Annotated in this window: 38 protein-coding genes (2 of these 38 cut by a window edge); 25 read left to right on the top strand and 13 right to left on the bottom strand. The window is 65.9% G+C overall.

Annotated features, from left to right (window positions below; all coding sequences use genetic code 11):
* The 3 genes in view from GCN74_RS15220 to GCN74_RS15210 are tightly spaced (at most 53 nt apart) and all read left to right on the top strand, a layout consistent with a single transcriptional unit that may run on beyond the window.
* Positions 1 to 11,023, top strand: the 3' portion of a protein-coding gene (locus tag GCN74_RS15220; protein ID WP_193317101.1) for a DUF11 domain-containing protein. It extends 638 nt beyond the left edge of the window; only the last 11,023 of its 11,661 coding nucleotides appear in the window; its start codon lies beyond the left edge, outside the window; the stop codon is at positions 11,021 to 11,023.
* 52 nt (positions 11,024 to 11,075) lie between these two features.
* Complete coding sequence (locus tag GCN74_RS15215; RefSeq protein ID WP_152257458.1) at positions 11,076 to 14,381, top strand: hypothetical protein; 3,306 nt, start codon at positions 11,076 to 11,078, stop codon at positions 14,379 to 14,381.
* A gap of 53 nt (positions 14,382 to 14,434) precedes the next feature.
* The gene (locus GCN74_RS15210) at positions 14,435 to 15,487 is read left to right on the top strand and encodes an OmpA family protein (RefSeq protein ID WP_193317100.1); all 1,053 of its coding nucleotides are present in this window, start codon (positions 14,435 to 14,437) and stop codon (positions 15,485 to 15,487) included.
* A 502-nt stretch (positions 15,488 to 15,989) separates the two neighbouring features.
* On the opposite strand, the gene GCN74_RS15205 is transcribed toward GCN74_RS15210, so the two are convergent.
* Positions 15,990 to 18,695 carry a M1 family metallopeptidase gene (locus GCN74_RS15205; RefSeq protein ID WP_152257456.1) on the bottom strand — a complete coding sequence of 902 codons (2,706 nt, stop codon included), beginning with the start codon at positions 18,693 to 18,695 and terminating at the stop codon, positions 15,990 to 15,992.
* 253 nt (positions 18,696 to 18,948) lie between these two features.
* On the opposite strand from GCN74_RS15205, the gene GCN74_RS15200 reads away from it, so the two are divergent.
* On the top strand, positions 18,949 to 19,572 hold the full coding sequence (locus GCN74_RS15200) for a glutathione S-transferase family protein (RefSeq protein WP_152257470.1): 624 nt from the start codon (positions 18,949 to 18,951) through the stop codon (positions 19,570 to 19,572).
* Positions 19,573 to 19,633: 61 nt separating this feature from the next.
* On the opposite strand, the gene GCN74_RS15195 is transcribed toward GCN74_RS15200, so the two are convergent.
* Both GCN74_RS15195 and GCN74_RS15190 read right to left on the bottom strand, forming a co-directional pair.
* Positions 19,634 to 21,739, bottom strand: coding sequence for a prolyl oligopeptidase family serine peptidase (locus tag GCN74_RS15195; RefSeq protein ID WP_152257455.1), 2,106 nt, complete (start codon positions 21,737 to 21,739; stop codon positions 19,634 to 19,636).
* A 790-nt stretch (positions 21,740 to 22,529) separates the two neighbouring features.
* On the bottom strand, positions 22,530 to 24,161 hold the full coding sequence (locus GCN74_RS15190; RefSeq protein ID WP_226939058.1) for a phosphotransferase: 1,632 nt from the start codon (positions 24,159 to 24,161) through the stop codon (positions 22,530 to 22,532).
* Positions 24,162 to 24,562: 401 nt separating this feature from the next.
* Here GCN74_RS15190 and GCN74_RS15185 point away from each other — a divergent pair, with 401 nt between their 5' ends.
* The 7 genes from GCN74_RS15185 to GCN74_RS15155 all read left to right on the top strand — a co-directional run bounded on the left by GCN74_RS15185 (position 24,563) and on the right by GCN74_RS15155 (position 35,334).
* Positions 24,563 to 25,858, top strand: coding sequence for an MFS transporter (locus GCN74_RS15185; protein WP_152257453.1), 1,296 nt, complete (start codon positions 24,563 to 24,565; stop codon positions 25,856 to 25,858).
* Positions 25,859 to 25,880: 22 nt separating this feature from the next.
* The gene (gene nirB / locus GCN74_RS15180; RefSeq protein WP_319633463.1) at positions 25,881 to 28,421 is read left to right on the top strand and encodes a nitrite reductase large subunit NirB; all 2,541 of its coding nucleotides are present in this window, start codon (positions 25,881 to 25,883) and stop codon (positions 28,419 to 28,421) included.
* A gap of 12 nt (positions 28,422 to 28,433) precedes the next feature.
* Positions 28,434 to 28,787, top strand: a complete 354-nt coding sequence (nirD, locus tag GCN74_RS15175) for a nitrite reductase small subunit NirD (protein ID WP_152257469.1) — start codon at positions 28,434 to 28,436, stop codon at positions 28,785 to 28,787.
* Positions 28,784 to 30,010 (top strand): NAD(P)/FAD-dependent oxidoreductase, encoded by a 1,227-nt coding sequence (locus GCN74_RS15170; protein WP_152257451.1) that lies wholly within the window; start codon positions 28,784 to 28,786, stop codon positions 30,008 to 30,010. The genes nirD and GCN74_RS15170 overlap by 4 nt, the downstream gene beginning before the upstream one ends.
* Before the next feature lie 11 nt (positions 30,011 to 30,021).
* Positions 30,022 to 32,691, top strand: coding sequence for a nitrate reductase (locus GCN74_RS15165; RefSeq protein WP_152257450.1), 2,670 nt, complete (start codon positions 30,022 to 30,024; stop codon positions 32,689 to 32,691).
* A 62-nt stretch (positions 32,692 to 32,753) separates the two neighbouring features.
* The gene (cysC, locus tag GCN74_RS15160; RefSeq protein ID WP_152257449.1) at positions 32,754 to 33,284 is read left to right on the top strand and encodes an adenylyl-sulfate kinase; all 531 of its coding nucleotides are present in this window, start codon (positions 32,754 to 32,756) and stop codon (positions 33,282 to 33,284) included.
* A gap of 19 nt (positions 33,285 to 33,303) precedes the next feature.
* The gene (locus GCN74_RS15155; RefSeq protein WP_193317098.1) at positions 33,304 to 35,334 is read left to right on the top strand and encodes a diguanylate cyclase domain-containing protein; all 2,031 of its coding nucleotides are present in this window, start codon (positions 33,304 to 33,306) and stop codon (positions 35,332 to 35,334) included.
* A 4-nt stretch (positions 35,335 to 35,338) separates the two neighbouring features.
* Here the strand turns inward: GCN74_RS15155 and GCN74_RS15150 are convergent, their stop codons facing one another.
* The 4 genes from GCN74_RS15150 to GCN74_RS15135 form a co-directional block, all read right to left on the bottom strand.
* Positions 35,339 to 36,256, bottom strand: a complete 918-nt coding sequence (locus tag GCN74_RS15150; RefSeq protein WP_152257447.1) for a pyridoxal-phosphate dependent enzyme — start codon at positions 36,254 to 36,256, stop codon at positions 35,339 to 35,341.
* 79 nt (positions 36,257 to 36,335) lie between these two features.
* Positions 36,336 to 36,839, bottom strand: a complete 504-nt coding sequence (locus tag GCN74_RS15145; protein ID WP_152257446.1) for a MarR family winged helix-turn-helix transcriptional regulator — start codon at positions 36,837 to 36,839, stop codon at positions 36,336 to 36,338.
* A gap of 322 nt (positions 36,840 to 37,161) precedes the next feature.
* The gene (locus GCN74_RS15140) at positions 37,162 to 37,356 is read right to left on the bottom strand and encodes a hypothetical protein (protein WP_193317097.1); all 195 of its coding nucleotides are present in this window, start codon (positions 37,354 to 37,356) and stop codon (positions 37,162 to 37,164) included.
* 72 nt (positions 37,357 to 37,428) lie between these two features.
* On the bottom strand, positions 37,429 to 38,190 hold the full coding sequence (locus GCN74_RS15135; protein WP_193317096.1) for a DeoR/GlpR family DNA-binding transcription regulator: 762 nt from the start codon (positions 38,188 to 38,190) through the stop codon (positions 37,429 to 37,431).
* 193 nt (positions 38,191 to 38,383) lie between these two features.
* On the opposite strand from GCN74_RS15135, the gene glpD reads away from it, so the two are divergent.
* The 8 genes from glpD (at position 38,384) to glpK (ending at position 47,715) form a co-directional block, all read left to right on the top strand.
* Complete coding sequence (glpD, locus tag GCN74_RS15130) at positions 38,384 to 39,931, top strand: glycerol-3-phosphate dehydrogenase (protein ID WP_226939056.1); 1,548 nt, start codon at positions 38,384 to 38,386, stop codon at positions 39,929 to 39,931.
* 81 nt (positions 39,932 to 40,012) lie between these two features.
* Positions 40,013 to 41,122 carry an ABC transporter ATP-binding protein gene (locus GCN74_RS15125; protein ID WP_152257445.1) on the top strand — a complete coding sequence of 370 codons (1,110 nt, stop codon included), beginning with the start codon at positions 40,013 to 40,015 and terminating at the stop codon, positions 41,120 to 41,122.
* A 1-nt stretch (position 41,123) separates the two neighbouring features.
* Positions 41,124 to 42,215, top strand: a complete 1,092-nt coding sequence (locus GCN74_RS15120; RefSeq protein ID WP_152257444.1) for an ABC transporter ATP-binding protein — start codon at positions 41,124 to 41,126, stop codon at positions 42,213 to 42,215.
* Entirely contained in the window at positions 42,215 to 43,099 is an 885-nt protein-coding gene (locus GCN74_RS15115) for a carbohydrate ABC transporter permease (protein ID WP_152257443.1), read from the top strand. The genes GCN74_RS15120 and GCN74_RS15115 overlap by 1 nt, the downstream gene beginning before the upstream one ends.
* Positions 43,096 to 43,902 carry a carbohydrate ABC transporter permease gene (locus GCN74_RS15110; RefSeq protein WP_099667331.1) on the top strand — a complete coding sequence of 269 codons (807 nt, stop codon included), beginning with the start codon at positions 43,096 to 43,098 and terminating at the stop codon, positions 43,900 to 43,902. The genes GCN74_RS15115 and GCN74_RS15110 overlap by 4 nt, the downstream gene beginning before the upstream one ends.
* 1 nt (position 43,903) lies before the next feature.
* Complete coding sequence (locus GCN74_RS15105) at positions 43,904 to 44,206, top strand: DUF2160 domain-containing protein (protein ID WP_413541544.1); 303 nt, start codon at positions 43,904 to 43,906, stop codon at positions 44,204 to 44,206.
* 207 nt (positions 44,207 to 44,413) lie between these two features.
* On the top strand, positions 44,414 to 46,141 hold the full coding sequence (locus GCN74_RS15100; RefSeq protein WP_152257442.1) for an ABC transporter substrate-binding protein: 1,728 nt from the start codon (positions 44,414 to 44,416) through the stop codon (positions 46,139 to 46,141).
* A gap of 80 nt (positions 46,142 to 46,221) precedes the next feature.
* Entirely contained in the window at positions 46,222 to 47,715 is a 1,494-nt protein-coding gene (gene glpK / locus GCN74_RS15095; RefSeq protein ID WP_152257441.1) for a glycerol kinase GlpK, read from the top strand.
* A gap of 10 nt (positions 47,716 to 47,725) precedes the next feature.
* Here glpK and GCN74_RS15090 read toward each other — a convergent pair whose 3' ends face one another.
* Positions 47,726 to 48,286 carry a YdcF family protein gene (locus GCN74_RS15090; protein WP_226939055.1) on the bottom strand — a complete coding sequence of 187 codons (561 nt, stop codon included), beginning with the start codon at positions 48,284 to 48,286 and terminating at the stop codon, positions 47,726 to 47,728.
* Positions 48,287 to 48,339: 53 nt separating this feature from the next.
* Positions 48,340 to 48,972 (bottom strand): cysteine hydrolase family protein, encoded by a 633-nt coding sequence (locus tag GCN74_RS15085; RefSeq protein WP_152257440.1) that lies wholly within the window; start codon positions 48,970 to 48,972, stop codon positions 48,340 to 48,342.
* A gap of 136 nt (positions 48,973 to 49,108) precedes the next feature.
* Here GCN74_RS15085 and GCN74_RS15080 point away from each other — a divergent pair, with 136 nt between their 5' ends.
* The gene (locus tag GCN74_RS15080; protein ID WP_413541545.1) at positions 49,109 to 50,071 is read left to right on the top strand and encodes a GlxA family transcriptional regulator; all 963 of its coding nucleotides are present in this window, start codon (positions 49,109 to 49,111) and stop codon (positions 50,069 to 50,071) included.
* Here the strand turns inward: GCN74_RS15080 and GCN74_RS15075 are convergent.
* On the bottom strand, positions 50,054 to 50,935 hold the full coding sequence (locus tag GCN74_RS15075; protein WP_152257438.1) for a tetratricopeptide repeat protein: 882 nt from the start codon (positions 50,933 to 50,935) through the stop codon (positions 50,054 to 50,056). The two genes, GCN74_RS15080 and GCN74_RS15075, sit on opposite strands and share 18 nt — an antisense overlap.
* Before the next feature lie 154 nt (positions 50,936 to 51,089).
* Between GCN74_RS15075 and GCN74_RS15070 the strand changes: the two genes are divergently transcribed.
* Together GCN74_RS15070 and GCN74_RS15065 are read left to right on the top strand one after the other, a co-directional pair.
* Positions 51,090 to 51,854, top strand: coding sequence for an AraC family transcriptional regulator (locus GCN74_RS15070; protein WP_152257437.1), 765 nt, complete (start codon positions 51,090 to 51,092; stop codon positions 51,852 to 51,854).
* A gap of 58 nt (positions 51,855 to 51,912) precedes the next feature.
* A complete protein-coding gene (locus tag GCN74_RS15065; RefSeq protein WP_152257436.1) occupies positions 51,913 to 52,857 on the top strand; it encodes a DMT family transporter in 945 nt (314 codons plus the stop codon).
* A gap of 22 nt (positions 52,858 to 52,879) precedes the next feature.
* Here GCN74_RS15065 and GCN74_RS15060 read toward each other — a convergent pair whose 3' ends face one another.
* The 3 genes from GCN74_RS15060 to GCN74_RS15050 form a co-directional block, all read right to left on the bottom strand.
* Positions 52,880 to 53,446 carry a carboxymuconolactone decarboxylase family protein gene (locus tag GCN74_RS15060; protein WP_152257435.1) on the bottom strand — a complete coding sequence of 189 codons (567 nt, stop codon included), beginning with the start codon at positions 53,444 to 53,446 and terminating at the stop codon, positions 52,880 to 52,882.
* Between the two features lie 117 nt (positions 53,447 to 53,563).
* Positions 53,564 to 53,911 (bottom strand): hypothetical protein, encoded by a 348-nt coding sequence (locus tag GCN74_RS15055; protein ID WP_152257434.1) that lies wholly within the window; start codon positions 53,909 to 53,911, stop codon positions 53,564 to 53,566.
* Between the two features lie 148 nt (positions 53,912 to 54,059).
* Complete coding sequence (locus GCN74_RS15050; RefSeq protein ID WP_034754979.1) at positions 54,060 to 54,560, bottom strand: Lrp/AsnC ligand binding domain-containing protein; 501 nt, start codon at positions 54,558 to 54,560, stop codon at positions 54,060 to 54,062.
* Between the two features lie 104 nt (positions 54,561 to 54,664).
* Here GCN74_RS15050 and GCN74_RS15045 point away from each other — a divergent pair, with 104 nt between their 5' ends.
* From GCN74_RS15045 to GCN74_RS15035, 3 genes are all read left to right on the top strand, one after another.
* On the top strand, positions 54,665 to 55,954 hold the full coding sequence (locus tag GCN74_RS15045) for a D-amino acid dehydrogenase (RefSeq protein ID WP_152257433.1): 1,290 nt from the start codon (positions 54,665 to 54,667) through the stop codon (positions 55,952 to 55,954).
* 13 nt (positions 55,955 to 55,967) lie between these two features.
* Positions 55,968 to 57,077, top strand: coding sequence for an alanine racemase (gene alr, locus GCN74_RS15040; protein ID WP_226939054.1), 1,110 nt, complete (start codon positions 55,968 to 55,970; stop codon positions 57,075 to 57,077).
* 120 nt (positions 57,078 to 57,197) lie between these two features.
* Positions 57,198 to 57,671 carry the 5' portion of an NADPH-dependent FMN reductase gene (locus tag GCN74_RS15035; protein WP_152257431.1) on the top strand. Its footprint extends 84 nt past the window's final position, so only the first 474 of its 558 coding nucleotides appear in the window; its start codon is at positions 57,198 to 57,200; its stop codon lies beyond the right edge, outside the window.

Raw genomic sequence — 57,671 nt, 5'->3', positions numbered from 1 at the left:
GGCCGGCAATTTCAATAGCGCCACGCCCGGCGGCTGTTATCTGGCCCGCGTCCTGTGGAATAACGTGGGCGGCATCAATTATTTGCACATGCGCTGGACGCGTCCCGACAATGTGACGGAAATTATTCCCGCTGCGCAATTGCGCGATCCCAGCCTGGCCAGTTCCTATGCCGACTGTACCAATAGCAAGACGGACCTGGCCGTCAGCAAGGCGGGGCCGGCGCAGTTTTCCGTCGGCAAACCCCTGAGCTACACCATGAAAGTGTGGAACCGCGGTCCGGCCCTCAGCGCGGGCGCCACCTTCAGCGATGTGCTGCCGGCCAGCCTGAGCAATGTCAGCTGGACCTGCGCCGCCAGCGGCAGCGCTTCCTGCGGCACGCAAACCTCGGGTTCGGGCAGCAACAATGTGAGCATTACCATGGGCAACCTGCCCGTGAATGGTTCCGTCAGCGCCCCCACCGCGGGTTCCTACCTGACGGTGACGATCACGGCCACGCCGGGCGACGCCGCCAGCATCGTGAATACGGCCACTGTGACCGTTTCGCCCGACGAAACGGATAGCGATCTGAGCAACAACAGCAGCAGCACCACGGCCATGGTCAGGACGAATACCTTGACGGTGCTCAAGGTGCTGGCGCCGGCCAGCGACAGCGGCCTGTTCATCATGAATGCCAACGGCACGGAGGGCGTGCAGGGCGGCAACGGCGCCACGGCCAGCGCCGTGGTACGCGTGGGCAACCTCGTCACGTTGGCGGAAAACGCGGGCACGGCCACCGTGCTGGCCCAGTACCAGAGCAGCTACAGCTGCGTGCGCACGGATACGGCGGCCGTCATTTCCAGCGGCGCGGCCAACGCGGGCAACTTCACCATGCCCGAGGCGCCCGTCACCTGTACCATCAGCAACCGCCGCCTGCAGGCGGACATGCAAGCCGTCACGACGGTGCCGGCCGGTCCCTACAATGCCGGTTCGCCCGTGACGGTGACGGGCGTGTGCACGAACAACGGTCCCGACAGCGCGGCCGAGCCCACCTGCGTGATGAGCGGCTTGCCCGCCGGCGCCACGGCCGCCTGCAGCGCGCCCGTGTCGCCGTTCATTCCCGGTTCGCGCATCAATTGCAGTTCCACCTTCAACCTGCCCGCCAGCGGCAGCCTGACGATCACCACCACGGCCGGCGCGAGCACGCTGGACCCCATCCCCGCGAACAACGTCGACAGCGACAGCCTGGGCATCGTCAGCCCGCTCGTGCGCGTGCAGAAAAGCGTCGACAAGACCAGCGCCTTCATCGGCGACACCGTGCAGTGGACCTTGACGGCGAACAATACCGGCACGGGCGCTACCACGGCCATCCTGACCCTGGCCGATACCTTGCCGGCCAACCTGGCCAGCATCGTCGTCACGCCCACGGCGCCCGCCACCTGCGCGCCGCTGGCCGGCAATACGCTCAGCTGCAGCGTGCCGGCCGGCCTGGCGCCGGGCGCCAGCGCCGTGGTCAGCCTCACCGGCGTGCCGACGGCGGCTGGCAATTTCGTCAACAGCGTGGCGCCGTCCGGCGGCAATGGCGCCAGCTGCGCCACGGCGGGCGCCTGCCAGACCACCACCGTGGTCAGCAAGGCGCTGGTGGACGTCACCACCACCCTGAACGGCTTTCCCGGCTCGACGAATGCGGGCGATGCCATCAGCGGCACGGTCACCTACCGCAACATGGGGCCGGGCGCGGCGGAAAACGTCACATACACGCTGCAATTGCCGCCTGGCTTGACGGGCGTGTCCGTCGTCGGCGTGACGGGCGTGTACAACGCGGGCACGGGCTTCATCGTCCTGTCGGGCCTGCCGCCGGATCTGGCGGCGGGGCAGGGCGTCACCTTCAATCTCAGCTATACGCAGCCGCCCACGAACACCTCGTTTGTCACCAGCGTGGTCGCCACCACCTCCGTCGAAGTGGCCAACGACTTGCCGAATACGGCCACCGTGATGGTGCCGGGGCCGAACGTGCGCGTCACCAAGGTGGCCGACAAGCTGACGGCCAACGTGGGCGAGAACATCACGTGGACGGTCACGGCCAGCAATACGGGCAATATCGCCAACCAGGGCGTCGTGAGCCTGGCCGATCTGCTGCCGCCCAACCTGGCCGTCACCAGCGTGCTGCCCGGTCCCGGCGTGAACTGTCCGCCGCTGGCGGCCTGGGTGGCGTCGAGCACGCAGACCTGCACCATCGCCGCCGGCCAGCTGGCGGCCCTGAACGGCAGCCGCAGCGTCACCATCACGGCGCACGCGACGGCGGGCGGCAGCCTGGCCAACCGCATCATGCCGACCGGCCCCGATAATCCATCCTGCGCCACGGCGGAAAACTGCCGTACGGTCACGGCGATCACCAGCCCCAAGGTGGCGGTGATGAAATCCGTCGACCACGCCAGCATCAATATCGGCGCCAGCCTGAGCTGGAGCGTCACGGCGACCAATAGCGGCGATGGCGTGAGCACCGCGCCCATCACCCTGAGCGATACCTTGCCGGCCAACCTGCTGAGCCTGAACGTGGCGCTGGTCGGCAGCGCCACCTGCGCCGCGCCGGTGGGTAATATCCTCACCTGCACGGTGCCGGCCGGCCTGGCCGCGAACGGCGGCAGCGCCGGCTTCATCGTCACGGCCACGCCTGCCGCGGCGGGCACCTACGCCAACAGCGTCGTGCCGTCCGGCGCCGACAACCCGGCCTGCGCCACGCCCGCCGCCTGCGCCACCACCAGCACGGTGACCAGCCCCAGCGTGGCCGTGACGAAAGGCGTCGACAGGACCACCGTCAACCTCGGCGACACCATCACGTGGACCCTGAAAGCCATCAACAGCGGCAGCGGCCCCACGAATGGCCCGATCACCCTGACCGACACCTTGCCCGCCAACGTGGGCGCGCTGCAGATCCTGCCCGTGGCGCCCGCCAGTTGCGGCGTGCCCGCCGGCAATACACTGACGTGCACCGTGCCGCCAGGGCTGGCCAGCGGCATGCAGGCAACGGTGTCCATCAAGGCCGTGGCAAATGCGGCCGGCACGGTGGCCAACAGCCTCGTGCCAAGCGGCGTCGACAATCCCGCCTGTGCCACGCCGGCCAATTGCCAGACCATCACCACCGTCACCAGCCCGAACGTGGCCGTGAAAAAGACCGTCGACAAGGCCAGCATCAACGTGGGCGACACGCTCACGTGGACCTTGACGGTGAGCAATAGCGGCACGGGCGCCAGCACGGGCGTCGTCACCTTGGCCGACACCTTGCCGGCCGGCCTGGCGAACGTCGTCGTCAGCCCGCAGGCGCCCGCCACCTGCGCGCCCGTGGCGGGCCAGAACCTCGCATGCAGCGTGCCGGCCGGCCTGGCCCCCGGCGCCTCGGCGAAAATCGTCGTCAGCGCCACGCTCACCGTGGCTGGCGCCGCCGTCAACAGCGTGCTGCCATCTGGGCCCGACACTCCCGCCTGCGTGCTGCCCGGCGATTGCGGCACCAGCACCACGGTGGTCAAGCTGCTGGTCGACGTCACCACCACCCTGAACAATTTCCCGCCGAATACCCTGGCGGGCGACATGATTGCCGGCACCGTCACCTACGCCAACGTGGGACCGGGCCCCGCCGAAGGCGTCACGTACACCCTGCAACTGACGCCCGGCCTGAGCAACGTCGTCCTGACGGGCGCCGCCGGCAGCTACAATCCCGCCACGGGCGTCGTCACCCTCAGCGGCTTGCCCGCGGGCCTGGCGAATGGCCAGAGCACCAGTTTCAACGTCAGCTACACGCAGCCGGCCGACAACCTGTCGATGGTGACGTCGAGCATCGCCACCACCTCGGTGGAAGTGGCGAACCACTTGCCGAACACGGCCACGGCAACCGTGCCCGGCCCCATCATCCGCGTGACGAAACTGGCCGACAAGACGACGGCCAACGTGGGCGAGACGATTACCTGGACCATCACGGCCACGAATACGGGCAGCCTGGCCAACCTGGGCGTGGTGACCCTGACCGACATCCTGCCCGCCAACGTGGCGGTGCTGTCCGTCACGCCGGGCGCGGGCGTGAACTGTCCGCCGCTGGCCAGCTGGCTGGCCAACAGCGCGCAAGCGTGCACCGTCGCGCCAGGCCAGCTGGCCGCCGTGAATGGCAGCCGCAGCATCACCCTCACGGCCCGCGGCACGGCCGGCGGCAGCCTGGGCAACAAAGTGCTGCCGAGCGGACCCGATAACCCCGCCTGCGCCCAGGCCGCTTCGTGCCAGACCGCCACCACCATCCTCAGCCCGCAAGTGGCCGTGCGTAAAACCGTCGACAGGAGCAACATCAACGTGGGCGAGGCGCTGACGTGGACGATAGCCGTGGCCAATACGGGCACGGGCGCGACCATGGGCAGCGTCACCCTGACGGACACCTTGCCGGCCAACCTGACCCTGTGGCAAGTGTTGCCCGCGTCGCCCGCCACGTGCGCGGTGCCGAACGGCAACCAGCTCGTGTGTTCCATTCCCGCCGGCATGGCGGCAGGCGCCACGCTCAATATCGTCGTCAAGGGCGTGGCCAATGGGGCCGGCGCCTATGTCAATACGGTGGTGCCGAGCGGACCCGACAACCCGGTCTGCCCGCAGCCCGGCGATTGCAGCACCACCAGCACGGCCGTGAAACTGCTGGTCGACGTGACCACCACCCTGAACGGCTTTCCCGGCAGCACGCATGCGGGCGACACGATTGCGGGCACCGTCAATTTCAGCAATATCGGCCCCGGGCCGGCCGAAGGCGTGACGTACAGCCTGCAACTGGCGCCCGGCCTGGCCGGCGTCAACCTCGGCGGCGTGACGGGCAGCTACAACGGCGGTTCCGGCCTGGTGACCTTCAGCGGCGTGCCGGCCACCCTGGCGGCGGGGCAGGGCTTCAGCTTCCAGCTCAGCTACATCCAGCCGGCCAGCAATCTGTCGACCGTGGTCAGCCGCATCGCCACGACATCGGTGGAAGTGCCGAACGACCAGCCCAACGTGGCCACCGTCACCATGCCCGGCTCCATCATTCGCGTCAGCAAGACGGCCAACAAGGCCGTGGCAAATGTCGGCGAGGAAATTATCTGGACGATTACGGCCAGCAACACGGGCAGCCTGGCCAACCAGGGCGCCGTCATTTTGACGGATTTGCTGCCAGCCAACATCGTCGTGACGAATGTGGCGCCCGACAGCGGCGTCACCTGCCCGCCGCTGGCCAGCTGGGTGGCCAACAGCAGCCAGAGCTGCAGCGTGGCCATCGGCCAGCTGGCGGCCGGCAACGGCCAGCGCCAGATCGTGCTGACCGGCAAGGCGAGCGCGGGCGGCAACCTGGCCAACCATGTCATGCCGAGCGGCCCGGACAATCCGGCCTGCTTCCAGGCCAACAGCTGCCAGACGCAGACCACCATCACCAGTCCCAGCCTGGCGCTGAGCAAAAGCGTCGACAAGCTGGCGCTGAACATCGGCGACAGCCTGACGTGGACGGTCACCCTGGCCAACAGCGGCACGGGCGCCAGCACGGCCGTCGCCACCCTCACCGATACCTTGCCGGCCGGCCTGGCGAATATCGTCGTCACGCCTGCCGCACCCGTCACCTGCGCGCCGCTGGCCGGCAATGTGCTCACGTGCAGCGTGCCGGCCGGCCTGGCCGCCGGCGCCAATGCCACGCTGCAAGTGACGGCGCGGGCCGCCGCCGCTGGCAGTCTCGTCAATGGCGTCAGCGCCAGCGGCACGGATCACCCCGCCTGCCTGCAGGCGGGCGATTGCAGCACCACCAGCACCGTCAGCGCGCCCTTGCTGAACGCCAGCAAGACGGTCGACAAGACGGCCGCCAACGTGGGCGACACCCTGACGTGGACCTTGACTTTGCGCAATAGCGGCAGCGGTCCCAGCACGGCCATCGCCACCCTGGCCGATACCTTGCCTGCGGGCCTGGCGAACGTGCTGGTGACACCCACGGCGCCCGTCACTTGCGCCGCGCCGGCGGGCAATGTCGTCAACTGCAGCGTGCCGGCCGGCCTGGCCGCCGGCGCCAGCGCCAGCGTCAAGCTGAGCGCCACGGCGGCCCTGTCGGGCAGCCTCGTCAATGCGCTGCTGCCGGGCGGGCCGGACAACCCCGCATGCGCCGTGCCCGGCGATTGCCAGAGCACCACGGTGGTGTCGAAACTGCTGGTCGACGTGACCACCACGCTCAACGGCTTTCCCGCCAGCAGCAACGCGGGCGACGCCATCCGCGGCGTGGTGACGTTTGCCAACGTGGGGCCTGGCGTGGCGGAAACGATGAGCTACAGCCTGCAGCTGGAAGCGGGCCTGGGCGGGGTCTCCGTCAGCCCCGTCAGCGGCGCGCCCGGCATCAGCGGCGTCTACAACAGCGCCACGGGCATGTACGTGCTGAGCGGCTTGCCGGCCACCCTGATCGCGGGGCAGAGCGCCAGCTTCAATCTGTTCTACACCCAGCCGGCCAGCAACAGCTCGCGCATCACCAGCGTGGTGGGTACCAGTTCCACGGAAATCGTCAACGACTTGCCGAACACGGCGACGACGAACTTGCCGGGCCCCGTGATTCGCGCCAGCAAGACGGTCGACAAGGTGAACGCGGCCGTGGGCGATATCCTGACCTGGAGCATCACGGCCACGAATACGGGCAACTTGCCGAATCAAAATGCCGTCGTCATCGCCGACGTACTGCCCGCCAATCTCGTCGTGCTCAGCGTGACGCCCGATGGGGGCGTGAGCTGTCCGCCGGCCGCCAGCTGGACGGCAGGCAGCGTGCAGTCATGCACGATTGCGGCAGGTCAATTGGCCGCCGGCAATGGCAGCCGCAAGGTCGTCATCACGGGCCGGGGTTCGGCGGGCGGCAGCCTGTCGAACCGCGTCGTGCCCAGCGGCGGCGACAATCCCGCCTGCGAGACGGCCAGCGCCTGCCAGGCCACGACGAGCCTCGTCGCGCCGCAAGTGACGGTGCGCAAGAGCGTCGACAGGAGCAATGCCAGCGTGGGCGACTTATTGACCTGGACCATTACCGCCAGCAATGGCGGCACGGGCGCGACCAAGTCCGCCATCGTGCTGACCGACAACCTGCCGGCGGGCGTCAGCGGCGTGCAAGTGCTGTCCACGCAGCTGGCCACCTGCGCGCCCGTGGCGGGCAATATCGTCACGTGCAGCGTGACGGCCGGCCTGGCGCCGGGCGGACAGGCGCAAGTGGTGCTGCGCGCCACGGCCAGCGCGGCCGGCGTGCTGCAGAACACGGTGTTGCCTAGCGGCCCGGACAATCCTGTCTGCGCGCAGGCGGCGGACTGCAGCACCACCACCACGGCCATCAAGCTGCTGGTCGACGTGACCACCACCCTGAACGGTTTCCCCGGCACCACCAGTGCCGGCGACCAGATCAACGGCATCGTCAGCTACAGCAACGTGGGTCCCGGCACGGCCGAGAACGTGACGTACAGCCTGAAACTGGCGCAAGGCCTGATGGGCGTGACCCTCAGCGGCGCGGCCGGCAGCTATGACGCTGTCAGCGGCATGCTGACGGTGACGGGCTTGCCCGCCAGCCTGGCGGCCAACGAACTGCACAGCTTTGGCCTGTCGTATATCCAGCCGGCCAGCAATGTGTCGACCATCGTCAGCATCATCGGCACCAGCTCGACGGAAGTGCAGTATGACTTGCCGAACACGGCCACGGTGACCATGCCGGGTCCCGTGATCCGCGTCACCAAGACGGCCAGCGTCGTCAATGCCAACGTGGGCGACAGCATCACCTGGACCATTACCGCCATCAACAGCGGCGGCGTGGCCAACCTGGGCGTGGTGACCCTGGCGGACATCCTGCCGCCCAACCTGACGGTACTGGCGGTCAACGCCGATGCGGGCGTGACTTGCCCGCCGCTGGCGAACTGGGTGGCGAACAGCGTGCAAAGCTGCAGCATTGCTGCTGGTCAGCTGGCTATCGGCAATGGCACGCGCAGCGTGCGCGTGACGGCCACGGGCACGCTGGAAGGCGTGCTGTCGAACCGCGTGATGCCGAGCGGCCCCGACAACCCCGCCTGCGCGCAGGCGAACAGCTGCGAATCGGGCATCGTGCTGACTGGCCCCAAAGTCGCGGTGCGGAAAAGCGTCAACCGCGCCAGCGCCAATGTGGGCGACACCGTCGTGTGGACCATCACGGCCAGCAACACGGGCACCGGCCCCACGCGCGCCGTCATGACCCTGGTCGACACCTTGCCGGCCGGCCTGACGAATGTGGTGCTCACGCCCGTGCGCGCCACTTGCGCGCCCGTGGCCGGCAATGTGCTGACTTGCAGCGTGCCTGCCGGCCTGATCGGCAATGGCGGCGAAGCCAGCGTGGAAGTGTCGGCCACCGTCACCCAGGCGGGCACGGCCCTCAACCGCGTCGTGCCGTCCGGGCCCGATGCGCCGCTGTGCCTGGCGCCGGCCGATTGCCAGACCAGCACCAATGTCACCAGCCCCAGCGTGATGGTGAAGAAAGTGGCGGACAAGGCCAATGCCAGCATCGGCGACACCGTCAGCTGGACCATCACGGCCACCAACCGCGGCAGCGGCGCCACCACGGCGGCCATCACCTTGACGGACGACCTGGCCGCCAGCCTGGCCGAGATCGTCGTCACGCCGGCCGCGCCCACCACGTGCGCGCCGCTGGCGGCGAACAAGCTGGTGTGCACGGTGCCCCCCGGCCTGGCGCCGAATGCCGTGGCCGCCGTCATGGTGAGCGCGAAAGTGGCGGCCAGCGGCACCTTGAGCAACACCATCGTGCCCGCCGGTCCCGACTTGCCGCGTTGTGCGCAGGCATCTGATTGCACGGCCGTCACGGAGGTGGCAAATCCCGCCATCGGCGCGGCGCTGGGCGTGGGCAAGGTGACCCAGCTGTCGGCCAAGGTCTTCACCGTGCCGTACACGGTGGTGATCCGCAACGTGGGCAAGGGCGCGGCGCAGAACGTGCAGGCGCTCGACAGCCTGCGCGCCGCCTTCCCCGAGCCCGTCGCGTGCCGCATCGTCGCGCCGCCTGCCGCGCCCGCCATTGGCGGCAGCCGGCAGCTGGCCGTCAACCCGGGCTTTACGGGCGGTTGCGGCGGCAGCGACTTGCGCTTGCTGAGCGGCGATGCGGCCCTGGGCGAGGGCGAGTTGAGCGTCATTACGTTCACCGTGGAAATCACGGTGCAGGATACGACTTTGCCGCAATACAACAACAGCGTGTTTGCCAGCGCGCTGGCCGGCAATGTCGCCAACGGCGGCGGCGCCATCAGCGTGCCGCCCGCCCCGGCGGCAGGCGTGATCGCCGCCAATCCCACGTACACGCCCCCCGTGGGCAGCCTGGTGTTCGATGCGTCCAACAACGGCGGCAGCCATGCGGGCGCCGCGGCCACGGCAGCGGACGTGGCCGCGCTGGCGGACAAGGTCGACCCTAACCGCAATGGCAATGCCTCGGACACCATGGGCGGCGTCGCCTTCACGGGCGAAGACACGCCCACGCCCGTGGTGTTGCTGCGGCAAGTGGTCGATGTCATCAAGGCAGTGTCGGCGCAGCAACAAGTCGATGCCAGCAAGTTCGAGATCAGCTACACGGTGCAGGCGGCCAACCGCTATCCTGCCGGCTACCCGACCTCGACCATGGTGCAGGTGGCGGAAAACCTGCGCGCCGTCTTCCCCACGGCCACCAGCGTCGCCCTCAAGCCGGGCAGCCTGGCCGTCACGGCACGGCCCGCCAGCGCCACGGCCTGCGTCGCCAATCCCGACTTCAACGGCGCCACCGTGTTTGGCTTACTCAACGGCATGGGTGACTTGCAGCCGCAGGAAAGCTGCAACATCGTCTTCACGGTGCTGGTCGACTTCGGCAGCGTGGCGGCCATCCCCACCGTGGCGCAGCTGAACCAGGTGTATGCGAGCACCTTGCCGGGCTCGGCAACAGGCGGCCGCAATATCGGCCACAGCTACAGCGGCGCCGATGGCGGCAATACGCCGGTGGCGCCCGCCAGCGTGCTGGCCCTGGCCAGTTCGGCCGATACCTTGCTGCTGCCGGCCACGCCAGGCGCCACGCCGCCCAGCTTTACGCCCGTGCTGTTCAACACCAAGGACAAGCCGATGCTGTTGATCAGCAAGAGCGTCAACAAGACCCAGGCCGAGATCGGCGACAGCCTGCAATACACGATCGAGGTGAAGAACACGGGCGTGGCGACGGCATTCGGCGTCAGCGTGCTCGACAAACTGCCGGCCGGCTTCCGCTACATCGACGGCACCACCACGCGCAACAATGTGCTGCAGCCCGATCCCTCCGGCAAGCCGGGGCCGCAGCTGAGCTTCAAGCTGGAATCGCTGGCGCCGAACGCCAGCGCCAGCTTCCGCTACCGCCTGCGCGTGGGCGTCGGTTCGCTGCAGGGCGACGGCATCAACCGGGCCCAGGCAACGACCACCAACGGCCCGCCGTCGAACGAGGCGCGGGCGAAAGTGAAGGTGACGGGCGGCGTGTTCACGACGGATGCCTGCATCGCCGGCAAGGTGTTTGTGGACTGCAACAACAACCACGTGCAGGACGCCGAGGAACTGGGCATCCCGGGCGTGCGGCTGTACATGGAGGATGGCACGAACTTCACCACGGACGTGGAAGGCAAGTACAGCTATTGCGGCATCACGCCGAACAGCCATGTGATCAAGGTCGACGGCGCAACGTTGCCGCGCGCCAGCCGCATGATGGAAGCATCGAACCGCAACCTGGGCGATCCGCACAGCCTGTTCCTCGATACCAAGAACGGCGAGCTGCTGCGCGCCGACTTCATCGAGGGCTCGTGCTCGAATCCCGTGCTCGAGCAAGTCAAGGCGCGCCGCGCCCAGGGCGAGGTGCGCAGCGTGGAAAGGGAGGGCGGCAAGGGAGGGGGCCTGAGTTTCAGCAGCCAGCCGGCCGCCGCGCCGGCCCAGGCGACGGACAGCGCCAACCAGCCTGTCGTCGCGCCCCGCCTGCCCGCGCCAGCCGCTGTGCCGGCCACGGCGCCAGCCGCAGGAGGCAGCCATGTGCAATAAGCCTCTGCCACCTTGCTTGCCGCCTGCCAATGCCGCCAAAGAGAAACAAGCCATGAAGAGAACTCTCCCCGCGCCCCGGCGCATGGCCGCCGCGCTGGCCCTGCTGGCCTTGCCGGCGGCCAGCCTGGCGCAACTGCCCTTGCCGGACAGCGTGTCAGGCTCCGCCGTGGCGGCGCCATCCTTCCTCGCCGGCAAGGTGGGCGCCACCGATTACGCCATCAACCGGGGTGTGGCGCGCATCGCCGTCGAGACGGACGGGAACGGCGTGCCGGCCGATGGCCAAAGCCCCGTCAAGGTGACGGTGAACCTCTTTGATGAACAGGACAAGCCCCTGGCGGGCACGGCGTTATTGACCATCGAGGCCAGCGGCGGGCGCATCCTGCTGCCCGGGGCCCGCACGGACGAGCTGGGCCCCGAGCGGCGCGACGCCGACAAGGTCACGCCCGGCACGCAGCTGACGGTGGAGAACGGCGAAGCGGCCTTCAGCCTGCTGGCCCCCGCCACGCCGCAGGACGTGCTGCTGCGCGTGTCGGCCGGCAGCGCGGCGGCGCAGGGCACGATCAGTTTTCTGCCGGAATTGCGCGACATGCTGGCCGTGGGCTTGATCGACGGCATCATCAGCAAGCGCAGCCTGTCCAGCGATGCCATTGCGCCGTCGCGTTTCAATGACGGTTTCGAGCGCGACATCCAGCGCTGGAGCCGGGCGTTCAACAATGGCAAGGCCAACGTGGCGGGCAGGGCGGCGATGTTTTTGAAAGGCAGCATCCGTGGCGACGCCTTGCTGACGGCCGCCTACGATTCGGACAAGGACACGCGCGCGCGCCTCTTGCGCGATGTCAATCCGGAAGAGTTTTATCCCGTCTACGGCGACAGTTCCGTGCGCAATTTCGACGCCCGTTCCAGCGACCGTTTATATGTGCGCATCGACCGGCAAAAAAGCTATGTGCTGTACGGCGACTTTGCCACGGGCGACGGCTTCAGCCAGATGACGGGCGGCGGCGCCGTGGCGACCTTGCAGCAGAGGAAACTGGGCCAGTACAACCGCACGGCCACGGGCGGGCGCGGCCATTACGAACAGGATGGCATCGTCGCCAATGCGTTCGCCATCAACGACAGCCTGAAGCAGGTGGTCGAGGAATACCGGGCGAACGGCACGTCGGGACCGTTCGCCGTACGCAACAACAACGCCATCGAAAACTCGGAAAAGATCGAGATCGTCGTGCGCGACAAGAACCAGAACGGCAATATCGTGCAAGCCACGCAGCTGCGCCGCTTCGAGGATTACAGCTTCGAGCCGTTCAGCGGGCGCATCCTGTTCAAGCAGGCGATCCCCGCGCTGACGCCGAATGGCGATCCGCAATCGATACGCATCAGCTACGAGGTGGACCAGGGTGGCGAGAAATTCTGGACCCTGGGCGTGGATGGGCAGGTGCAGCTGGGCAAGATGGTCTCGCTCGGCGGTTCGGCCGTGGAAGACAGGAGTCCCTTGTCGCCGTACAAATTGCATAGCGCCAACGCGGGCTTGCGCCTCGGCGAGCACAGCCTGCTCGTGCTGGAAGTGGCGCGCACCACGTCCACCAGCTACAGCGCGGGCGGCAATATCTACACGACGCCGTCGGGCCAGGCGGGCGAGTTGCGCGATGAAGTCAGCGGCAATGCGGCGCGGATCGAGTTGCAGCACAAGGATGACAAGCTGGAAGCGAAAGCGTTCTGGAACCGTTCCGACAAGGATTTCAACAACACGGCGGCCGGCATCACGGGCGGGCGGGGCGAGGCGGGCGTGAAAGCGGGCTACAAGCTCAGTCCCGCCATCACCGTGTATGGCGAGGCCATCCGCAGCGACGAGCGCAGCACGGACGCGCGCCGCGATGCGCAGCGCCTGGGCGTGGCGTGGAATGCCAGCGAGCGCTGGCTGCTCGACGTGTCCATCCAGCACATGAAGGAGAGCGGCGGCATGCCGTCGACGGCCGGCATCGCGCCGAATACCTCGCCGCTGGGCACGGGCTTGAATCCCACGGGCGGCTTCTTCGGCAACGGCACGGCCAACACGGCCATCGATCCCGTCACGGGCGGCAGCATCACCACGTTTGCGCCCATCAATCCCGGTGCAGGGACGGGCGCGACGGTGCCGCTGGACGCCACCACCGTGCGCCTGGGCGCGCAGTACAAGGCCACGGACCGCTGGACCCTGAATGGCGACGTGGAAAAAAGCATAGCCGACGCGGACCAGCACCGCTACGGCCTGGGCGCGCAATACCAGCTGGCCGAACGCAGCCGGCTGTACGCGCGCTATGAAAACCAGACGGGGCTGGCGTCCGCGTACTCGCTCAATCCCGCCGACCGCAGCACCAGCTTTGTCGCTGGCGCCGATACGGGCTACATGCCGGGCGGCACCGTGTTTGGCGAGTACCGCATGCGCGACGCCATGGATTACAGCCTCAGCAATCAGCGCGACTTGCAGCTGGCGTCCGGCTTGCGCAACACGTGGAACCTGGGCGAAGGGCTGGCAGCCAACACGAATGTGGAATATCTGAAAGTCATGAACGGCCAGCAACAGCAAGCCGTGGCCGTGGCGGCAGGCTTCGACTATGCGGTCAATCCCCTGTGGCGGGGCGCCGTCAAGCTCGAGTACCGGCGCCTGTTCGACAGCGACATCGCGCCGGGCGACCAGCGCCAGGATCAGTGGCTCAATACGATTGCCTGGGCGCGCAAGCTGAGCCGCGACTGGACTTTGCTTGCACGCAACTACCTGCTGTACACGCGCAACAACGACGACGCCAGCGGCGCGCCCGTGGGCAATGTGCTGCAGGACCGGGCGCAACTGGGCTTTGCGTGGCGCCCCGTGGACGACAACCGTTTCAACGGCCTGGCCCGCTACGAGTACAAGACCGTGCGCGACCAGTCGCAGATCGATGGCGACAATTACCGCGCACATATCGTTTCCACGCACCTCGACTATCACCCCAGCCGTCCGTGGTGGTTCACGGGCAGGGTCGCCGCCAAGCACAACAACGACAAGAACTTGCCCGCCGGGCAAGAAAAATACACGGCCTGGCTGTTTTCCGGGCGCAGCGTGTACGACATCAGCAAGAACTGGGACATCGGCGTGCTGGCGGCCGTGATGGGCAGCCCGCAAGGGGGCAGCCGCCAGTGGGCCAATGGCGTCGAAGTCGGTTATCTGCTGGCGCAAAACCTGTGGCTGTCGGCGGGCCACAACTGGTCGGGCTTTTCCGACCGGGACCTGACGGGCGCCGACTACACGGCGCGCGGCCCGTATTTGCGCCTGCGCTTCAAGTTCGATGAAAACCTGTTCAAAGGCAAAGACGCCACCATCAACCGTACCCTGGCCCGGCCATGAAAGCTACCATGACTCCGAAAATCACACCAATGTTGACACCGACCATGACACCGATGATGAAATTGCTTCCGCTCGCCAGCCTGCTGGCCATGGGCCTGGCCCAGGCGGCCGCGCCGGTCCTGCCGGCGGCGCCGCTGGCCATGCCGCAATTGCGCATCAGCGACCAGGCCGTCTCTGCCGACCAGCAAGCCTACCGCCTGCTGCAGGAGCGCATCAAAAAGCTCAACGACGGCGGCGTGCGCGTGGGCGACTATTACCTGTCCAAGGCGCAATGCTGGCTCGACGTCTCGTTCCACGAATACACGCGCAACGACCGCTCGGCCTTTCCCCTGCAAGCCCTGCAGGAATCGGCGAAGATCGTTGCCGCGCTGGAAGACGGCAGCACGCCCAATCCCGGCGACGCCACGCCGCTGGTGAACGACGCCACGCGCTTGCGCGACGACCTGTGGGCCAGCTTCGGCAAGCTGCGCGCATCGCCCGGCTTTGCCTGCGCGGCGCAAAAGGTGGCGTGCGGCGAAGTGGAGCTGGTACATGCGGGCAATGAATACAAGCAGCAGGGCTGGCGCCACGCGAACCCGTACGTGCAGCTGGCCGAGGATGCGCAGGCGGCCGCCCAGTCCGCCGCAGGGGCGTGCCCGGCCGACCAGCCGAAGCGGGAGCCAGAACCGCCGTTACCTCCGCCGCCGCGCATCGGGCATGAGCGCATCACGCTCGACATGGACGCCCTGTTCCGTTTCGACAAGGCGGGCGCGGCCGACGTGCTGCCGCAGGGCGCCGAGAAAATCCGCGACCTGGCGACGCGCCTGAAGCAGGGCTATGTGCAGATCGATACGCTGTCCGTGACGGGGCATACGGACCGCCTGGGTTCGGACAGCTATAACCAGGCCCTGTCCGAACGGCGTGCCCTGACGGTGAAACAGTTGCTGCGTGAACAGGGTATCGCCAATGTCATCAGTGCATATGGCAAGGGCAAGGCCGAACCCGTCGCCGCCTGCGACCAGGTGGCGCCGCGCGCGGCCCTGATCGCCTGTCTGCAGCCGAACCGCCGCGTGGAGATCGAGTTGACGGGTATCAAAAGTTCCGCAAAGGAGGGCAGCACACCTTAGCGCTACGTCATAAGCCCGTCATATGCCGCTGTTATGATGCTTTTGTTGGCACACAGCATGCGTTGCGCAGATCACTACGCTCCGGGAGCGATAGGATGCAGGCATGACTCAACAGCTTAGCCGGTGAGCTCAACCATCGGCACCAGACAGGCCGGCGCGGCAAAAAACATTGCCGCGTTGGCAAGCAAAGCGGGGCAGGGTAGGGCAAGGGCGGGAAAAACCAGGAAACGGCCGGGGATTTAATGAAGTCCTAAGCCTGCCTGAAGGAAGGACTGGCATAGTGGATACATGGCGCACGGAAACCCCGAGCGCAAGGTTGCCGGACACCTCAATGACCGGCACGATTTCCACTTTTTCATGTCTTTCCGTTTTATCCCTGCGCTCTGAAACAGCGTTTCAACCGGCTGCCGCGACTTGCGAAGCCGGTTTTTTTTTGTCCGGATTTTCGTGCAGGGACGGAAAATGCCCGGCGCCGCCGTGCTGCGGCGCCGGGCGCGGGCGCTTAGCCCGTCTGCTTGGCCAGCCATGCATCGACGGCCGGCAGGCGCTCGGTGCGCACCTTGATGCGGTACTTGATACCGGCCACGGAACTGTCGGCGTCGCCGCGCGCGCCGGCCGGCAGGTTGGCCTGCGCATATGCTTCCAGCTTGGCGATCATCTCCGGCTGCGCGGAACCTGCGGCCAGGCGCGGGAAGTAGCGGCTGCGCGAACTGGCATCGATGCGCGCATTGACCTGCTCCAGATGGGCCAGCGCAAAGTCGAACGCCAGTTCCGGATGCGTGCGCGACACGCGCGAGATCATGGCCGGGCTGTTGGTCACGCCCGGTTCATCCGTCAGCGCCAGCGCCAGCGCCCGCTGCGCCAGGGCCGCGTCGTCGGTCGAGGCCAGCAGGTCGTACAGCTGGTTCTTCACCAGCGGCGTTTTTTCCTGCTGCGCCCTGGCGTGCAGCTGCTCCCAGGTGGCGGCGTCCGCATGCTGCGCCACCACGCCCAGGATGGTGCGGCGCAGCGGCGCGGGCATGGCCGATGGATCCTGTTCGCTGGCCGCGTAGCGGCGGCGCGCCTCCTGCAGCACGCCCGGCTCGCCCATGTCGCCGAGGATGGCAATCAGGCGCCCGCGCAGGGTCGCCACGCTCGATGCTTCACCCGCGCGCGCTTCCCAGCCCGTCTGCGCCATCATCGGCGCCAGGCGCGCCATGGCGAAGCGGCCGAAGGCCTGCTGGCGCGCTTTGCTTTCCGCGCTATCGCCCGCATATTGTTCATACAGGCCGTTCAGCGAGGCGGCCACGCGGCCCAGCACTTGCGGGTCGGCCGACAGGGGCGTGGCCTTCACCAGTTCCAGGAAAGCGGCCGGGTCCTGCAAGCCCGCCAGGCCCAGTGACTGGCTGTCTGCCAGCAGGCCCAGCTGATCGATGGGCGCCAGGCGCGCGAAGCTGCCCGCCAGCGCGCGCGTGCCGGCCGGCGCGTACAGGGTGCGGTAGTAGCCGCTCTGGCCCGCGTTCACCAGCAGGGCGCCGCAACCGGGCACGTTCAGGGTGGCCTTGCCATTCCTGACCAGCACGCGGGCCTGCTTGCCGTTGCCGACCGTCGACGCGATCACGGGCACTTTCCACGACAGCGGTTTCTTGTCCGGCTGGTCCTTGGAAAACTCCGTTTGCGTCAGGGTCACGCGCGTATTGCCTTTGCGGCACACGGCGTCGCTCACCGTGATCATGGGCACGCCCGGCTGCAGGGTGAAATCATGGGCGATGGCGCTGACGGGCTTGCCCGCGGCCGCATCGACTTCGCGCCACAGGTCGTCGGACACCGTATTGCCATACGCATGCTTGCGCATGTAGCTGCGCACGGCCGTGCGCCAGGTGTCGGCGCCCACGTATGCTTCGAGCATGCTGATCACGGCCTTGCCCTTCTGGTAGGTGATGCCGTCGAAGGCCTGGCTGGCCTGTTCCACGGTGGCGATGCGCTGCACCACCGGATGCGTGGTGCGCAGCGCATCCTGGCTCATGGCCGATTCGCGTCCGCCCACCTTGGACAGGGTCGTGTTCCATTCGGGGTGCAGGCGTTCCGTGGTGCGGCTTTCCATCCACGACGCAAAGCCTTCGTTGAGCCACAGGTCGTCCCACCAGCGCATGGTGACCAGGTCGCCGAACCACTGGTGCGCCATTTCATGCGACAGGGTGGTGTAGATGTTTTCCTTGTCCGACTGGGTCGAGATGGCCGGGTCAAGCAGCAGGCCGTATTCGAAGGTGAACACGGCGCCCCAGTTTTCCATGGCGCCGAAGAACTGGCTGCGGCCCGGCGCGGCGATGTTGTCGAGCTTGGGCAGCGGATAGCGCACGCCGAAGTAATCGTTGTATTCGCGCAGCAGGGCGGCCGATTCATCGAGCGCGAAGCGGCTTTGCGCCAGCGCGCCGCGCTTGGTGATGACGCCGATCTCCGTGCCGTCGGCCATCTTTGTCGCCCGTTCGAAGTCGCCCAGGCCGAAGAACAGCAGGTAGGTCGACATGCGCGGCGTGGTGGCGAAATACACGTGCTTCTTGCCGTTGCCCAGCTCTTCGCTGCGGACGATGGGCATGTTGCCGACGGCCATCTGGTTGCTCGGCACGACCACGTCCAGCGCGAACGTGGCCTTGTAGTCAGGTTCATCCCATGACGGCAGCATGCTGCGCGCATCCGAGTTTTCGAATTGCGTGTACAGCGCGCGCTGGCGTCCTTCGGGCGTGTCGTAGTCGAGCGAGAACAGGCCCGTGGCCTGCGTGCCGATCTTGCCGCTGTAGTCGATGCGCAGCAGGTACTCGCCCTTGGCCACGGGTTGCGCGAAATGCACAGTGGCCGTCTGCTTGTCCGCATCGAAATCGATCTTGCGCGCCACCTGCCGGCTGCCGCCCGCGCCTTCGACCGCGGCGGCGGCAAACGCCAGGTTCAGGGCATTGAAGGTGATGCTGGCGGCCGGCGTGTCGACGGCGATCTTGATGGCGGCCTCGCCCTTGAAGGTGGAGGCGGCGGCGTCCGGCGTGATCGACAGGATGTAGTGCAAGGGCGTGACGCCGCGCGGCAGCTGCGTGGTGGTGCTGGCGGCATGGCTGGCCGAAGCGTATTTGGCGGCGGGCGCGGCGTGGCCCGTATTGAAGGCGGCGACGGCAGTCAGTGCCAGGACGGCGGCAGCCAGTTGGCTGCGGCGGAAACGCGGAGTCGTTGTGCGATGCATGGTATGCCCTTGGTTCATGGATAAAACGCCCGCCAGCCGGGTAGGCGGCGAGCGTCATGGCGGTAGCGGGACATCGCTGGAGCTGTAGGCCAGCGTTCCCGTACAGCAATCTAAGTGGAAACGGGGGCAAAGTCAACGCGCCATGGACGCCGCACCGTGGCGGTGCGCTGGTATGATGGGCGCCTGACTGTCCTGCCGCAGGCCAGTCCCGCAGCTGATTGTCCACCCCATAAACGAGACGAGACCCATGCACATGAAACTGTATATCAGCCCCCGCACGCCCAACCCGCGCCGCGTCACTATGTTCATCGCCGAAAAGGGCATCACCGGCATCGAGGAAGTGGCGCTCGACCTGATGGCGGGCCAGCACCGCGACCCCGCCTTCCTGACGAAAAATCCGCTGGGCCGCGTGCCCGTGCTGGAACTGGCGGACGGGCGCGTGCTGACCGAGACGCGCGCCATCTGCACCTACCTGGAAGGCTTGCAGCCGCAGCCGAACCTGATGGGCGAGGGTTTCGAGGAGCGCGCCTTCATCGAGATGGCCGACCGCCGCGTGGAACTGCATTTGTTCAGCGGCGCCGCCAACTGGGTGCGCCACGGCCATCCGGCCCTGGTGGCGCTGGAAAACCCCCAGTTTCCCGATTTCGCCCTGGCGCAGGCGGGCAAGATGCGCGAGACGGCGCAATGGCTGGACCAGGTGCTGGCGCACCAGCCCTACGTCGCGGGCGAACGGTTTACGATTGCCGACATCACGGCCTTCTGCGCGCTGGAATTTGCCCGCGGCCTGATGAAGTACCGTCCGGGCGCGGAGGGACTGGCGCACCTGCAGGCTTACCGCGACCGCATCGCCGAGCGCCCCAGCGCGCAGGCGAAGTAAGCAATGCTGCGGGCGCGCAGGTCGGATTAGCGGCCACGCCGCGTAATCCGACACCTGCACTTTATTTCAGCTGCTCCAGCAGGAAGGTGTAGGTCAGCGCCCACATCAGCGCCTGCTGGTCGTTGTTGGCGGCGCCCGCATGGCCGCCTTCCGTGTTTTCCCAGTACAGCACGTCGTGGCCTTGCTCTTCCATCTTCGCCACCATCTTGCGCGCATGGCCGGGGTGGACCCGGTCGTCGCGCGTCGAGGTGGTAAACAGCACGCGCGGATATTTCTTGTCCTTGAAGACGTTCTGGTACGGCGAGTACTTGCTGATGTAATCCCATTGTTCCGGCACGTCCGGGTCGCCGTATTCCCCCATCCACGAAGCGCCCGCCAGCAGCTTGTTATAGCGGCGCATGTCGAGCAGCGGCACCTGGCTGACGACGGCGTTGAACAGGTCGGGGCGCTGCACCAGCACGGCGCCCGTCAGCAGGCCGCCGTTGCTGCCGCCCATGATGCCCAGGTGGCGCGGACTGGTGACCTTGCGCTTGATCAGGTCCTGCGCCACGGAGATGAAATCGTCATACGCGCGCTGGCGGTTTTCCTTCAGCGCCGCCTGGTGCCAGCGGGGGCCGAATTCGCCGCCGCCGCGGATATTCGCCAGCACGTACACGCCGCCCTTTTCCAGCCACGCCACGCCCGTGGTGCCGCTGTAGCTGGGTTTCAGCGACACTTCGAAGCCGCCATAGCCGTACAGCACGGTGGGATTGCTGCCGTCGAACTTCGTCTTCTTGCCCATGATGGCGAAATACGGCACCTTCGTGCCATCCTTCGACGTCGATTCGAACTGCTCCACCTTGTACGGCGCCGCGTCATAGTAGGCGGGCAGCGACTTGATCTTTGTCCGTTTGTCGCTCTGCGCCGTGGCCAGGTACAGGGTGGTCGGGTTGAGGAAGTCGGTCACCGTCAGGAAGTACTGGTCCGAGTCGACGGGGTCGAGCGCGCTGACGGCCAGGGTGCCCAGCTTGGGCGCATCGACGGCGCGGCGCTGCCACTTGCCGTTCACGTGGCGCAGTTCCGTCAGGCGGTTCTTGACCTTGTCCAGGGTCGTCACGAGGATGGCCGATTTCGTCGCCGTCACATTGTCCAGCGACGACGTGGCCGTGGGCGCGTACAGCACTTCCAGGTCCTGCTTGCCCTGCATGAAGGCCTTGAAATCCGTGGCCAGCAGCGAGCCTTGCAGGTAGGTCTTGCCGTTCACTTGCCAGTCCGAGCGCAAGGTGATGATCAATTGATCGCGCACGGTAAACACGGTGGCATCGTCCGGCTTCGGCACTTTCTTCAGGCTGGCGCCGTCGCGCAGGAAGGTTTCGCCGCTGTAGAAATCGATTTGCCGCTCGATGAACTGGTGTTCGTGGCCGGGCGTGAAATCCTTGTAGGCGCCCGCGCTCAGGTCGTCGGCCCTGGCTTCATACAGCGTCGTCGCCTGCGCCAGCGGCGTGCCGCGCTGCCACTCCTTGATGATGCGCGGGTAGCCGGAGCTGGTCATCGAGCCGGGGCCGAAATCGGTGGAGACGAACAGGGTGTCCTGGTCGATCCAGCTGGTGCTGCCCTTTGCTTCGGGCAGGGTAAAGCCGCCGTCGACAAAGGCGCGTTTGGCCACGTCGTATTCGCGCACCACCTTGGCGTCGCCGCCGCCGCGCGACAGGGAAATGAGGCAGCGTTCGCCTTTCGGATACAGGCAGGAGGCGCCGCCCCAGACCCAGTTTTCATTCTCGCCGGCGGCCAGCTGGTCGAGGTCGATCACGGTTTCCCAGCTTGGCTCGGCCAACTGGTACTGCGCCAGGGTGGTGCGGCGCCAGATGCCGCGCACGTGCTGGGCGTCGCGCCAGAAATTGTAGTAAAACTCGCCTTCCTTGCTGACGTAGGGAATGCGCTCCTTGGAATTGAGGATGGTTTTCAGGCGCGCCTGCAGGGCCGAAAAGCCGGGCTGGCCTTCCAGTTCCTTGACGGTGATGGCATTGTGCTGCTTGACCCAGGCCAGCGGCTTGTCGCCGAGGACTTCTTCCAGCCACTGGTGGGGATCGGTATGGACGGCGGCAGGGGCGGGTGCCTGTGCATGGGCGAGGCCCGCTGCGGCCAGGCCGAGCAGCATGCTGCCGGCGAAGGTGCGATATGACGACATGTAGGGTTCCTTGATGGTCCGGTGGGAGGCCGTGTTGCAGGCAAAACGGCGCATCCATGGTGCCATGGATTGCTGCAAGGAACCAGTGTCTATGGACGGCTGCTTGAAAAATACTTACATTTCCAATATTGTTTGATGGAAAAGGGCAAGGCCGTAGAATCTGCGGCGCATGGTACGGCAGTCCGTGCTGTTGTCCGGCGGACGTTCTGGAAGCCGGATAGCACAACTAGTTATCACCATGCGTATTTGCGCTCGTGTCGTTTTGCCTGTCTTTCAGTATTTCGATGCCAAGTCCGAAGAATGGAAGAAAAAGCGGCAGGAAATAGATCAGCCATCCCGGGACATAATAGCCGCGCCTCCTTTCATATTCTTCCCATGGTTCCTTGATCGAATTGATCGATGGATGCAGAGGGTCATAATAAATGGAAAAAGCATGGCCAGGCCTGATATCTTCACACGAAGGTAGCGCTAATTCCGTGCTGAATGTCCAGCCATAATATTTTTTCCATCGATCACATATGAATAAGATACCGAGCCATGATTTTGGCATGCGGTACCGTTGACAATCGCAGGACTGCTGACTGCGCGCTCGGCCAGTCCTTGGTACTTTTCCGCTTTCTCATAGCAGCCAGCGAGTGGTGCGAGGAGCGCGATGAATGCCAGAATGAATGTAATGGAATGCATGAAAGTAAAATCAGGAGTCATCAGTTTTATTGCATGAGTATAACAATACAGTACTTGCGAAAAAACAATGGTTCCGTGGCTATTGCCGTGGCCTGATCCGCGGTGTTCACGGCTGCTGATTGACCCACACGGGCGCCGACCAGACGATATTGCCGTCGTCCTGCGTCAGCCGCGCGTAATAGAAATGGGGGCCGGGCGCGGGCGTGACGGTGACCGCGGCCTGGTCCGACAGGGCCGTGACGGAGCCATTGCCGCCCGGCACGCCGTGGAAGATGGCGATGGCGGCCGCTTGCCGCCCTGCGCTGTTGCTGAAGCTGGTGGCCAGGTGCAAGGGACCGTGGTTGTCGAAGCGTTCGCCCATCAGCTTGCCATTGGCCGTGAACAGCAGCTGCGCATGCTTGTCCATGGCGGCAAACACGCGGCGCGCGCGCAACGCTTCGAGGAAGCTGTCGCGTGACACGGCCATGCCGGCGGCCGGGCTGGGCACCAGCACGGCCGTGCGGTTGCCGTAGGCCGCGCCCCAGTTGGCGCAGTGGTTATCCTGGTTGCTGCTGAAGGCCACGTGGTAGCCGGCCGCCAGGGCCCGGTTGCAGGCCGCCTCGTAGTTGCTGCGCCGCGTTTCCGTTTCCGCGTCGTTCGTGGAAAAGGCGGACGTGTTCATCACTTCGCACAGCACCATGGCCGCGTCGCCGTCCGGCGTGTAGCCCAGCGGCTGGCCGTCGACGAGAAACTGGCCCGCATAGGCGGGATGGTTGAATTGCCCGATCCAGCCCCGTTCGCGCATCAGCGCATACAGGCCCGCGTAATCGCTCTTCGGCGTTTCCACATCGGCCAGCAGTTCCCCGCTGGCATTTCTTTCCCATCCCAGCAACTGCTCGCTATTGAAGATGTTCAGGTGGCCGCCCTGGTTGATGACGCCCCATTCCATGCCGTACAGGGCCAGGAAGCCGGGATGGGCGGCTGTGTACGCAGCCGCTTCGGCCAGCCCCGTCTGGTACAGGGCCTTTGCTTCGGCCGGTACGGCAGCGCCGTTGGTGCCGTCGGACCCGTCATACATATGGTTGTGCTCGGACGTCAGCAGGGCATCGAGTCCATGTTGCTGCGCATAAAGATAGGCGTCGATGGGGCCGTAGGGCCCCGTTTGCGGGTCTTGCGCGCCATGGCAGGCATCGAGTGGCGCGCCGCCGTCGCTGTGGCGCGTCTGGCTGTGCAGGTTGGCGTAGATGATACGGTAGTCCGCCTGGCCATCCAGGCTGGGCAGTTGCTGCAGGCCCGCCTGGAAGGCAGGCACGTGGGGCGCCGTGCCGCGGCCCCGCAGCACCTGGATCGGCCATTGCTGTTCCACCAGCGCTGCCTGCGGCGTCTGCGCGTCCGCCACGGCCAGCAGGCGCAGCTGGTACAGGCCGTCCGGCACCCGCGCGCGCCGTTCGCGCGCATCGGCGTCGGCGCGGCCATCCCAGGGCAAGCTGATGCTCTGGCCGTCCGCTCCCACCTGCTCCGTGCCCGACCAGCGCCGCAGCACGGCGCCTTGCGGCCCCGGGCCGGACAGGGTCACGGTCCAGCGTACCGCATGGGAGCGGCCCTCGTCGGGGTAGGCGAGGCGGACCAGAAAGGTGCGCGCCTGCGTGCGCCGTTCGCCGGGTGCGGCGCGGAAGGGTGCGACGACGGTGGCATCGAGTTCGCTGTGTTCCTTCGGCTCTTGCGCGGCTGCAGTATTGCTCCACGTAATGAGCAACACGCCAGCGCATACGCAAGCCAGCCATGGCGCCCAGGGAGGCGCGTGTTTCCACGATCGGCGGCGCAATGTCTTGAGCATCGTGGCCTCCCGCACGTGCTTCAGATGATAGTTAGACAAGACATGCCACCTGCCGGTTCCCGCGTGCACCAGCAAGTGGCGTGTTTGCACCGTGATCGGCCATGATCTGGCGCAAAGCCGGTGCGAATGGCGTTGCGTGCCCGACGAGGACGCTGGCACGGCACTTGCTAAACAGAAGGAACGGATCAACGGCGATCCCCTGAATAAACGCACAACGGTCCAACGACGGACCACCTGGACAACGGCGTCCGCCCTGGCTGATCTTTCATCGGCGGGGGCGGGCGCCGTTTTGTTTTATCAACGGGATACTTCGGGAACCTATCATGGCCAGCCAAAAAGCAACGCGCATCGCGCTCTTCTCCCTCGCCACGCCGCCCATGCGGGCATTCCACCTGACGTGGATGGCATTTTTCGTGTGTTTCTTCGCCTGGTTCGCCTGCGCACCGCTGATGCCGGTCATCAAGGGCGAGTTCGGCCTGTCCCTGGCGCAAGTGGCGAATATCAATATCGCGGCCGTCGCCATCACCATCCTCGTGCGCCTGATCGTGGGACCCTTGTGCGACCGCTACGGCCCGCGCAAGACCTACACGGGCTTGCTGCTGCTGGGCGCCATCCCCGTGCTGGGCGTGGCTGCCTCGCAAAGCTATGAAAGCTTTCTGTTCTTCCGCCTGGGCATCGGCGCCGTGGGTGCCAGCTTTGTCATCACGCAATATCACACCTCCGTGATGTTCGCGCCCCGCGTGGTGGGCACGGCAAATGCGGCCGCCGCCGGCTGGGGCAATGCGGGCGGCGGGGCGGCGCAGGCGCTGATGCCGCTGCTGCTGGGCGCCGTGCTGATGCTGGGCGTATCCGAATCGATGGGCTGGCGCGTGGCCCTGCTGGTGCCGGGCGTGCTGATGCTGGTGATGGCCGCCCTGTACTGGCGCTATACGCAGGATTGCCCGGAAGGCAATTACTCGGACTTGCGCGCGGCCGGCGTGGCCATTGAAGGTAATAAAAAGGGCGGCTGGGACAGCTTCAAGGCGGCCAGCGCCAACTACCGCGTGTGGCTGCTGTTCGTCACCTACGGCGCCTGTTTCGGCATCGAGATCTTCATCCACAACATCGCCGCCGTGTATTACGTCGAGCATTTCGGCCTGTCCCTGAAATCGGCGGGCCTGGCCGCCGGCAGCTTCGGCTTGCTGGCCCTGTTTGCCCGCGCCCTGGGCGGCTGGCTGTCGGATAAATTGGCCCTGCGCGGCAATCTGAACAGCCGCGTGACCCTGCTGTTCATGCTGATGATAGGCGAAGGCGTGGGCCTGCTGTTGTTTGCGAAAGTCGACAGCGTCACCTATGCCGTCATCGCCATGCTGGTCTTCGGCCTGTTCACCCACATGGCGTGCGGCGCCACTTACGCGCTGGTGCCCTTCATCGACAGCCGCGCCCTGGGCGGCGTGGCCGGCATCATCGGCGCGGGCGGCAACGTGGGCGCCGTGGCGGCGGGCTTTCTGATGAAGGGCACGGGCGACATCCGCCAGACCCTGATCATCCTCAGCGCGCTGGTGGTGATCTCGGCCCTGTGCGCCATCGCCGTGCGTTTTACGCGCGAGGCGGCCGAACCATCGATGGCCGCGGCCTGAGGAGACAGCGATGAACCACCCCCTGAAAATCGTCGTGCTGGGCCATGGCATGGTCGGGCATAAATTCCTCGAACGGCTGGCGCTGGAAGACAATGCGGGCTTGTCGGTGACGGTGCTGTGCGAAGAGCCCCGTCCCGCCTACGACAGGGTGCACCTGTCCGAATTTTTCAGCGGCAGATCGGCCGAAGACCTGTCGCTGGTGGCGCCCGGCTTCTTCGACAAGGACAACCTCGTGCTGAAGCTCGATGCGCGCGCCGTGTCCATCGACCGCGCGGCGAAGACCGTCACGGCCAGCACGGGCGAAATCCTCGCCTACGACAAGCTGGTGTTCGCCACCGGCTCCACGCCGTTCGTGCCGCCGCTGCCGGGCAAGGAGCGCGACGGCTGCTTCGTCTACCGCACCATCGAAGACCTGGAAGCCATGCTGGCCTGGGGCGCCAAGTCCCGCACGGGCGTGGTGATCGGCGGCGGGCTATTGGGCCTCGAATGCGCGAAAGCCTTGCGCGACCTGAAGCTCGACACCCACGTGGTGGAATTCGCGCCGCGCCTGATGGCCGTGCAGGTGGACGAGGGCGGCGCGCGCGTCCTGCGCCGCAAGATCGAGGAACTGGGCGTGACCGTGCACACGCAAAAAAATACCCTGGCCATCGTCGACGGCGAAGCGGCCACGCACCGCATGCAGTTTGCCGACGGCAGCCACCTGGAAGCGGACATGATCGTCTTTTCGGCCGGCATCCGCCCCCGCGACGAGCTGGCCCGCGCCTGCGGCCTGGACGTGGGGCCGCGGGGCGGCATCGCCATCGACGACAGCTGCGTCACGTCCGACCCCGATATCTATGCGATCGGCGAATGCGCGCTGTGGGGCGGCCTCGTGTTCGGCCTGGTGGCGCCCGGCTATGAAATGGCCCGCATTTGCGCGCGCCACGTGCTGCAGGAAGAGGGCGAAGCGTCGTTCAAGGGCGCCGATATGAGCACCAAATTGAAACTGATGGGCGTGGACGTGGCCAGCCTGGGCGACCCGCACGGCAATGCGCCGGGCAGCCGCGCCTACCAGTTCATGGACGAGCGCAAGCAGATCTACAAGAAGATCGTCGTTTCCGATTGCGGCAAGTATCTGCTGGGCGGCGTGATGGTGGGCGACGCCAGCGAGTACGGCACGCTCTTGCAGATGATGCTGAATAAAATCGAGCTGCCGGCATCGCCCGAGTTCCTGATCCTGCCGCAGGCGGACGGCCAGCAAAGAGCGGGCCTGGGCGTGGATGCCTTGCCCGCGTCGGCGCAGATCTGCTCGTGCAACGACGTGTCGAAAGGCGCGCTGTGCGCGGCCGTCGCCGATGGCGCCACCAGCATCGGCGCATTAAAATCCTGCACGAAAGCCGGCACGGCCTGCGGCGGCTGCGTGCCGCTGGTGACGCAGATCATGAAGGCGGAAATGCAGAAGCAGGGCCTGGCAGTGAACAACCACGTGTGCGAGCACTTTGCCTACTCGCGCCAGGAGCTGCACCACCTGGTCCGCGTCGGCAAGATCCGCAGCTTCGGCGCGCTGCTGTCCGCGCATGGACAGGGCCTCGGTTGCGACGTGTGCAAGCCCGTGGCGGCGAATATCCTTGCCTCGTGCTGGAACGATTTCATCCTCTCGCCCGTGCATGCGGGCCTGCAGGACAGTAACGATTACTTCCTCGGCAATATCCAGAAGGATGGCACGTACTCGGTGGTGCCCCGCATGCCGGGCGGCGAGGTGACGGCCGACGGCTTGATCGCCGTGGGCATGGTGGCGAAAAAATACGGTTTATATACCAAGATCACGGGCGGCCAGCGGGTCGACCTGTTCGGCGCGCGCGTCGAGCAGTTGCCGGCCATCTGGGAGGAGCTGATCGCGGCCGGCTTCGAGTCGGGCCACGCCTACGGCAAGTCCCTGCGCACGGTCAAATCGTGCGTCGGTTCCACCTGGTGCCGCTACGGCGTGGCCGACAGCGTGGGCTTTGCGATTCAGCTGGAAAACCGCTACAAGGGCTTGCGCACGCCGCACAAGATCAAGTTCGGGGTGTCCGGCTGCACGCGCGAATGCGCCGAGGCGCAGGGCAAGGACGTGGGCCTGATCGCCACGGAAAAGGGCTGGAACCTGTACGTGTGCGGCAACGGCGGCATGAAGCCGCGCCACGCGGAACTGATCGCATCGGACCTCGATGTAGCCACCCTGGTGCGCTACGTCGACCGCTTCCTGATGTTCTACGTGCGCACGGCCGACCGCCTGCAGCGCACCAGCGTGTGGCGCGACAACCTGGAAGGGGGCCTCGATTACCTCAAGCGCGTCATCGTCGACGACGGCCTGGGCATCGCGCACGAGCTGGAGGCGGACATGCAGCACGTGGTCGACACCTATGCCTGCGAATGGCAGGCAGCCGTCACGGACCCCGCCGTGCGCCAGCGTTTCCGCCATTTCGTCAACAGCGACAAGCACGATGAAAACGTGGTGTTCGTCGAGGAGCGGGGCCAGATCCGTCCCGCCACCGAAATCGAGCGCCGCAGCACCGTGATCCCCATCCTTGCCGTGGAGGCTTGAACCATGAATGCGATGAATGAACTGTCCGGCGCTACTGCCGACAACTGGGTGGCCATCTGTCCCTTGACCGACATCGTGCCCGACACGGGCGTGTGCGCGCTGCTCGGTGGCCGCCACGTGGCCGTGTTCCGCGTCGGCGATGCGTCGCCGCGCGTGTACGCCATCGACAATGTCGACCCGAACGCGGGCGCTTCCGTGCTGTCGCGGGGGCTGGTGGGCAGCATCGGCGAGCGCGTCGTCGTCGCCTCGCCCATCTACAAGCAGCATTTCGACCTGGCCAGCGGCGAGTGCATCGAAGCGCCCGAGCACTCCGTGGCCGCCTGGCCCGCGCGTGTGTTTGCCGACATGGTGTGGGTGGCGCTGTGAATGCGCCCCGGCGTCCCTCGCTGGTAGTGGTCGGCAACGGCATGGCCGGCATGCGCACGGTGGAAGAGCTGCTGAAACTCGCGCCGGACCTGTATGACATCACCGTGTTCGGCGCCGAGCCGCACGGCAATTACAACCGCATCCTGCTGTCGCCCGTGCTGGCCGGCGAAAAAACGGTGGACGACATCATGCTGCATACGCGCGACTGGTATGCGCAGCACGGCATCACCCTGCACGCGGGCGACCCCGTCGTGCGCATCGACCGCCAGGCGCGCACGGTACAAGCGCTGTCGGGCATCGCGGTGCGCTACGACCGCCTGCTGCTGGCGACGGGGTCCACGCCGTTCATCGTGCCCGTGCCGGGCCACCAGCTGCCGGGCGTGATCGGCTTTCGCGATATCAGCGACGTCGACACCATGCTGCAGGCGGCGCGCACGCACCGCCACGCGGTGGTCATCGGCGGCGGCCTGCTGGGCCTGGAAGCGGCCAACGGCCTGCAGCGCCAGGGCATGGACGTCACCGTGGTGCACATGAGCGGCGCCCTGATGAACCAGCAGCTGGACGCCCCGGCCTCGATGCTGCTGAAGACGGCGCTGGAAGCGCGCGGCCTGCGTTTCCTGATGCAGGCGCAAACGTCCGCCATACTGGGCGGCGCCCGCGTGGAAGGCGTGCAGTTTGCGGACGGCAGCAGCATTCCCGCCGACCTGGTGGTGATGACGGCCGGCGTGCGCCCCAACATCGGGCTGGCGCAAGCGGCGGGCCTGCACTGCGAACGGGCCATCGTCGTCGACGACTGCCTGCAAAGCTACGATCCGCGCGTGTATGCCGTGGGCGAATGCGTGCAGCACCGGCGCGCCACCTTCGGCCTGGTCGCCCCCATCTGGGAACAGGCGCGCGTGTGCGGCGCGCACCTGGCCGGCGCAGGACACCGGCGCTACGTGCAGCAGGCCAGCGCCACCAAATTGAAAGTGACGGGCATCGACCTGTATTCGGCCGGCGACATCCTTGGCGGCGAGGGCAGCGAAGACCTGGTGCTGCGCGACCCGCGCCGCGGCGTCTACAAGCGCCTGGTGGTGCAGGGCAGCCGCCTGGTGGGCGCCGTGCTGTATGGCGAGGTGCAGGATGGGCCCTGGTATTTCGACCTGATCCAGCAGCGCCGCGACATCGGCGCGCTGCGTTCCCACCTTTTGTTTGGCCAGGCCCTGTGCGGCCAGGCCGCCTGACTGGAATCCCCATGACGACTTGCACGCCCGTGAAAACCACCTGCCCGTACTGCGGCGTCGGCTGCGGCGTGGAAGCGGCGCGCCTGCCCGGCGGCGCCATCCGCATCGCCGGCGACAGCAGCCACCCCGCCAACCTGGGACGCCTGTGCGTGAAAGGCTCTGCGCTGGGCGATACGGCCGGTCTCGACAACCGCCTGCTGCAGCCGCAGGTGCGCGTGGACGGCATGCTGCGGCCGGCCTCCTGGGATGCCGCGCTGGAGCGGGTGGCGGGCGGCTTGCGCGCCATCATAGCCGAACACGGCCCCGACGCCGTGGCCCTGTATGTCTCGGGCCAGCTGCTGACGGAAGATTATTACGTGGCCAACAAATTCATGAAGGGCTATGTGGGCAGCGCGAATATCGACACCAATTCGCGCCTGTGCATGTCATCGGCCGTGGCGGGCCACAAGCGCGCGTTCGGCGAAGACATCGTGCCCGGCTGCTACGACGACCTGGAACTGGCCGACATGGTCGTGCTGGTGGGCTCGAACACGGCCTGGTGCCATCCCATCCTGTTCCAGCGCATCGCGCGCATCCGCGAAAGCCGGCCGCACATGAAGGTGGTGGTGATCGATCCGCGCCGCACGGCCACCTGCGAGCTGGCCGATCTGCACCTGCCCGTCAAGCCGGGCACCGACGTGTGGCTGTTCAACGGCTTGCTGTGCTATCTGGCGAAGGAAGGTGCGATTGCGGACGAATTCGTCACGCGGCACAGTCGCGGGCTGGACGAGGCGCTGGCGGCCGCGCATGCCGATTGCGGCGATCCCCTGCAGGTGGCGGCCATGTGCAAGGTCGACCCGCACGCCTTGCTGGCGTTTTACCAGGCGTTTGCCGCCACGCGCAAGGTCGTCACGGCCTTTTCGCAGGGCGTGAACCAGTCGTCGAGCGGCACGGACAAGGTCAGCAGCATCATCAACTGCCATCTGGCGACGGGCCGCATCGGCCAGCCCGGCATGGGGCCGTTTTCCCTCACGGGCCAGCCAAACGCCATGGGCGGGCGCGAAGTGGGCGGCCTGGCCAATATGCTGGCGGCGCACCTGGAGCTGGACAATCCCCGGCACCGCGAGACGGTGCAGTCGTTCTGGAATTCGCCCCGCATCGCCGCCAAACCTGGCCTGAAGGCGGTGGACCTGTTCCACGCCATCGAGGCGGGCACGGTGAAAGCCGTGTGGATCATCGCCACCAATCCCCTGGTGAGCATGCCGGACGCCGACCAGGTGCGCCGCGCGCTGAATCAATGCGAACTGGTGGTGGTGTCGGACATCAGCGCGCAGTCGGACACGAATGCGCATGCCGACGTGCTGCTGCCGGCGCTGGGCTGGGGCGAAAAGGATGGCACGGTGACCAATTCCGAGCGCCGCATCTCGCGCCAGCGGGCCTTCCTTCCGGCGCCCGGCGCAGCGCGCGCCGACTGGCAGGTGCTGTGCGACGTGGCCACGCGCATGGGTTATGCGGGCTTCGATTTCGCGTCGCCGCAAGCCATCTTCGACGAGCACGCGCGCCTGTCCGCCTTCCGCAACGAAGGGACCACACGGCGCCTGTTCAAGCTGAGCCACCTGGTGGGGCTGAGCGGCGCGCAGTACGATGGCTTGCTGCCGCAGCAGTGGCCGCAGGGCCGGGCGCGCCTGTTCGGCGACGGCCGCTTCGCGCATGCGGACGGGCGCGCCCGCTTCATTCCCACGGCGCCGCGCGCGCCGCAGAACCTGCCCGGCGACGACTATCCGCTTATCTTGAACACGGGCCGCGTGCGCGACCAGTGGCATACGATGACGCGCACGGGCAAGGCGGCGAAACTGTCCGGCCACGTGGCCGAGGCGTTCATCGACATCCACCCGCAGGATGCGCTGCTGTACAGCGTGCGCGAAGGCGAACTGGCGCGCATTTCCAGCGCCTGGGGCGCGATGGTGGCGCGGGTCGTGCACGGCGGCGGCATCGCGCGCGGGCAGGTCTTCGTGCCCATCCACTGGAGCGACGCGAATGCGTCCGACGCGCGCGTGGGCGCCGTCGTCAATCCGGCCGTCGACCCCGTCTCGGGCGAGCCCGAATTCAAGCATACGCCCGTGCGCATCGAGCAGTTCCGCGTGCACTGGCATGCGTTCGTGCTGAGCCGCACGCCCCTGGTGCTCGATGGCGTGGCGCACTGGACGCGCATCCAGGGCGAGCAGTTCCTGCGCTACGAGCTGGCCGGGCGCCAGCGCATCGATGACCTGGGCGCCTGGGCGCGCGCGCTGCTGGGCGTGGCGGACGAGCATGCCGACTGGCTCGATTACGCGGACGCCAGCGCCGGCGTGTACCGCGCCGTGCACCTGGAAGAGGGGCGCATCGCGCAGTGCGTGTATGTGTCGCCGCGGCCCGACCTGCCGTCGCGCAGCTGGCTGGCCAGCCTGTTTGCGCACGCGCAGATGGACGCGGCGGACCGCGCCGGCGTGCTGCTGGGCCAGCCCATCGGCAAGGGTGTCGACGCCGGCGCCACCGTGTGCTCGTGCTTTGGCGTGGGACGCAACACCATTTGCGCGGCCATCCGGGAGCAAGGGCTGACGACGACGGCGCAGGTGACGGCCTGCGTCAAGGCGGGCGGCAATTGCGGCTCCTGCGTACCGGAGATACGACAGTTGCTGCTTGAGGTGCGCAGCGCGGCCTGAAAATCTGTCCTTTCCGGCACGGCTTTGTTATATTGCCTGCTCTATAACAGAGAGGCAGTGTGATGACAGCAGTACAACACCCCACGGTCTGGCTGACGGGCCTGAGCGGCGCCGGCAAGACCACCGTCGCGCTGGCGCTGGCGCAGGCGCTGAAGGCGCAGGGCCGGGCCGTGGCGATGCTCGACGGCGACCAGCTGCGGCATGGATTGAACCGCGACCTGGGTTTTACGCCGGAAGACCGGCATGAGAATATCCGCCGCACGGCCGAAGTGGCGCGCCTGATGAACGAGGCGGGCCTGATCGTCATCGCCGCCTTCATTTCGCCGTACCGCGCCGACCGCGCCGTGGCCGCCGCCATCGTCGGCGCCGCACAGTTCATCGAAGTGCATATCAGCACGCCCGTTGCCGCGTGCGAGGCGCGCGATCCGAAAGGCCTGTATGCGAAGGCGCGCGCGGGCCAGATCGCGCAATTCACGGGCGTTTCCGCGCCCTACGAAGCACCGCTGTCGCCCGCGCTGAGCCTCGACACCCAGGTGCTGGCGCTGGAAGAATCGGTCGAGCGCCTGTGCCGGCTTTTGCAGCAGCGGCTGTAACGGCGTGGCGGCAATGCGCATGAGGTTGCGCACACTGCTGCGCAGGCGCTTGCCCGCAAGCCTGAAGGCGCGCATGAGCGTGGTCGTCTTCCTGCTCGTGCTGGCCGCCGTGGCGTCGCTGGCGCTGGCCACCCTGAGCGTGGCCGAGCGCGGCATGCGCGACGTGACGGGGCGCCAGCAGTACGTATCGCTGGCCAGCGCCGCCGTCTTCATCGATGAGGAACTCGACGCCAAGCGCAATGTGCTGCGCGTGATGGCGGACAGCCTGGCAGCCGGCGGCGCGCACGATGGCGCCAGCCTGCAGCGCTTCCTGGCCGCGCAAACGGTGCTGGGCAAGGAGTTCTATTCGGCCGGCGTGGTCGGCATCGACGGCCTGGTCCTGGCCAGCGTGAGTCCGTTCAAGCCGCAGGCGGGGCTGAACCTGAAGGGGCGTCCGTATTTCGAACAGACGCTGGCGACGCGGCGCTCGGTGATTTCCGCGCCGCTCAATGGCAGCATTTCCGGCATGCCCATCGTGGTGGTGACGCAGCCCGTGTTCGACGCGCAGGGCGGCGTGCGCTATGTGCTGGCGGCCAGCGTGAACCTGCGCCAGCCCGATTTCCTGGGGCGCCTGGGCGCGCTCAAGCCGGGCACGGGCGGCTACCTGTACATCATGACCAGCGAAGGCGTCATCGTCGAGCATCCCGACAAGTCGCGCATCATGCAGCATATCGAAGCGCACGGCCCCGTCAGCGAACCGACGCGGCGCGCCATGCAGGGCTTCGAGGGCTGGCTGACGGGCGCCACCACGCAAGGCGTCGATGCCTTGTTCGCCTATCATCGCATCGCCGCCACGGGCTGGATACTGGCCTCGGTGTATCCGATGCACGAAGCTTTCGCGCCGTTGCATGCGATGCGCAGCAGGATCCTGCTGGCCGCCGTGCTGCTGGCGCTGCTGGCCGGACTGGCCGGCTGGCGCGTGGTGCTGTGCCTGCTGCAACCGCTGGAACGCCTGCGCCGCCAGGTGCACCAGATCCGCCGCCAGCGCCTGGGCATCGAGGCGCTGCAGATCGAGCGGCGCGACGAGATCGGCGACTTGAGCCGCGATTTCTATTCGCTGGTGGCCGAGCGCGAAATCGCCGAGGCGCAGACGCGCGACAGCGAGCGGCGATTGAAGCTGCTGACGGACCATGTGCCCGTGGTGATCGTCTACATCGACCGCGAGCACCGCTACCAGTTCATCAACGCCACGTTTGAAAAATGGTTCGGCATGTCGCGCAAGGAAAGCCTGATGCATTCCATCCGCGAGGTGCTGGGCGAGGAAGCGTACCGGTTGCGCGAAGCCTACCTGCGGCGCGCCTTTTCGGGCGAGGAGGTGGAGTTCGAATTTACCGTCGACGGCGATATCGAGGGCGAGAGCGAGGGGGCGCAGGGCAGGGGACGGCGCGCCTTCCAGACCAGCTACGTGCCCGATGTGGACGACAGCGGCACGGTGGCCGGCGTGTATGGCCTGATCCACGAAATCACCAAGACCAAGGCCGTGCATACGGCGCTGCAGTTTGCCGCCGCCACCGACACGCTGACGGGTATCGCCAACCGCCGCCGCTTCGACGAACAGCTGGCGCAAAGCATGCAGCGCACGCGCGCCACGCGCGCGCCGATGGCGCTGGCCTATCTCGACATCGACCGCTTCAAGGCCATCAACGACAGCCTGGGACACCATGCGGGCGACGAGGTGCTGAAGGAATTTGCCGCGCGCCTGGTGCGCAGCGTGCGCGCCAGCGACCTGGTGGCGCGCCTGGCCGGCGATGAATTCGTGATCGTTTTCGAAGGCGTGAAAAGCGCGGCCGAAGTGCGCCAGATCGGCGCGAAGATCATCGACGCCATCCGCCAGCCATTCGAACTGGCCGGCGGCCCGCTGCCCGTGACGACCAGCATCGGCATCGCCCTCTTCCGCGAAGGCGCGCTGACGCCGGCGCTGCTGCTGGACCTGGCCGACCAGGCCCTGTATCAGGCCAAGGGGCAGGGCCGCGACGGCGTGGCGCTGCTCGAGGCGGCCACGCCGGCGTAGGCGGCTACAGGCTGGCGGCCCAGTGGTCGAGCTGCTGCGTGGTGGCCGTCACGCCGCCGCACACGATGACCAGCACATTGCGGTAGGGCGCCAGCTGCGGCGCCTTGCCGTAGACGGCCGCCAGCGCGGCACCGCAGGCCGGCTCCACCACCAGGCGCTGGTCGGTAATAAACCGCTGGCAGGCATCGACGGCGGCGCGGTCCGGCACCACCACGCTGTGCAGCGGGCGCGTCTGGCTGATGTGGAATGCCTGCGCGCAGACCTGGCGCGCGGCCAGCGAGGTGGCGATGCTGCTCACGGCAGGCAGGGCCACGTGTTCGCGCGCGGCCACGGCGGCGGCCAGCGAGGCGGCGCCTTCGGTTTCCACGGCCACCAGGGCCACGTCGTCCCAGCCATTGCGCTGCAAGCCTTCGTCCACGCCGGCCAGCAGGCCGCCGCCGCCCACCGACAGCACCACGGCGTCCGGCTTCAGGCCCGCGCCGGCCACTTCATCGATCATGCCGGCATGGCCCTGCCACAGCAGCGGGTCGTCGAACGGGTGCAGAAAGGCGTCCTGCGGCGTGAGCATCGACTGCGCCAGCGCGTTGGCCTCTTGCCAGGCGGCGCCGTGCACGATGACTTCGGCTCCTTCCTGCGCGATCAGGGCCCGGGCCCGTTCGCTGGTCGTTTCCGGCACCACGACGATGACGGGGATGCCCAGCTGGCGGCCCGCGTAGGCCACGGCGATGCCGGCATTGCCGCCGGAAGAGGAGATGAAACGGCTGGCGCCGCGCCGCGCATAGGTTTCGCAGGCCAGGCCGATGCCGCGGATCTTGAAGGAGCCGGGCGGCTGCAAGGCTTCGAGCTTGAGCCAGATGGCGCGTTCGCTGTGCAGGCTCAGGGCGCGCGAGTTGAGCAGGGGAGTTTCGATGTGCAGGGCCATGCGTGTTCCTGGAAGACGGTCAGGCCTGCATCATAGCCGAAGCGCCCGCGCCACCGCCTCACCTTTGCCGCACGCTGGCTTAATTCAGGGGCACGCTCTTGAGCTGATGCGTGCGCGCCACTTCCTTCATCGCCTCGAGCAGGTCGTCGCGCAGCTGGCGCGGCAGCTTGCCGAAGAATTCCTCGTCGTTCTGGTCGGCCATCTCGGCCAGCACGGGCACCAGCGCTTCGCCTTCCGTGGTCAGTTCGATCGAATGCTGGCGGCGGTCGGCCAGCAGGATCGACTTGCTGACCATGCCTTTGCTTTCCAGGCGGTCGATCAGCTTCGACACGGCGCCCTTGCTCATGCCCGACACTTGCGCCAGCACCGTGGGCGAGGTGCAGCCCAGGCGGAACATTTCACGCAGCACCACCCATTCGGACACCGTCACGCCGTTGGCTTCCGCTTTTTTCTGGAAACTATGGGAAACGTGGTTGGAGACGAAGCGCAGCCAGTAGCCGAGATGGGCCTCCAGCTCGCTGACGGGGATGCTGTTGGAATGGGCGGTTTGCGGCATGGCGGCCGTTTCAAAATTATGGCTCATTTCTTTTCCTTCACTGGGCGGCGTTGCCGGCATGGTTAAGGCCTTCACGCTTGCTGTCGAGTGGTTTGTTTGGGAACAATCATCGTGCTTGAGGTAGTTCTAACACTGTTTTCACAGGAAATCACTTACAGGCAAAGAGTTTTTCCTTTTTTTCTTGCTCCAGATGGATAAAAAAGCAATATCAAGCGAATAATCGTATTGCCGGAGAGGAAGATTAAAAAAATAACTCATGTTGTATCAATGGTAACATGATTTTTGCCGAATTGATAAATATTTCAACGGGTACCTGATGTCGAAAGGCACATGTTGCTTGCGGCGCACATTAACTGACGCGTTCCGCCAGAAAATCGACGCAGCGGCGCAACTTGGGCGAGCGATAGCGGTCCGGCAGGTCGGCCGTGTTCACGGCGCGGGCGGGCAATGCATGCTTGGGAAACAGCTGGGCCAGGCGGCCCGCCCGCACGGCCGTTTCCGGCAGGAAGGCCGCTTGCAGCACGATGCCCATGTCATGCGGCAACGCGCAGCGCCTGGCCGTGATGGACTTGCAGGCGGCCCGGGACGGGCACGCTGCAGGCGCCGTCGTCGCCCGTCAGGCGGCGACGTGCACTTTCACGCTGGCGTCGCGCAAGACCTGGGCAAAGCGGGGCGGCGGCGGCGCATCCGTAAACAGGATGTCGACTTGCGCCAGGTCGGCCAGGCGCACCAGCGCCTTGCGGCCGAACTTGTGCTGGTCGGCCACCAGCCACACTTCGCGCGACTGTTCGATGATGGCTTGCGCCACCTTCACTTCGCGCGCGTCGAAGTCGCGCAGGCTGCCGTCTTCGTCGATGCTGGAAATGCCGATGATGCCGATGTCGACCTTGAACTGGCGGATGAAGTCGATGGTGGCTTCGCCCACGATGCCGCGGTCGCGCCCGCGCACCACGCCGCCGGCCACGATGACTTCGCAGGCCGCGTTGTCGGCCAGGATGGCGGCCACGTTCAGGTTGTTCGTCACCACGTGCAAGCCCGTGTGCCGGCCCAGCGCGCGCGCCACTTCCTCGGTGGTCGTGCCGATATTGATCAGCAGGGAACAGCCGTGCGGCACCTGCGCGGCGACGGCGGCGGCGATGCGCCGCTTGGCGTCGCTGTTGAACACTTGCCGCTGGCTGTAATCGATGTTTTCCACGGACGAGGGCAAGCCGACCCCGCCGTGGTAGCGGGCCAGCAGGCGCGCTTCTTCCATCTGCTTGACGTCGCGGCGCACGGTTTGCGGCGTCACGTCCAGCTGCTGGGCCAGCTCTTCGACGGACATGGTGACCTTCTGGCGCACCACTTCGAGCAGGCGGCGCTGGCGGGGATTCAAAATCATGGGCTGTCTCTTTAAAAATCACAAACGAACAAAAACGAACAAATAGTATTGAAAATATGTTGCTATAGGTTCGTATTCTGGCGTAACCTTATTCATATTGCATTCGAAATGCATCTGTATTGATCTTAACGACAGTCGCCGGCGATGCCTAGTCTTTCCGCGCCGGCCTTTCCCCGACAGACACGGAGTCCCGATGGCCGCAGCACAGCAAGGTGTGGAGACAGCGATGGAGTGCGACGTGCTGGTGGTGGGCGGCGGCATCAATGGCGCCGGCATCGCGCGCGACGCTGCGGGCCGGGGCTTGTCCGTGGTGCTGTGCGAAAAGGACGACCTGGCCGCCCACACGTCGTCCGCGTCCACCAAGCTGATACACGGCGGCCTGCGCTACCTCGAATACTATGAGTTCGGCCTCGTGCGCAAGGCGCTGGTCGAGCGCGAAGTGCTGCTGCGCTCGGCGCCGCACATCATGTGGCCCTTGCGCTTCGTCATGCCGCATGCGCGGGGCCAGCGTCCCGCCTGGCTGATACGCGCCGGCCTGTTCCTCTACGACATGCTGGCGAAGCGGGAAATCCTGCCCGCCTCGCACGGCATCGACCTGACGCGCCACGCGGCGGGCAAACCGCTCAAGCCTGAATTCAAGCGGGGCTTCGTGTATTCCGATGGCTGGGTCGACGATGCGCGCCTGGTGGTGCTGAACGCCATCGACGCGGCGGACAAGGGCGCGCACGTGCTGACGCAGACGCGCTGCACGGCGCTGGCGCGCGAGGGGTCTTCCTGGCTGGCCAGCTTGCAGCACGCGGGCGGCAGGCAGACGATGGTGCGCGCGCGCAGCGTCGTCAATGCGGCGGGGCCGTGGACGGCCGAGTTCCTGCAGCAGGCGGCGCCTGGCGGACAGGGTCGGCATTTGCGCCTGATCAAAGGCAGCCATATCGTCGTCAAGCGCCTGTTCGCGCATGATCATGCGTATATCTTCCAGCATCCGGACGGGCGCATCGTGTTTGCCATTCCGTACGAGCACGATTTCACCCTGATCGGCACCACCGATCTCGACTACCACGGCGACAGCGGCAAGGTGGAAATCGACGACGAGGAAATTCGTTACTTGTGCGAGCTTTCCAGTTACTATTTCAGCAAGCCCATTGTGCCGGCCGACGTGGTGTGGACGTATGCGGGCGTGCGTCCGCTGGTGGAAGACGCGGCGGCCGACGCCAAGGCCGTCACGCGCGATTACCGTTTCGAGCTGGACCGGGAAGGGGCGCCGCTGCTGAGCATTTTCGGCGGCAAGATCACCACCTTCCGCAAGCTGGCCGAGGAAGCGCTGGATTTGCTGGCGCCGATTCTCGGCAATGCGCAGCCCGCGTGGACGGAACATGCCTGCCTGCCCGGCGGCGACGTGTTCGGCAGCACGCCGCAGAACCGCTCCGTGCGCGAGTTCGGCCAGTTTGTGCAGGACTTGCAGCGCGAGTACGCGTGGCTGCCGGCGGCGCTGGTGGCGCGCTATGCGCGCGCCTACGGCACGCGCATCCATCGGCTGCTCGCGGGGCGCAAGGACGTGGCGGCCATGGGCGAGGAAATCGCCGCCGGCCTGTACGCGGCGGAAGTCGATTATTTGCGGCGCCATGAATGGGCCGTCAGCGCGGCCGACATCCTGTGGCGGCGCTCCAAGCTGGGCTTGCACCTGCCGCGCGGGACGGCGGACACGCTGGGCGCCTGGCTGTTGCAGCACCCGTTATTGCCGTAGGAGTAAGACCGAACACGCTGGCGACCGCGCCCCGCAGAGGGTGCGGCGAAGAATAAGAAACCATCACTGGAGGAGAAGCGCGTGCAACTGGTACTGGACAAGATCAGCAGGAAGCAGGGGGCTGACGACTTTTTATATCCGATGTCGCTGGCGCTCGTGCCGGGCGCCATCAACGTCTTGCTGGGCACCACGCGTGCCGGCAAGACGACCCTGATGCGCGTGATGGCGGGCCTGGACAAGCCCAGCGGGGGCACGGTCACGGCCGATGGCGTGGATGTGACGGGCGTGCCCGTCAGCAAGCGCAACCTGGCCATGGTGTACCAGCAATTCATCAACTATCCGGCCTTCACCGTCTACGACAATATCGCTTCGCCCTTGCGCTTGCGCAAGGTGCCCGAGGAACAGATCCGCGCGAAAGTGCTGGCGCTGGCCGAGCGCCTGCACATCACGCCCTACCTGCAGCGCACGCCGGGAGAACTGTCGGGCGGCCAGCAGCAGCGCACGGCGCTGGGACGCGCGCTGATCAAGGATGCATCCCTGCTGTTGCTCGACGAGCCATTGGTGAACCTTGACTACAAGCTGCGCGAGGAATTGCGGCGCGAATTGACGGAACTGTTTTCCAGCGGCAGCACGACCGTCGTGTACGCCACCACGGAGCCGCTGGAAGCGCTGCAGCTGGGCGGCCACGTGGCCGTGCTGCACGAGGGACGGCTGCTGCAGCAGGGGCCGACCCTGGACGTCTTCAATGCGCCCAATTCCATCGCCGTGGCGCGCACCTTCAGCGACCCGCCCATCAACCTGATCCCCGCGCGCGTGGATGCGCACGGCGTGGCGCAGGCGGCCGACGGCCTGGCTATCCACCTGAGCGGCGAGCAGCGGGCCCGCCTGGACGAGCGGCGCGACGTCATCCTCGGCGTGCGCGCGCACAGCCTGCATCTGTCGCCCCAGTCCGATGGCGACGTGCCCATCGCGGCGCAGGTCGACCTGGCAGAAATCAGCGGTTCGGAAACCTATGTGCATGCGCGCCGCGGCGAGCTGGCCCTGGTGGCGCAGCTGGGCGGCGTGCACAACCTGGAGATCGGCAGCGCCTGCACCGTGTATTGCCAGCCGCACGCCTTGCTGATCTTTGCCGATGACGGCGCACTGCTGTATGCGCCGGGCGCGCGCGCAGCGTCGGCAGGGGGGATCTGACATGGCGCGCATCGAACTGGTCGACCTGGCCCACGCCTACAAACCGAATCCCGCCACCCCCGCCGACTATGCGCTGCGGCCCATGAGCATGGAGTGGCGCGACGGCGGCGCCTACGCCTTGCTGGGGCCGTCCGGCTGCGGCAAGACGACCTTGCTCAATATCATTTCCGGCCTCGTGCAACCGTCGCACGGCAAGGTGCTGTTTGACGGCAAGGACGTCACGCAGCTGCCGACCGAGGCGAGGAATATCGCGCAAGTGTTCCAGTTTCCCGTCATCTACGACACCATGACCGTGCACGACAACCTGGCGTTTCCCCTGCGTAATCGCGGCTGGAAAGAGAGCGAGGTCAAAAAGCGCGTGCAGCAGGTGGCGCAGATGCTGGAATTGACGGGCGACCTGAAGCTGCGCGCCAGCGGCTTGTCCGTGGACGCCAAGCAAAAGATTTCGCTGGGCCGGGGCCTCGTGCGTCCCGACGTGGCGGCCGTGCTGTTCGATGAACCGCTGACGGTGATCGACCCGCACCTGAAATGGCTGCTGCGCCGGAAACTCAAGGAAATCCACCACGAACTGAAATTATCCCTGATCTACGTCACGCACGACCAGGTGGAAGCGCTGACCTTTGCCGACCAGGTGGTCGTCATGACGCAGGGCGAAGTGGTGCAGACGGGCAGCGCGCAAGCGCTGTTCGAGGAGCCCGAACACACGTTCGTCGGCTATTTCATCGGCAACCCGGGCATGAACTTGCTCGACGGCACCTTGGACGATGGCGGCGTGCGCGTGGCGGGCCAGCCGCTGGCCGCGTCCGCCGCCGCGCGTGCGGCGCTGTCGGGCGCGCAAGGAAAAATCACGGTGGGCGTGCGGCCCGAATTTGTCGAATGTGTGAAGGCAGGCGAGGGGGGTGACCATTGCCTGGACGCCACGGTGACGGCCGTGCGCAACATGGGCACGCATTACCTGGCGGAATTCCAGCTGGGTGGCGCCACGGTGGCGGCCAAGCTGCGCGCCATCGATGCCGCTCCTGGTGATGCCGTGCGGCTGCGCTTTCCGCCGCAACGCACCCTTTTCTATGTCAACGATAAGCGGGTGGCCTGATGATACATAACGGTAAAACCGATAACAACCGCCGCGCCTGGCTTTTGATCCTGCCCGTGCTGCTGTGCGTGGCCTTTTCCGCCATCCTGCCCCTGATGACGGTGGTGAACTATTCCGTGCAGGATATCCTGAGTCCCACGCAAAAAGTGTTCGTGGACACGGAGTGGTTCCGCATGGTCATGCTCGACGGCGACCTGCACAGCGCCTTGCTGCGCCAGCTGCTGTTTTCCGGCTCCGTGCTGGCCATCCAGATTCCGCTGGGCATCCTGATCGCCCTGTGCATGCCGGCCGATGGCTGGAAGGCGTCGCTGGCGCTGGTGCTGATCGCACTGCCCCTCCTGATCCCCTGGAATGTGGTGGGCACCATCTGGCAAATCTTCGGCCGCGGCGACATCGGCCTGATGGGCTATACCCTGAACCAGCTCGGTGTTGACTACAATTACAACGGCAATTCGCTCGACGCGTGGCTGACGGTGATGGTGATGGATATCTGGCACTGGACGCCGCTGGTCGTGCTGCTGTGCTATGCGGGCTTGCGCGCCATTCCCGACGCGTATTACCAGGCGGCCCGCATCGACGGCGCTTCGCGCCTGGCCGTGTTCCGCTACATCCAGCTGCCGAAGCTGCGCAATGTGCTGATGATCGCCGTCTTGCTGCGCTTCATGGACAGTTTCATGATCTACACGGAACCGTTCGTGCTGACGGGCGGCGGCCCCGGCAATGCCACCACCTTTTTGTCGCAATACCTGACGCAAAAGGCCGTGGGCCAGTTCGACCTGGGGCCGGCCTCGGCCTTTTCATTGATTTACTTCCTGATCATCCTGCTGTTCTGCTTTGTGCTGTACACGTGGATGCAGCGCGTCGGCACGGGAGACCAGAAATGATGCACAAGAAAATGAGCAGCGCCATCCTGATCGTCTTCCTGCTGGGCTCGCTGTTGCCCATCTACTGGATGCTCAACATGTCGCTCAAGACCAACGAGGAAATCGTCGGCGTGCTGAGCCTGTGGCCCCAGCAACTGACGTTTGCCAACTACCACACGATTTTTACCGACAGGTCCTGGTACAGCGGCTACATCAATTCCATGATTTACGTGGCCTTGAACATGGTGATGTCCGTCACGGTGGCCTTGCCGGCCGCGTATGCGTTTTCGCGCTACAACTTCGTGGGCGACAAGCACCTGTTCTTCTGGCTGCTGACCAACCGCATGACGCCGCCCGCAGTCTTCCTCGTGCCCTTCTTCCAGCTGTACTCGACGGTGGGCCTGATGGATACGCACCTGGCCGTGGCGCTGGCGCACATGGTCTTCAACGTGCCGTTGGCCGTGTGGATACTGGAAGGCTTCATGTCCGGCGTGCCCAAGGAAATCGACGAGACGGCGTATATCGACGGCTACAGCTTCCCACGCTTCTTCATCCGCATCTTCTTGCCGATGATCAAGTCGGGCGTGGGCGTGACGGCCTTCTTCTGCTTCATGTTCAGCTGGGTGGAACTGCTGCTGGCGCGCACCCTGACGTCCGTCAATGCCAAGCCCATCGCCGCCACCATGACGCGCACCGTGTCGGCGGCCGGCATGGACTGGGGCGTGCTGGCGGCGGCCGGCGTGCTGACCATCGTGCCCGGCGCGCTGGTGATCTGGTTCGTGCGGCATTACATCGCCAAGGGTTTTGCGATGGGGAGGGTGTGACATGGAAAATACCGATAGCACGGCCAGCCTGTTCGGCTGGATGGCGTGGACGCCGGAAGTGGCCGTCTTTTTCATTTGCATCGGCCTGATGCTGGCTTGCATGACGGTGTGGCAAATCCGTTCGCCCAGCATCGAACGCAAGGGTTTCCTGCCCATGTCCACCACGCGCGGCGACCGCCTGTTCATCGGGCTGCTCACGGCCGCCTACGTGAACCTGGCGTGGGCGGGGTTCACGGAAATGCAGCAGGCCATCGGGGCTGGCATCAGTTTTGTAGTGTTGTTGGTGGTAATGCGTTGGGGGTGAGGGCACCAGACATCAGCTACTGCGCGGCGCGCTTTGCGGCCGGCGATGCTCATCGTACTAAAGTACGGTTGCGCTTCTCGGCCACAAATCACAGCCGCTCGCTACGCTTCTGTCAGGCGCTTCAAATTAGTTGGATGTGTGAAGTCGTAGATGAAAACAGCGGCCCGCCTCCGGCAGGCCGGATGACAACTATAAGGGAGATTCACGATGAAATTGAAGTTCACGGTCTTCGCGGCTGCGGCCATGCTCGTGTCGAATGCGGCCCTGGCCGACGCCAGGCAGGCGCAAACCTGGATCGACAAGGAATTCCAGCCATCCAGCCTGAGCAAGCAGCAACAGCTTGCTGAAATGAAATGGTTCATCGATGCGGCGGCCAAGCTGAAAGCCAAGGGCATCAAGGAAATTTCCGTGGTCTCGGAAACCATCGATACCCACGTCTACGAATCGAAGACCCTGGCCAAGGCCTTCGAGGAAATCACGGGCATCAAGGTACGCCACGACATCATCCAGGAAGGCGACGTGGTGGAAAAGCTGCAAACGTCGATGCAGTCCGGCAAGAGCATCTATGACGGCTGGATTTCCGATTCCGACCTGATCGGCACCCACTACCGCTATGGCGCCGTGGAGCCGCTGTCCGACTACATGGCGGGCAAGGGCAAGGATTACACGAATCCGGGCCTGGACCTGAAGGATTTCATCGGCATCAGCTTCACGACGGCGCCGGACGGCAAGGTGTACCAGCTGCCGGACCAGCAGTTCGCCAACCTGTACTGGTTCCGCGCCGACTGGTTCGCGCGCAAGGATTTGCAGGCGAAGTTCAAGGCCAAGTATGGCTACGAGCTGGGCGTGCCGCAGAACTGGTCCGCGTATGAAGACATCGCCGATTTCTTCACGAATGACGTGAAGGAACTGGACGGCAAGAAAGTCTACGGCCACATGGATTACGGCAAGAAAGATCCATCGCTGGGCTGGCGCTTCACCGATGCGTGGCTGTCGATGGCTGGCGCGGCCGACAAGGGCATTCCGAACGGCATGCCTGTCGACGAATGGGGCATCAAGGTGGCGGCCGACAAGTGCACGCCCGTGGGCGCGTCGATGTCGCGCGGCGGCGCCACCAATTCGCCGGCCGCTGTCTTTGCACTGACGAAATATATCGACTGGATGAAGAAATACGCGCCGCCGCAGGCAAACGGCATGAATTTCTCGGAATCGGGTCCCGTGCCGGCGCAGGGTGAAATCGCCCAGCAGATCTTCTGGTACACGGCATTTACGGCCGGCATGACGAAACCGGGCTTGCCGGTGGTAAACAAGGACGGCACGCCGAAATGGCGCATGGCGCCGTCGCCGCACGGTCCGTACTGGAAAGAGGGCATGCAGAACGGCTACCAGGACGTGGGTTCCTGGTTCCTGTTCAAGTCCACGCCCGATGACCGCAAGGCGGCCGCCTGGCTGTACGCGCAGTTCGTCACGTCAAAAACCGTGTCGCTGAAGAAATCGATCGTCGGCCTCACTTTCATCCGCGATTCCGACATCCGCCATGATTATTTTACGAAACACGCGAACGAATACGGCGGCTTGATCGAGTTCTACCGCAGCCCCGCCCGCGTGGCATGGACGCCGACGGGTAACAACGTGCCCGACTATCCGAAGCTGGCCCAGCTGTGGTGGAAGAATGTGGCCACGGCGATTACGGCGGAAAAAACGCCGCAAGCCGCCATGGATAACCTGGCCGAGGAAATGGACCAGGTCATGGCGCGTCTGCAGCGGGCCGGCATGAAGGCGTGCGCACCGAAGCTCAATGCCAAGGGCGACCCGAATCAGTATCTGTCGGACCAGCACGCCCCCTGGGAAAAGCTGGCAAATGAAAAACCGAAGGGTGAAACGATTGCCTACGATAAATTATTGCAGGCATGGAAAGAAGGCAAGGTAAGGTAGTCGTGTAAACTCTGCCGCCGCTTTCCCGGGGCACGGGCGCTTGCCCGTGCCTTTTTTACTGTATCGACGTAGTAGCGACCATGACCAAATACATACTTGCTTTAGACCAGGGCACCACCAGTTCGCGCGCCATCCTGTTCGACCATGCGGGCCGGCCGCACGCCAGCGCGCAGCGCGAGTTCCGGCAGATTTTCCCCCAGCCGGGCTGGGTCGAGCATGACGCGGGCGAAATCTGGGCCTCGCAAGAGGGCGTGCTGCAGCAGGTGCTGCGCGACAGCGGCGTGGCCGCTTCCGACGTGGCCGCCATCGGCGTGACCAACCAGCGCGAAACGACGGTGCTGTGGGACCGCGCCACGGGAGAGCCCGTCGCCAACGCCATCGTCTGGCAAGACCGGCGCAATGCCGCCTATTGCGAGCAACTGGTCGAGCAGGGCAAGGCGGACGTGATCCAGCGCAAGACGGGTCTCGTGCTGGACGCTTATTTTTCCGCCACCAAGCTCAAATGGCTGCTCGACAACGTGGCCGGCGCCCGCGCGCGCGCCGAGCGGGGCGAACTGGCTTTCGGCACCGTCGACAGCTGGCTGATCTACAAGATGAGCGGTGCCCACTTGACGGACATGAGCAACGCGGCGCGCACCATGCTGTTCAATATCCACACCCTGCAGTGGGACACGGACCTGTTGGCGCTGCTGGACATTCCCGCCTCCCTGCTGCCCGACGTCGTGCCGTCCAGCGGCGTGGCGGCGCATACCTATACAGACTTGCTGGGCGTGTCCGTGCCCATCGCCGGCATCGCGGGCGACCAGCAGGCGGCCACATTCGGCCAGGCCTGCCTGAAACCGGGCATGGCAAAGAATACCTATGGCACGGGTTGCTTCATGCTGATGAACGTGGGCAAGCGCCCCCTGCCATCGAAAAACCGGCTGCTGACGACCGTGGGCTGGAGCCTGGGCGCGGGCAGCGACAAGACCGATTATTTGCTGGAAGGCAGCGCCTTTATCGCGGGCGCGGCCGTGCAATGGATGCGCGACGGCATCGGCATCATCCGCGATTCGTCCGAAGTGGAAGCCTTGGCCACCAGCGTGCCCGATTCGGGCGGCCTGGTCTTCGTGCCCGCGTTCGCGGGCCTGGGCGCGCCGTACTGGGACCCGTATGCGCGCGGCACCCTGATCGGCATCACGCGCGGCACGGGCAAGGCGCACATCGCGCGCGCGGCGCTCGAAGGCGTGGCCTACCAGAACGTGGACGTCTTGTCCGCCATGCAGGACGACGCGGGCATCGCACTGTCCGAGCTGCGCGTGGACGGCGGCGCGGCCCGCAACGACATGCTGATGCAGTTCCAGGCAGACATACTCAATGTGCCCGTGGTGCGCCCCGTGGTGACGGAAACGACGGCCCTGGGCGCCGCTTATTTGGCGGGCCTGGCCGTGGGCTTCTGGCAATCCGAGGAAGAAATCGCTGCCCAATGGCAGGTGGGACGCCGCTTCGAGCCAAAGATGGCAGCCGACGAGCGCCTGACGCGGCTGCACAAGTGGCAGCGCGCCGTGGAGCGCTCGCGCGACTGGAGCGAGTGAAAACGGGCGCTCAGTGGCGCATGAAATACACGGCATAGCCCACCGTTTCGCGCGGCACGGAATACAGGTCGCGCGGCTCGAAGTAGGGTGCATGTACCTGGCCGCTGACGGCGATGCCGCTGCGCTCCAAGGCCAGCCGGAAACGGGGCACGTGGAAATACTGCGTGGCGACCATGGCCGTCTTCCAGCCGTGCTTGCGCATCAGGATTGCTGCATTGCGGGCCGTCGCTTCCGTGGTCCAGCCTTGATTATCCTCAATGATGGCGCTGGCGGGCACGCCGCGCGACTGCAGGTAGCGGGCCATGGACGCGGCTTCGTCGAAGCCTTCCTTGCCCGTCGCCCCGCTGACGAGGATGCGGGGCGCCCGTCCTGCCTGGAACTGCGCCAGGGCCGCATCGAGCCGTGCCTGCAGGCGGGGGCTGGGCGTGCCGTCCGGGGCAATCGTGTTGCCCGGCACGACGATCACGTCGGCGGGGGCCAGCTTGTCGTTGAGCCCGGCCAGCACCAGCGCGGCGGTGGCCAGCAGGAAAACAGCAACAGCGGTCAAGCCCAGCAGTGTTAATTTGCGCATCTTCGTCATCAAGGTTGGAATGGACGCATCATACCCGTCCATTCCACCAGGCATCAGTTCGCCTGCGCCTTGCGCGCGCGCTGGTTCGACAGGTAGATATTGTCCTTGTCCAGCGGCTTGCCCTCGCGCACGGCGGCGAGCCAGTCCTGCGTGCTGACGACGGCGGCGAAATTCGAGTGGAACACGGTGCTGAACACGCGGTGGATTTCCTCGGCGCTGGCCGTGCCGCCCCTATTCGCATAGGGCAGGGTGCCCGTGGCGTCCTGCAGGAATTCGACCTGCAAGCCGTCGTGCGCAGCCTGGAAGATGGTGGCCGCGTCGCAGTTGTGCGTCATGTAGCCGATCACGGTCAGGGTATCGATGCCGTGGCCGGACAGCCAGGCGCGCAAGTCCGTGCCCGCGAAGGCGCTGCCCATGAGCTTGTTGATGCGGTGGTCGGCGGCAAAGGCGGCCACTTGCGGATGCAACTGCCAGCCGTCGCTGCCCTTGGCGAAGATGGGCGAGTTTTCCGGCGCATCGTGCTGGACGACGATCACGGGCACGCCGGCGGCGCGGGCGGCCGCCATGGCGGTGACGATATTCGGCAGGGAAATGTCGACGGATGGATATTCGATGGGCATGTCGCCCGTGAAGTATTCATTTTGCACGTCGACGACGAGCAGGGCGCGGCGCGGGGTGGTGGTCATGGGTTCTCCTGGTATGGTTGAAAGAGGAAGGACTTCCTCGATACCGCCATTTTCAGGCCGGATTTTGCAAACAAAAAGTGGCCTGAAGGCCTATCTGCGATAAAATCGGGCCATGCCTATTCCGTCTTCCACTCCCCTGACCATTGCCGTGATCGCCTTCGACGGCATGACGCCTTTCCACCTGTCCGTGCCCTGCCTCGTGTTTGGCGCCCAGACGGACGAGACCGACCTGCCGCCTTTCCACGTACGCGTGTGCGCCGCCGATCCCGTGCCCCTGCGCACGGCGGCCGGCTTCGGCATCGCGCCCGAGTTCGGACTGGAAGGGCTGGAAGATGCCGATATCGTCATCATGCCGGCCTGGCACGACGATTGCCGCGACGCGGCGCAACCGCTGCTCACGGCGCTGCAGGCAGCCAGCGGGCGCGGCGCGCGCATGGTGGGGCTGTGCCTGGGTGCGTTTCCGCTGGCGCAGGCGGGCTTGTTGGACGGCAAGAGCGCCGCCACGCACTGGGGCATGGCGGAGCGGCTGGCGGCCCGCTATCCCAGGGTGAGGGTGGACCGCGAAGTGCTGTACGTGGACGATGGCGCCGTGCTGACGTCGGCCGGCGTGGCGGCCGGCCTCGATTGCTGCCTGTATCTGCTGCGCCAGCTGGCGGGCGCCGAAGTGGCCAACCGGGTGGCGCGCCGGCTGCTGGTGGCGCCGCACCGCCAGGGCGGGCAGGCGCAGTTCATCGAGCGTCCGCTGCCCGTGTCCGGCAGCGAAGGGCGCTTTGCCGACGTGCTGGCCTGCGTGACGGCCAACCTGGGCCAGGCGCACAGCATCGATGCCTTGGCCGAACGGGCGGCCATGAGCCGGCGCAACTTCACGCGCCATTTCCGCCAGGCCACGGGCACGTCGTTCAAGCAGTGGCTGCTGAACCAGCGTCTTGCGCATGCGCAAGGCATGCTGGAAAAGAGCGCAATATCGATCGATGTCGTGGCGCAGGAGGCCGGCTTCGGCACGGCCCTGTCCCTGCGCCAGCATTTCCGCGCCAGCTTGCAGACGTCGCCGTCGGCCTACCGCAAGCTGTTCCGGCAGCAGCTAAGCCAGGCCGTTTGACCATAGCCTTGCCGGGTCGCGGCTGCCCTGTGGCAGCGCGGCGCTGACGGCGAGCTGCCGCGCAATGAAGGTGGCCGGATCGAAGCCGTAACGCTCCTGGAACGACACTGTTTCCGCGCTCATCAGTTCCGCATAGGTTTGCATCAGGGTCGAGGCGCAGCGGTAATTGCCTTGCTCAAGATACGTGTCGATAGCGGCGAGCAGCACGGGGTAGTCCGCATTTTCCTTGCTGCCGCCGAAGTTGAGCGACAGCTGCCCGCAGGCGCGCCAGATGGGGTCGCGTTCCGTCTGCGGCACCGGCTGCGTGCGCAGCCATTGCAGGGCTTTCAAGGGCGGGCCGCCGAACGAGGGCGGCGAGATGATGGCCTGGATCGCCACCCTGACCGCTTCATCGGTTCTTCCCGCGCGCACATACTGGCCGTGCAGCAGCGCCAGCGCATCCGTGTATTCGGGCAGGAGGGCCAGCGCCGCTTCCAGCAAGGCGATGGCGGCCGCGGGGTTTTGCCGGGCAATCGATTCCCTGGCCGCCAGGAAGGCGGCGCGCGGCGAGGCGGGGTCGTCGGCCAAGGTGGGCAGCGCCACGTAGCCTTCTTCGTCTTCGTCTTCAGCGTCGCCGGCGGCCGCATGGGCGCGCAGGAAGGCGGCCAGGCTGGAAAAGTTCGGCTGCAAACGCCATTCGTCATGCCAGGTCTCGACGACGATGGGTTCGCTTGCTTCGCGGCCGATGGGCCAGTACAGGCCGTAGGTATCGCCATTGCCCAGCGCGCCTTCGGAGAAGGGATTGAAGCCGAGCGGCGGGTAGGGGGCGCTGTGCTGCCAGTCTTGTTGCACCGAGATGTGGGCGAGGTGTGCAGGTAGTAGCATGGAGGTCGCAGAGGATAAAACGCCAGTGTAGAGCAAGCGGGCGCCACTGGCGCGCACCGTCGGAGCGCGTGGCGGCGCGCCAGGCCTGGGGCATTGCCGTGCTGATAATCGCCGTGCTGATAAAATCATTGCTTCTTCGCCCAGGCCGGTCCCCATGTCCAGCACACCCCATCCTGCCTTCGACCTCAGCTTTCGCAGCTACGCGGAAATCGGCGCGCCGAACCGGCATGACTTCGTGCAGCTGGTGCTGCCCCTGCACGGCCAACTGCTGCTGGAGATCGACGGCAAGCAGGGCAAGGTGGATGCGCAGCAGGGCGTGGTGATCCCGGCCAATACCTGGCACGCCCAGCACAGCCGGGTGGCCAACCGCTCGATCATCGTCGACGTGAATGCGGCGGCCGTGGAGCAGGGCAGCTGGGGCCGTTTGCTGGAGCGGCCGTATGCGGCGCTGGGGCCGGGCGCCCGCAAGCTGATCGAATACCTGGGCATCATGGCGGGGCAGCAGGCGCTGACGCCGGCCGTCATCCACGGCTGGACACCGCTGCTGCTCGACACCTTGCTGCAGACCGCGCCGCAGGCCCGCTCGCGGCTGGCTGCGCTGTTGGCGCGCGTGCAGGCCGAGCCTGGCTTGCCCTGGTCGACGCTATCGATGGCGCGCTTTGCCAGCCTCAGCGTCAGCCGCCTGCATGCACTGTTCCGCGAGGAAATGGATACGAGCCCGCATGCCTGGCTGCAACAGCAGCGGATAGGACGGGCCTGCGACTTGCTCGCCGCCAGCGACGCCAGCATCGCCGAGATTGCCCTGGCGGCCGGCTTTTCCGAGCAGAGCGCGCTGACGCGGGCCATGCGCGACAGCATCGACGCCACGCCGGCCGCCTACCGGCGCCAACGTCGCGAGAACCGGTCAAAAACGCAGTAGATGGCGCCAAGATCAGGCGCGCCGCAGCGGCCACAATCTCCTTTTCGGGAGATTGACCATGTTGCAAAAGAATACGACCCGGCTGGGCATGCTGGCCGGTATCGCTGCGGGCGCACTGTGGGGGCTGGTGTTCCTGGCGCCGGCGCTGCTGCCCGCGTTCCAGCCGCTGGAACTGGCGGTGGGCCGCTACCTGGCCTACGGCCTGATCGCGGCCGTGCTGGTGGCGCCATCGTGGCGGCGCCTGCTGCGCAGCCTGGGCTGGCGCGAATGGCGGGGCTTGATCTGGCTCAGCCTGACCGGCAACATCATCTATTACGTGCTGCTGGCCAGCGCCGTGCAGACGGGCGGGGTGGCCATGACGTCGATGGTGATCGGCCTGCTGCCGCTGGTCGTCACCGTGGTCGGCAGCCGCGACCGCGATGCCGTGCCGCTGCGCAAGCTGCTCCCTTCGCTGCTGCTCAGCGGTGCCGGCTTGCTGTGCATCAGCTGGCAGTCGCTTGCGCATCCCGGCCATGCATCGCTGCTGGGGCTGTTGTGCGCGCTGGCGGCGCTGCTGTCGTGGACGGTATATGCCGTCGGCAACAGCCGCTGGCTGGGGCGCTTGCGCGCGGTGTCGGCGCAGGAATGGAATCTGTTGACGGGCGTGGTGACGGGCGCCGCCGCCTTGCTGCTGGCGATTGCCGTCGCGCTTGCCGCACCGGCCGCGCATGGCGGCACGGCATGGCTGCAGTTTGCCGGCCTCGTCACGGGCGTGGCGCTGCTGTGTTCAGTCGTCGGCAACGGCTTGTGGAACTATGCCAGCCGCGTGCTGCCGCTGACCTTGATGGGGCAGATGATCGTCTTTGAATTTCTGTTTGCCCTGGTGTACGGCTATGCGTGGGAGCGGCGCTGGCCCACCGCGGCGGAGTCCGCGGCGACGGCCCTGCTGCTGGCGGGCGTGCTGGCTTGCGCGGTGGCGCACCGGCCGCAGCGGGCGGCGAGTGTGGCGGCCCGGGCCGCATAAGGCGCGGCGCCGGCCGGGTCCTTCAGTCGCGTTCCGGCACCGGCACGTTGTAGCCGTTCAAGGTGGTCGAGACGAGCGCGTACAGGCCCACCAGGTAGATCAGCTCGTTGGTGCCGTGCTGGCCGAACGTGGCCAGCGCCAGCCGGTAGACAGGCTCGGGCAGGGTGCCGCCGCGGCTGAGCGCGTAGGCCAGGTCGTAGGCTACGCTCTCATGCGTGTCCAGGTCGGCGGGCTTGACGTCGGCCACCAGCGTGGACAGGCGCTCGGCCGGCATGCCTTCGCGCTCCGCGACGGCGATGTGGGCGTAGATTTCATAGGCCGCGTTGTAGCGCGCGCCTACTACCAGGATGGCAATCTGGCGCACGTTGTCGGGCAAGGTGGCGTTGGCCGTCATGGCCAGGGTCAGGTCCCAGATGGCCTTGCCGATGGCCGGTTCGTGCAGCCACGGATTCCATGGTCCCATCAGGGCGCCGTCTTCGCGCACGGCGATGAAATCGTTGAAATTGCTGGTGATGCCTTTGCGCATATCGTCGTACAGCGGCTTTTGTTCTTGTGTCAGGTCTTTCGGAGCGATCAGGGGCAGGCGCATGGAAACTCCTTGCTGAATAAGTGGGCGGTGGGCGGCAGTAGCCAGCAGACAGTATAGCCATCTGGCTGGCGGCGGCCGTTCACTGGCGCACGCTGCGTGGCCCGCGCCGGTTCATGCCTACTTGCGCGGCTCGTGTATCCGGAATTTCTTGACGATGCCCGCCTGGTCGAACATGACGGCCACTTCGCGCGTGCCTTTTTCGCCCAGCAGGGGGATCAGGCGCGTCACCTTGGGCGCTTGCAGCTGGTTCTTGTAGACCCAGACTTCATAGCCGGGATCGAAGCTGACGACGGTGGCGTTGCCCAGGGCCGCGTCGAGGTCGAGGCGGGTGGTCTTGCCCACCTTGATGTTCTGATAGATGGCGCCATTGTCCGGCGCGCGGTTGACCTTGTATTCACTGGCGGTGCACATGGCCACGGCCAGGCCCGCGAGGCAGGAAGCTGCCAGTTTTATCAATGTGTTCATATGGACTCCCAGTGTGCATCACTGCTTCCAATCTCAGAGGGGACGGGCGTGATGTCATGGTAGGAGTGTGCTTGTGTCGCCGCGAATGTGCTACAAGATTATACAAAGGCGCATAAAGCGGTGCCGTCGGTAGCGGCAGCCGGTACTTTTATCGGCTCTGCAAGACGTCGGTCGAGAGCGCCAGGGTTTCCTTGATTTCTTCCATCACCACATAGCTTTTCGATTGCGCGGCCCCGGGCAGCTGCAGCAGCATGTCGCCCAGCAGCTTGCGGTACTCGGCCATTTCATGGATGCGCGCCTTGATCAGGTAATCGAAGTCGCCCGACACCAGGTGGCATTCCTGGACTTCGGGTATCTGCAGCACTTCGCGGCGGAATTGCTCGAAGGCAGACGCGGATTTTTGATTGAGCGTAATCTCCACAAAGACGAGCAGCTTGGCGCCCAGCGCGGCCGGGTTCACCTTGGCGTGGTAGCCCGTGATGACGCCGTCGCGCTCCATGCGCTTGACCCGTTCGATGCAGGGCGTGATGGACAGGCCCACCTGTTCGCCCAGGTCTTTCATCGAGATGCGGCCATCCTGTTGCAGGATGCGCAGAATGTGGCGGTCCAGCTTGTCGAGGCCACGTGCCGATTCTTTAAGGATTCTCATGATTTATTGCTGAATATCTCGATTTATACGTGAACAAATACTGGCTCTTTCCCAATATGATAGCGGTTAATCTGGCACTAGCCATAAATATAATTGAGGAAACTATGCGTATTGTGATTCTGGGTAGCGGCGTCATCGGCGTCACCAGTGCTTACTATCTGGCCAAGGCAGGACATGAGGTGACCGTCATCGACCGCCAGCCGGGCCCGGCACTGGAAACCAGCTTCGCGAATGCGGGGCAGATCTCGCCCGGCTACGCCTCGCCATGGGCTGCGCCCGGCATTCCGCTGAAAGCCGTGAAGTGGATGATGCAGCGCCACGCGCCCCTGGCCATCTCGCTCGACGGCAGCGCCGCCCAGCTCAAATGGATGTGGCAGATGTTGCGTAATTGCACACCTGAAGCGTATGCCGTGAACAAGGAACGCATGGTGCGCCTGGCCGAGTACAGCCGCGACTGCTTCAAGGTGCTGCGCGCCGAGGCGGGCATCACGTATGAAGGCCGCCAGCAAGGCACGATGCAATTGTTCCGCACCGAAAAGCAATACAACGATGCCGCCAAGGATATCGAAGTGTTGAAGGAGGCGGGCGTGCCATATGAAGTGCTGCAGCGCGACGAGCTGTCGCGCGCGGAGCCGGCCCTGGAAGCGGTCAAGGATAAGCTGTTCGGCGGCTTGCGCCTGCCCAACGATGAAACGGGCGATTGCCAGCTGTTTACCACGCGCCTGTCGGAAATGGCCGTGGCGCTGGGCGTGAAGTTCCGCTATGGCGTGGCGATCGACGCGCTGCTGACGCAGGGCGATGAAATCGCCGGCGTGCAATGCGGCGCGGAAATCGTCAAGGCCGATTCCTACGTGGTGGCACTGGGCTCCTACTCGACGGGCTTCATGAAGCAGCTGCTGGACATCCCCGTGTACCCGCTGAAAGGCTATTCGATCACCGTGCCTATCGTCAACGCGGCCAAGGCGCCCGTGTCGACCATCCTCGATGAAACGTACAAGATCGCCGTGACCCGTTTCGACGACCGCATCCGCGTGGGCGGCATGGCGGAAATCGCCGGCTACAACCTGAACCTGAACCCGCGCCGCCGCGAAACCCTGGAAATGGTCGTCAACGACCTGTTCCCCGGCGGCGGCAACACGGCCGAGGCTACCTTCTGGACGGGCTTGCGCCCGATGACGCCGGACGGCACGCCCATCGTCGGCCGAACGCCGCTGCGCAACCTGTTCCTCAACACGGGCCACGGCACCCTGGGCTGGACCATGTCCTGCGGTTCCGCGCAATTGCTGGCCGACCTGATGTCGTCGAAAAAGCCTGCCATCCTGGCCGACGACCTGTCCGTCAGCCGCTACAGCGGCGCGCAGGGCAATGGCAAACTGCAACACGCGGTGGCTTGAGATGGGGGCCAGCATGCCTCCGAAAGAGCGTAGCGGCGCCATCCTGACGGTGGACCTGGACGCCGTGCGCGCCAACTACCGCTTGCTGCGCGACAAGGCGCATCCGGCCGCCTGCTCGGCCGTGGTGAAGTCCGACGCGTATGGCCTGGGTGCCGCGCAAGTGGGCGCGGCCCTGTATGAAGAAGGGTGCCGCCATTTCTTCGTGGCCCACCTGGAAGAGGGCATCAGCCTGCGTCCGCACGTGGCGCCCGATGCGGACATTTTCGTGCTGCACGGCCCGCCCGTCGGCACGGAAGGCGAATTCACGGCCCATGGCCTGACGCCCGTGCTCAACAGCGAGCCGCAGGTAGCCGGCTGGCGCCAGCACGCAAAAACACTGGGCACCACCCTGAATGCCATCGTGCAGGTCGACAGCGGCATGTCGCGCATGGGCCTGTCGCCGCAGGAAATCGATGGCTGGCTGGCCGATGAGCACTTTCTCGACGGCATCAAGGTGCGCTATATCATGAGCCACCTGGCGTGTGCCGACGAGCGCAGCAACCCCATGAACCGCGAGCAGCTGGCCCGTTTCGTCGCCATCCGCGCCCGCTTGCCCCAGTACCGCGCCAGCCTGGCCAATTCCTCGGGCATCTTCCTGTCGCCCGACTACCACTTCGACCTGGTGCGCCCCGGCGCAGCCCTGTACGGCATCGCGCCCCAGGGCGGCGAGCCGAATCCCCTGCAATCGGTCGTGCGCCTGCAAGGCAAGGTGCTGCAGACGCGCACGATCGCCGCCGGCGACCACGTGGGCTACAGCCGCCGCTACACGGCCAGCGAGCCGCGCCAGGTGGCGACCGTGTCCGTCGGCTATGCCGATGGCTGGCTGCGCAGCATGAGCAACCAGGGCCTGGCCATCGTCGATGGCGTGAAGGTGCCGCAGATCGGCGCCATCTCGATGGATTCCATCACGCTCGACGTGAGCGCCATTGCGCAGGAGCGCGTGGCACCGGGCAGCCTGGTCGACCTGATCTGCGCCGAACACCCGGTCGACGCCGTGGCGGCCATGGCCAATACCATCGGCTACGAGGTGCTGACCAACCTGGGCGGGCGCTATTACCGCGAGTATCAGGGCCTGGCACGCTAGCACCTGCCAAAAGCGCTGGCGACGCACGCCAGGCAGCGCAAAACCCATGATTGTGTGGCAAGATAGTCCTGCAGTGAAGTCCACTCCAGGGCTATTTTTTCACCACCATCGGGGATATCTATGAGTCAATATAACGTTGCAATCATTGTCGGCAGCCTGCGCAAGGATTCCTTCAACCGCAAGCTGGCCGATGCGCTCGTCAAGCTGGCGCCGCCCGAGTTTTCCTTCAAGCACATCGAAATCGGCGACCTGCCGCTGTACAACCAGGACGACGATGGCGCGCAGGCCGAGCAGGTGCTGCGCCTGAAAACGGAGATTTCCGACGCGCAAGCCTTGCTGTTCCTGACGCCCGAATACAACCGCTCGATTCCCGGCGTGCTGAAAAACGCCCTCGACCACGGTTCGCGTCCGTACGGCCAGAGCGTGTGGGGCGGCAAGCCGGGCGCCGTGCTGGGCGTTTCCGTGGGCGCCACGGGCACGGCCCTGGCGCAGCAGCATTTGCGCAATGTGCTGGCCTACCTGGACGTGCCGCTGCTGGGCCAGCCTGAAATGTTTATCCAGGCCAAGGACGGCCTGTTCGACGAGCATGGCGGC

The sequence above is a fragment of the Janthinobacterium sp. FT14W genome (assembly GCF_009208755.1).
GTDB lineage: Bacteria > Pseudomonadota > Gammaproteobacteria > Burkholderiales > Burkholderiaceae_D > Janthinobacterium > Janthinobacterium violaceinigrum.
This window is presented reverse-complemented; position numbering and strand designations above follow the sequence as displayed.

What these genes read in the sequence shown, in the direction of transcription:
- GCN74_RS15090 (WP_226939055.1), bottom strand. Translation starts at nt 48,286, where the DNA reads ATGCGCAAATTAACACTGCTGGGCTTGACCGCTGTTGCTGTTTTCCTG.
- GCN74_RS15085 (WP_152257440.1), bottom strand. Translation starts at nt 48,972, where the DNA reads ATGACCACCACCCCGCGCCGCGCCCTGCTCGTCGTCGACGTGCAAAAT.
- GCN74_RS15105 (WP_413541544.1), top strand. Translation starts at nt 43,904, where the DNA reads ATGGAAAATACCGATAGCACGGCCAGCCTGTTCGGCTGGATGGCGTGG.
- GCN74_RS15100 (WP_152257442.1), top strand. Translation starts at nt 44,414, where the DNA reads ATGAAATTGAAGTTCACGGTCTTCGCGGCTGCGGCCATGCTCGTGTCG.
- GCN74_RS15060 (WP_152257435.1), bottom strand. Translation starts at nt 53,446, where the DNA reads ATGCGCCTGCCCCTGATCGCTCCGAAAGACCTGACACAAGAACAAAAG.
- GCN74_RS15210 (WP_193317100.1), top strand. Translation starts at nt 14,435, where the DNA reads ATGATGAAATTGCTTCCGCTCGCCAGCCTGCTGGCCATGGGCCTGGCC.
- GCN74_RS15215 (WP_152257458.1), top strand. Translation starts at nt 11,076, where the DNA reads ATGAAGAGAACTCTCCCCGCGCCCCGGCGCATGGCCGCCGCGCTGGCC.
- GCN74_RS15200 (WP_152257470.1), top strand. Translation starts at nt 18,949, where the DNA reads ATGAAACTGTATATCAGCCCCCGCACGCCCAACCCGCGCCGCGTCACT.
- nirD (WP_152257469.1), top strand. Translation starts at nt 28,434, where the DNA reads ATGAATGAACTGTCCGGCGCTACTGCCGACAACTGGGTGGCCATCTGT.
- GCN74_RS15115 (WP_152257443.1), top strand. Translation starts at nt 42,215, where the DNA reads ATGATACATAACGGTAAAACCGATAACAACCGCCGCGCCTGGCTTTTG.
- GCN74_RS15150 (WP_152257447.1), bottom strand. Translation starts at nt 36,256, where the DNA reads ATGGCCCTGCACATCGAAACTCCCCTGCTCAACTCGCGCGCCCTGAGC.
- GCN74_RS15075 (WP_152257438.1), bottom strand. Translation starts at nt 50,935, where the DNA reads ATGCTACTACCTGCACACCTCGCCCACATCTCGGTGCAACAAGACTGG.
- GCN74_RS15195 (WP_152257455.1), bottom strand. Translation starts at nt 21,739, where the DNA reads ATGTCGTCATATCGCACCTTCGCCGGCAGCATGCTGCTCGGCCTGGCC.
- GCN74_RS15165 (WP_152257450.1), top strand. Translation starts at nt 30,022, where the DNA reads ATGACGACTTGCACGCCCGTGAAAACCACCTGCCCGTACTGCGGCGTC.
- glpD (WP_226939056.1), top strand. Translation starts at nt 38,384, where the DNA reads ATGGCCGCAGCACAGCAAGGTGTGGAGACAGCGATGGAGTGCGACGTG.
- GCN74_RS15120 (WP_152257444.1), top strand. Translation starts at nt 41,124, where the DNA reads ATGGCGCGCATCGAACTGGTCGACCTGGCCCACGCCTACAAACCGAAT.
- glpK (WP_152257441.1), top strand. Translation starts at nt 46,222, where the DNA reads ATGACCAAATACATACTTGCTTTAGACCAGGGCACCACCAGTTCGCGC.
- GCN74_RS15050 (WP_034754979.1), bottom strand. Translation starts at nt 54,560, where the DNA reads ATGAGAATCCTTAAAGAATCGGCACGTGGCCTCGACAAGCTGGACCGC.
- GCN74_RS15185 (WP_152257453.1), top strand. Translation starts at nt 24,563, where the DNA reads ATGGCCAGCCAAAAAGCAACGCGCATCGCGCTCTTCTCCCTCGCCACG.
- GCN74_RS15135 (WP_193317096.1), bottom strand. Translation starts at nt 38,190, where the DNA reads ATGATTTTGAATCCCCGCCAGCGCCGCCTGCTCGAAGTGGTGCGCCAG.
- alr (WP_226939054.1), top strand. Translation starts at nt 55,968, where the DNA reads ATGCCTCCGAAAGAGCGTAGCGGCGCCATCCTGACGGTGGACCTGGAC.
- GCN74_RS15110 (WP_099667331.1), top strand. Translation starts at nt 43,096, where the DNA reads ATGATGCACAAGAAAATGAGCAGCGCCATCCTGATCGTCTTCCTGCTG.
- GCN74_RS15145 (WP_152257446.1), bottom strand. Translation starts at nt 36,839, where the DNA reads ATGAGCCATAATTTTGAAACGGCCGCCATGCCGCAAACCGCCCATTCC.
- GCN74_RS15155 (WP_193317098.1), top strand. Translation starts at nt 33,304, where the DNA reads ATGAGGTTGCGCACACTGCTGCGCAGGCGCTTGCCCGCAAGCCTGAAG.
- GCN74_RS15065 (WP_152257436.1), top strand. Translation starts at nt 51,913, where the DNA reads ATGTTGCAAAAGAATACGACCCGGCTGGGCATGCTGGCCGGTATCGCT.
- cysC (WP_152257449.1), top strand. Translation starts at nt 32,754, where the DNA reads ATGACAGCAGTACAACACCCCACGGTCTGGCTGACGGGCCTGAGCGGC.
- GCN74_RS15205 (WP_152257456.1), bottom strand. Translation starts at nt 18,695, where the DNA reads ATGCATCGCACAACGACTCCGCGTTTCCGCCGCAGCCAACTGGCTGCC.
- GCN74_RS15055 (WP_152257434.1), bottom strand. Translation starts at nt 53,911, where the DNA reads ATGAACACATTGATAAAACTGGCAGCTTCCTGCCTCGCGGGCCTGGCC.
- GCN74_RS15070 (WP_152257437.1), top strand. Translation starts at nt 51,090, where the DNA reads ATGTCCAGCACACCCCATCCTGCCTTCGACCTCAGCTTTCGCAGCTAC.
- GCN74_RS15045 (WP_152257433.1), top strand. Translation starts at nt 54,665, where the DNA reads ATGCGTATTGTGATTCTGGGTAGCGGCGTCATCGGCGTCACCAGTGCT.